Raw genomic sequence first — 56,940 nt, forward strand, 5'->3', positions numbered from 1 at the left:
CAGGGCGCCCGCCTCCTGAAGGAGACGGGCACCCTGTTTTGGGTCTGCGGGAAAGGATCAGGCATTGCCCGCGTAGAACACGTGGCGGGCGCTGCGGGCCGCGCTGATGCGGTAGATCTGGATGGTGTAGCGGCCCTTGCCGCCGCACAGGGGGCAGGAATCGGTGATCAGCACGCAGCTGGCATCCAGTTCCAGCGGGTCGATGCCCACGGCCGCCAGCAGGCGGCGGGTGCGCCCCTTTTCCCAGACGATGGGCGCGCCGCAATGGTCGCACTCCACATAGAGCATGTCGGGATCGAAGGCTTCCGGCTGCGGCAGCACGGGCACGTTGACCGTATGGGGGGCCTCTTGCCGCGCGCTCAGGGAGCGGCTGCCGTGCAGCAGGGGGCGTCTGCGGTTGAGGGGGCGCCGGAGGGCGCGCTTGCCTTGCATCTGGCGGCCGGATAGAGTGGCCGCATGTCTGGAGTATCTCGTCATATTCGTTTGTTACCGCCTGAGTTGCGCAATCAGATCGCCGCCGGCGAGGTGGTGGAGCGCCCGGCCAGTGTGGTCAAGGAACTGGTGGAAAACAGTCTGGATGCCGGCGCCACGCGCGTGGACGTGTTTTTGGAGAACGGCGGCCAGAGCTGCATCCGCGTGCAGGACGACGGCGCGGGCATCGCCCCCGGCGAACTGGAACTGGCCGTGACCCGTCACGCCACCAGCAAGATCGCCAGCATGGACGATCTTGAGCATATCGCGTCCTACGGCTTCCGTGGCGAGGCCCTGCCGAGCATCGCCTCGGTGGCCCGCTTCAGCATGGAATCCGCCGTGACCGGAGCCGACGGCGGGACGGAGGCCAGCCGCATCGTGGTGGAATTCGGCCGCCTGCTGGCGGTGGAGCCTTCGGCCCTGCATCGGGGCACCATCGTGGAAGTGCGCGATCTGTTCACCAATATACCCGCACGGCTCAAGTTTTTGAAGACCCCGGCCACGGAGCTCAAACGGGCCCAGGACTGGCTGGTGCGTCTGGCGCTGGCCCGCTGCGACGTGGGCTTCACGCTCAGGGCCGGGGAACGCGAGGCCCTGCGCTTTTTGCCCGGGCAGAGCCTGCGCGACCGCCTGGCCCTGCTGTGGCCGCGTCTGGTGGTGGAGGCCCTGCGGCCGTTCGATGCCGAACGCCACGGCATCCGGGCCCGGGGGCTGGCGGCCCTGCCGTCGGTGAGCCAGCAGCGCGGGGACCGCATCCTGCTGTACGTCAACGGCCGCAGCGTCAGCGACAAGCGTCTGCTGGCCGCCGTGCGCGAGGCCTACAAGGGGCGCATCACCAGCCGGGATTACCCGCAGGTGGTGCTCTTTGTGGACATGCCGCCCGACATGGTGGACGTCAACGTGCATCCGGCCAAAAGCGAAGTCCGTTTCCGGGACGAGTCCTCGGTCTTTTCCGCCGTGCTCCATGCCGTGCAGGGGGCCCTGGTCAGCGATGTGGAAAGCGTGCTGGATGCGGCCCGCGAAGCCGACGATGCCCGTCCCGTGGCGGCGCAGTCCCGTCTGTGGGACGACCTGCCCCCGCGCCCGCAGGGCTTTTGGGGCAGCGCCGATGCCGCGCCCCTGATGCGGCATGCGGAGGACGAGACGCGGGAAGACGAAGGCCAGTGGCAGGTGCGGCGGCCCGATGCGGACGACGGCACGGTCCCCGAGTACATGGCGGGCACGGGAAGCGTGGTTGATGCCCCCTCCATGCCGTCATCTTCCGGCAGTGCGGCGGCCTTCGCCTCCGGGCGGACGGCCCCTGCGGGCCTGCGGGAAGCCGTGCCTCCTTCGGCGTTTTCGGCCGCGTCCTTTGCGGAGGATGCGGAAGGGACGGGACGTTTGTCCGCCGACAGACAGGAATTTTTCGAGAGCGCCCGGCAGACGGCCCGCATGGCCATGCCGCCCGACCATGTGACGACTGCGGCAGGCCATGAGGACACGGACGGGACCACAGCGGAACGCTTTCCTGTGCCGGAGACGGACGGGCCGGAGGGCCTGCCGGGAACCGGGGAGGCCGTCTGCGGCTCCGGTACTGCCGTGACGGACGAAAGCGTCGCCGGACGGCATGAGCTGGTGGTGGGCGGCCTGACCTATCTGGGCCAGGTGGCCGAGACCTACCTTGTCCTGCGCGATGCTTCCGGCGCCCTGATGCTGCTGGACCAGCACGCGGCGCACGAGCGCGTGCTTTACGAGCGTTTGCGCAAGGGGGCCTTCGCGGGCACGGCCCAGTGCCTGGCCCTGCCGCTGGAGCTGGCCCTGCAGCCGGTGGAAGAAGAGCGCTTTCTGGAAGTACGCGACAATCTGGAGCGCATGGGCTTCGATGTCTCCTGCTCCGGCGGCCGCCTGCTGGCCCGGGGCATCCCGCCCTCCCTGTCCCGCAGTGAAGCCGGGGAATTCCTGCGCGAGGTGCTGGCCGGTCGCAAGGACGACATTCGCGCCATGTTCATTTCCCTGTCCTGCAAGGGCGCCATCAAGGCCGGGCAGCGTCTGGCCGATGACGAGGCCGCGGCCCTGCTGCGGCAGTGGCTGCATACGCCGGAGCGGGAATACTGCCCCCACGGCCGCCCCAGCATTCTGCGCTGGGATGCCGTGGCGCTGGAGAAACTGTTCAAGCGGCGGCAGTGAGGCCTCCGGCCCTGTGGCGTGCGGCGGCGTTCCCGTACGCTGCGGGAAGGCCATGTTCCGGTGCCGACGGGCCTCAGCCGCAGGGCGCATTTGCCCATGACCGGCGGGAAGTTGTTCTGACCGTGCAGGGAAAACGGGCATCCGGGTGCCGTATGGATAAAAAAGACCGGGACAGTCCCTCAGGGACTGTCCCGGTCTGTCATTCAGGGGATGGAAGCAGCGGGGCCTCACAGACAAATGCAGAGTCCCATGAAGCCGCGGCTGCAGCTGCCGCATCCGGGCATCTCTATTGCCGCATGGCCCGCAGGCCGTTGGCCACCACCAGCAGGGCCGTGCCCACGTCGGCGAAGACGGCCATCCACATGGTGGCGTGACCGGTGAAGGTCAGGGCGAAGAACAGCGCCTTGACGCCCAGCGCCAGCGTGATGTTCTGCACCAGGATGGCAAAGGTGGCCCGGGACAGGCGGATGAAGCGGGGGATCTTGCGCAGGTCGTCGTCCATGAGCGCCACGTCGGCGGTCTCGATGGCGGTGTCCGTGCCGTTGCCGGCCATGGCGAAACCGACGTCGGCCCGTGCCAGCGCCGGGGCGTCGTTGATGCCGTCGCCCACCATGCCCACCTTGTGTCCCCGGGCTTCCAGTTCCTCGATGACGGCGAGCTTGTCCGCCGGGAGCAGACCGGCCTTGAAGCTGTCCACGCCCACCTGACGGGCGATGGCCGCTGCCGTGTGTTCGTTGTCTCCGGTGAGCATGACCGTGGTCACGCCCAGTGCCTTCAGTTCCTTGACAGCTTCCAGACTGCTTGCCTTGAGCGTATCGGCCACGGCGAACAGGGCCCGGATGCCGTTGTCGCCCACGAGTGCGACCACGGTCTTGCCCTGCTGCTCCAGCCGGGAGATCCGCTCGTCGAGGGCTGCCGGGTACCGGCCCAGCGATGCCGCAAGGGCGCGGTTGCCCAGATACCAGCGCCGGCCGGCCATGATGCCGCTGACGCCCTGACCGGGCAGGGCCGTGAAGTCGTCCACGTCCTGCAGGGGGATGTGGTCCGCCAGGGCGGCCTGGGCGATGGCCCCGGAAACGGGATGGTCGGAGCGGGCCGCCAGACTGGCCGCCAGCGAACGGACGGCCGCTTCATCTTCCTGCCCCGTGCAAAGGCAGTCGGTCTGGCGCGGCTTGCCGTGGGTGAGGGTGCCGGTCTTGTCCAGGGCCAGGCAGTCAAGGCGTCTGCCCTGTTCCAGGAACATGCCGCCCTTGATGAGGATGCCGTAGCGGGTGGCGGCGGCCATGCCGCTGACGATGCTCACCGGCGTGGAGATGACCAGGGCGCAGGGGCAGCCGATGACCAGTATCACCAGCGCGGTATAGATGGCGTCCGTCCAGGCGCTGCCCAGGAACAGGGGCGGCACCAGGGCGGCCAGCAGGGCCACCAGGAAGACGGCCGGGGTGTAGTAGCGCGCGAAGGTATCCACAAAGCGCTGCATGGGGGCGCGGCTGCCCTGGGCCTCTTCCACGGCATGGATGATGCGGGCCAGCGTGGTGTCCGTGGCCGCGGCGGTCACCCGGAATTCAAAGGAGCCGGAGGTATTGAGGGTCCCGGCGTAGACCGTGTCCCCGGCCTGCTTTTCCACCGGCATGCTCTCGCCGGTGATGGGCGACTGGTCCACCAGGGAACGGCCGTCCAGCACCAGACCGTCCAGGGCGATCTTTTCGCCGGGGCGCACGCGCACACGGCTGCCCACGGCCACCGTGCGGATGTCGGCTTCCTGCCAGCTGCCGTCCTCTCGCAGCACCGTGGCCGTATCGGGCGCCAGGGCCAGCAGGTCCTTGATGGCGTTGCGGGCCCTGTCCAGGGCCTTGGCCTCGATGGCTTCCGAGACGTTGAACAGCACCATGACCATGGCGGCTTCCGGGAACTGCCCGATGAGCACGGCCCCGGTGACGGCCACGGACATGAGGGCATTGATGTTCAGGTCGAGGTTGGAGACGGCCAGCCAGCCCTTGCGGTAGGTGGTCAGGCCGCTCAGCAGGATGGCGATGAGGGCGCAGCACAGGGGCAGGAGCGTCAGCACGGGCCAGCCGCCCACGCTCCAGGAGGCCATGTCGAGACCGAAGGGACGCGCCCCCCAATGCTGGATGAGTTCCAGGATCTCGGAAAGGGCGGCAAAGCCGCCGGCCACGGCCAGCCGCTTCCAGGAGATGCGGGGGGCCGGGATGGCATCGTGCGCCTGTGTCGTGCCTTCCAGCAGCCGGGCGCCCATGTCCAGCCCTTCCAGAGCGGCGGTGATGGCCGGGAGGGCCGCGGGCTCGTGCCGCACGCGCACATGGCGCTGCATCAGGTCGATCTCAAGGCCGAGCAGGCCCGGCAGGCCCTCCAGGGCCTTGCGGATGAGGCGTTCTTCCGTGGGGCAGTCCATGCCGCTCACCGCAAAGACGGCCGTGGCGCCTTCGGCGGCATCCAGCGGCTCCGGCGTCATGTCGATGGCCTTCAGGGCCGCCTCGATGGACGCGGTGGACGGGAGCTCATGCTTCACGGTGAGCACGCGCTGCATGAGGTTGAAGGTGAGGCCGGTGATGCCGGGCACAGTGGCCAGCTTCTTCCTGATGAGCGCCTCTTCCATGGGGCAGTCCATGTTGAGGATGCGGTACACGGCGCGCGTGGCGGAAGGGGCCGCCAGCGTGCTCCAGTCCACGGCCTGGGGCGCGTCATGGCCGCAGCAGCAGGAGCCGTGCTCGTGCGCATGGTCGTGGTCGCAGCTTTCGTGGTCATGCGCATGGCAGCTTTCCGCATGGGCGTGCGGGTGGTCGCCGTGTCCGTGGTCATGGCCGCAGCACTCGTGGCTGTGGTCATGGCTGTGGCTGCCGTGCTCGTGGCCGTGGTGTTCGTGCCCGGCGGGCAGGGTGGCATGAAGTACCTTGTCACATACGAAGCCGTGCGGGTGCCGGGCACCGCAGGGGCATAAAAACAGTGTTTCACTGCTCATGGTCGTTCCTCCGCGGGGATGCCGGTGTCCGGCGTCCCCTGGTCGTTCTTGCTATAGACAGACCATAGGGCCTATAGTCACTATAGGGTCAAGAGGGGAGGAAGCGTTGGAAAAAAATTTTTTCCGGCAGCTGCCGTTTCGTCCCGGACAGGCCCGGACCGGAGGACGCGCATGAAAGTGAAGATAGGCGAGCTGGCGAAGATGACCGGCTGTCAGGTGGTCACCATCCGCTATTACGAGAAGGAAGGGCTGCTGAAACGCCCGGAACGCACGGAACGGAACTATCGTCTTTACGGGGACGAGGACATCGCGCGGTTGCGCTTCATCCGGCATTGCCGCCGGCACGGCATGAGCCTGGACGAGATCCGCACCCTGCTGGTGTACAGCGACCATCCCACGGGCAGCTGCGACTGGATCAACAGGCTCATCCGCACGCATATCGAAGCGGTGGAGCAGCAGATACGGGATCTTGAGCACCTCAGGGCGCATCTTGAATCCCTGTACCACAAATGCGACGGCAGCCGGGAAGGGGGCTGCGGCATCCTGAAGAGCCTCATCGACGGCGAGAACTGCCAGTACTGTCAAGCACGGCAGCAGCGCACGGGGCAGGAGCATCCCTGAGCCCCGCAGGGCCGTCTTTGGGCCCCTCTGCATTCGGACGGGAAGAAAAAAACGGGGCGGATCAGCCGGCTGATCCGCCCCGTCGTGCGTGTACCGGGATGTCCGGCCTAGCGCGCGCCCTTGGGGAAGAGCACCACGCCCACGGTCTTGAAGATGATGTGGATGTCCAGCAGGATGGAGATGTTCTTCACATAGAACAGGTCGTATTCCAGCTTGTGGCGGGCATCTTCCTCATTGGCGCCGTAGGGGTAGCAGACCTGGGCCCAGCCGGTGAGGCCGGGCTTCACGGTATGGCGCAGGCTGTAATAGGGGATGTGTTCCTTGAGCTGCTTCACGAAGGTCATGCGTTCGGGACGGGGACCGATGAAGCTCATGTCGCCCTTGATGATGTTCCAGATCTGGGGCAGCTCGTCGATGCGCACCTTGCGGATGAACTTGCCCACGCGGGTCACGCGGGCGTCATTGGCGGCGGCCCAGACGGCGCCGTTCTTTTCGGCGTCGGTACGCATGGAGCGGAACTTGTAGACCGTGAATTCCTTTTCATACAGGCCCACACGATCCTGACGGTAGATGACCGGGCCCGGCGATTCCAGGCGGATCAGCAGGGCGGTGATGAGCATGATGGGCGCGGCCGGGATGAGCAGCATCAGGGACAGGAACAGGTCGAAGGCGCGCTTCAGGCGGCGCAGGCTGCCGCGGGTGTTGAGCGAGAAGCCCTCGGTCTGCAGCAGCCATTCCTCGGTGATCTGGGAAAGGGGCAGGCGCTGCACCACATGCTCGTAGAAGGTGCGGATGTCCACCACCATGGCGCCGTGCAGCTTGGCTTCCAGCAGGTCATGGGCGATGTCGTCGTCGATGGGGGCGTCGGGCAGGAGCACGATCATGGTCGCGCCGTGCTTCTTGGCGGCTTCCAGGGCCATGAAGGGCGGGCCAAAGCACTCACCGGCGTCGGGATCCTGGTCCTTTTCCCCCACATAGCCCAGGATGCGGGCCTTGGGCAGGCCTTCGGCCAGCAGCTTGCGCACCTTGCCGCCGCGGTCCACGCCCACCAGCAGGACGCGCAGGGGATGGGTCAGCTTGTCGGCATTGAGGTAGTAGAGGAAGCGCCAGCCCAGGCAGAACACGAAGGAGAGCGCGAAGAGCAGGAGCACGGTCACGCGGTCGAAGCGCCAGTTCTCCAGGGCGAAGGACGCCGTGGCCGAGCTGATGATGCCCAGTACGCAGGCCACCAGGATGCGGCCCAGGGTGTCCTTGAAGTCTTCCATGCCCACGCTGTAGGCATCGAGGATGTAGAAGAACAGCAGATAGAAGAAGATGGTGAACAGGGAGGCGCCGGTGTAGTCGTCAAAGACGCTCAGGTCGGGCGCGATGGTCACCATGCCCGAAACGGCCAGGGCCAGCAGGATGCAGCACAGGTCCACCACCTGCATCAATGCCATGCGGTAACGGCTGATCATAGTTTCTCCATTTTTTCGTACAGTGGACGGGACAGGCCCGTGGGCCGCCTGCGGCGGGCGGGCTGTCCCTGTGACCGCGAGACACCGTCGTCCCGGCGGGGCCGGGACAGGAGCGGGCCGCCACGGGCCCGCTTGCTTGTTTATCCGGCCGCGCGGGGCACGCGCATGTCGACCAGGATCTTCTCGGCCACGACTTCGGCATCGAATTCGCGGCAGGCCAGATCCCGGCCGGCGGCCCCCATGCGGACCAGCAGTCCGGGTTCGTCCAGCAGGCGGCGCATGGCGGCGGCCAGCGCCCGGGGATCGTGGGCGGCGCAGATGCAGCCGTTGACGCCGTCTTCCACCACCTCGCGGCAGCCGGGCACATCCGTGACCACGGCGGCGCGGCCCATGCTCATGCCTTCCATGATGGACGTGGGCGTGCCTTCACGCCACGAAGGCAGCACCAGCGCGTGGCAGGCCTCCACATAGGAGCGCACGTCGCGGGTCTCGCCCAGGTATTCGATGCTGCCTTCGTCCTGCCAGCGGCGCACCTGGGCCAGATCCACGCTGCCCAGGCCCTGTTCCGGCGGGCCCAGCAGCTGGAAGCGGGCGGCGGGGTACTGCGTTTTCAGTTCCTTGGCCGCGGCGGCGTATTCGGGCAGGCCCTTGGCCTCCAGCAGGCGGCCCACCAGCAGGAAGATGATCTCCCGTTCTTCGGGGGCGCAGCCTTCGGCGGGCAGGGGCGGCAGGGGCGCTTCGGCAAAGCGGCGGATGTCCACACCGGTGCCGCGCGCCATGAGCACGCGCGCGCTGCGGCGCAGGATGCCGACCTTGCGGAACAGCTCCGCGTCGTCGCGGTTCTGGAAAAACACGCCTTCGGCCCCGGCAAGGGCGCAGTGGTACAGGCCGATGCTCAGGCGGTTGACGCATTTCTTGAAGAAGTTGTCCGCCTCGAAGGCGTAGCCCAGGCCGGTGATGGTGGCGTAGATGTGCGGCACCCGCGCCAGACGCGCCGCCATGCAGCCGTAGATGACGGGCTTGATGGTGGAGGCGAAGAGCAGGTCCGGTTTTTCCTGTTTGAACAGGCGGTACAGGGCGTGCATGGTGGCCATGTCGCGCAGGGGATTGAGGCCCTTGCGGTCCAGGGGATAATGGCACAGGCGCACGGCCGGGCCTTTCCGGAAGGCGGGATCTTCTTCGCCGATGGCGCGGATGGCGGCCTCGGCAGCGTCGTCGCCCGCGGGCACGGCGCAAAGGACCACATGCCCGGCGGCACGCATGCGGCGCATGAGGACGGTCCAGAAATTGGAAGTGGAACGGGCCTGATTGCCCAGGATGAGTATTTTCACGGCATATCCTTTGCCCACCTGTCCGGCGGGTACGCTCCGTGATGGGGCGCTGTCTGTCCTGCGGGGCAAAGACCGTCCCCGCCTGGCCGGACCGGAAAGGGGAGACGTGTCGGCCGGGTGCGGCCAGCCCCCTGTTTGGTGGGCTCTTCACGGGCTATACCAGCATCCCTTGCCGCTGAAAAGAGGCAAAGGGGCCCTGCGGGCGGGGACAGGATGTGAACAAAAAAACGCGATTCCGGCAGGATGCGGCAAAAAAGCTCCTGCCGGGGCAGGGGGGCCGTCTTTTGACAGCGACGTCGGCACAGCGTACAAGGAAAGCACGCCGTCTGTGCCGCGAAGGCGGGGCCTCCCGGCGGGCAACCACGACCTCTGATAAGGAAGGCAATATGAGCGCCTATACCCAACTGTGCGAAAAAATGCGTGCCGAACCCTCCACCTGGCTGGTGACCGGCGTTGCCGGTTTCATCGGTTCCAACCTGCTGGAACATCTGCTCAAGATGAGGCAGACCGTGGTGGGTCTGGACAACTTCCTCACCGGTTACCAGAAGAACCTGGACATGGTGGAAGCCCTGGTGGGCCCCGAAGCCTGGAGCCGCTTTACCTTCATCGAAGGCGACATCCGCGATCTGGATACCTGCCGCAAGGCCTGCGAAGGTGTGGATCATGTGCTGCATGAAGCCGCCCTGGGTTCCGTGCCGCGCTCCATCGACGATCCCATCCTGTCCAACAGCTGCAACATCACCGGCTACCTCAACATGCTGGTGGCCGCGCGCGATGCGGGCGTGAAGAGCTTCGTCTACGCCGCGTCCTCCTCCACCTACGGCGATTCCCCCGAGCTGCCCAAGGTGGAAGACAAGATCGGCAACCCCCTGTCGCCCTATGCCGTGACCAAGTATGTGGACGAGCTCTACGCCGACGTCTTCGCCCGCTGCTACGGCTTCACCACCGTGGGCCTGCGCTACTTCAACGTCTTTGGCCGGCGTCAGGATCCCTACGGCGCCTACGCCGCCGTCATCCCCCAGTGGTTCGCCAGCCTGCTGAAGAAAGAGACCGTCTTCGTCAACGGCGACGGCGAGACCAGCCGCGACTTCTGCTACATCGACAACGTGGTGCAGGCCAACCTGCTGGCCAGCTTCGCCACGGACGAAGCCCGCAACAAGGTCTACAACGTGGCCTTTGGCCAGCGCACGACCCTGAACGAACTGTTCGACCTCATCCGTGAGGAAGTGGTGCGCCACATGCCCGAAGCCGCCACGGCCACGGCCACGCACCGCGACTTCCGTGCCGGTGACGTGCGCCACTCCCTGGCCGACATCACCCGCGCCCGTACCCTGCTGGGCTATGAGCCCCAGTTCGACGTGCGCACCGGCCTGCGTCTGGCCGGCGACTGGTACGCCGCCAACCTGTAGGCTGTCCTTTCGTTTTTGATGCCAAGGCCCCTGGCGCGTTTTCGCGCCAGGGGCCTTTTGTTTTCCAAAGGGAGGCGTTGCGGGGGAGTAGCCTCCTTTATCCTTGCTGCTGATGCCCGTAAGGGGCCTGCGGGCCGCCTTCAGTCGCGTTCAACACTCTCGCATCCCTCCTCCAAATGTGCTTCATCCAGAGGGAGCGTATCTTCTCCCTCCATCTCCCATGACATTGTATCCTTTCCCGTGCATATCTTCCTGTTCCATGTGAAACGGCCAGTCCCTCCTGCAAAAGCAGAAGGGACTGGCCGTTGGATAAAGCGCGCTGGGAAAGGGGGAGCTTGAGGGGGGACCCCTTCTCGCGCTAGGCGAGGGGTTCTCCCCTCAAAATAAAAGCCTTATGGCATCGACAGCTGCACCGTCACAAAAGGCAAAGCTCCAGACTATACGTGCAGCAGCACGGACAGGGGGATGTCGCCCAGCACCTTGCGGCCGCCCAGGGCATCCAGTTCCATGAGCATGCAGCAGCCCGCCACGGTGGCGCCGCTCTGGCCCACCAGACGGATCATGGCATCCAGGGTGCCGCCGGTGGCCAGGATGTCGTCCACGATGAGGACGCGATCCTCCGGCGTCAGGGCATCCTTGTGCAGACACAGGGTATTGGAGCCGTATTCCAGGTCATAGCTGGCCTCGAAGGCTTCACAGGGCAGCTTGCCGGGCTTGCGCACCGGGGCCAGGCCCACGCCCAGACGTTGGGCCAGCGGCGCCGCGAACAGAAAACCCCGCGCTTCGGCGGCCACGATGCGGGTGGGCCGCAGGGGACGGGCCGCATCGGCCATCCGTTCGATGACGTCCCCGAAGGCTTCGGGCGAGGCCAGCAGGGGGGTGATGTCGTAGAACAGGATGCCGGGCTTGGGGTAGTCGGGGACGTGGCGGATGAAGGAGGCGATATCCATGCGGGCTCCTTGGAGAAAATGTGGAAAAAGGAGAGGCTCCGGCATCAATGGCCGGAATAGTCCAGAACATTGTTGAGGGGCGCGCTGCTGCTTTTGACCTGCCCGCCGGTGAACACATGCCGGGTCAGGCGCCAGCCGTCCATGTCGAGCACGTCCAGCTTGCCCTGCATGTCCGGCGTCAGATGGGCGCGGAAGGCCTCCACCACCTCGTCTTCGGGAAAGTAGGAACCTTCCATGGAGATGCGGGCCATATCGCCTTCCTGACAGAGCAGGGGCACGTCCTCGTCGTCGTTGAGGGCATCGTGCAGGGCCGATTCCAGCGCCGCGTACAGGGCGGGCGTCACGGGGTAGACATGGCCGTAGGCCTTGACCAGGGGATCGCGCACAGCAGGCTCCGGGGAAAGGGGTTGCGGCAGGCGGACAGCAGGGGCGCGGCGCGTCCGGCGGCCGGGGCGAGGTCTCATTTTGGGGCAAGTGTCCCAAAAAAGAAAGGCCCCGCGTGCGGCGGGGCCCCGGAAAGCGAAGGGCTCCCTTTCGGGAGCCCCTGAGATATCCTGTCTACTTGCCGTCCACGATGGCCTTGATCTTGCGGGCCATGGGCTGCACCAGCTCGCGCATGCTGTTGAGCATGATCTCTTCCGCGGCGCCGCCGGTGGGGATGCCGCTGCGGTTCTGGCTGGAGTTGAGGGTCTCCTTGACCACGCGGCCGCTGCGGGGCGCCAGACGGTAGGTGGCGCGCATGGAGGTGGCCAGTTCGGTGGCGGAGACTTCACGCAGCCAGGCCTGTTCCACGGTACCGGTGACGATGTAGTCGGGGTTGCCGCTGCGGGCCTGGTTCTCGTCCATGGCGTAGGAGACCTGCACGCCCTGGCGGCGCAGCTCGTCGGCCAGACCGCGGCTCACCCACTGGGCCAGGTCGTCGCTGGCCACGAAGGCGCTGCCGTCACGGCGCACGCCGAGGTTGGTGGTGTCCTGACGGTTATCGGTGAAGGGCACCACGGTCACGCGCGGCGCATTGGGAGCGGGCAGCACGGGATTGACCGCAGGCGCGGGCGAAAGCAGGCGCACGGTATTGCTGGGACCGCAGGCAGTCAGGAACATGGCCAGCATGAGCGCCAGCGAAAGGAAAAGAAGGCGTGTGATACGGGCGGATTTCATGGCAAGGTCTCGCAGGATAGATGTTTTAAAAAGTTTTGAGACTTTTTATATACGCAATGCCCTTGTCTTGCAAGGTCTGGGGGCTCGTGGTAGCGTGGCCTCCACATTGCGCATGCTATGCAGGAGTTTTTATGATCGACCTCAAACTGGTGCAAAAACAGCCCGAAGTGCTGGCCAAGGCCCTGGCCGACCGGCAGTCGCCGCTGAAAGTGGATGAGTTCCTCGAACTGGACGGCCGCCGTCGTGCGTTGCTGGCCGAAGTGGAAAGCCTGAAACAGCAGCAGAACGCCGCCTCCCGTCAGGTGGCCCAGATCAAGCGTGAAGGCGGGGACGCCTCCCACATGATGGAAGAACTGGGCGCCCTGTCGGCCCGCATCAAGGCCCTGGACGTGCAGACCGCCGAAGCCAAGGCCGCTGTGGAAAACTGGCTCATGGGTGTGCCCAACATCCCGGACGCCAGCGTGCCCGTGGGCAAGGACGAGACCGAGAACGTGGAAGTGCTCCGCTGGGGCACGCCGCGCCAGTTCGATTTCGATATCCGTCAGCACTGGGAGCTGGGCGGCGCCGCTCTGGATTTCGAGCGCGCCACCCGTCTGGCCGGCAGCCGCTTTGCCCTGTACATGGGCTGGGCCGCCCGTCTGGACCGCGCCCTGGTCAACTTCTTCCTGGACCAGCATGTGAAGCACGAGGACTACATCGAAGTCTGTCCTCCCTTCATGGTCAACCGCGCCACCATGACCGGCACGGGCCAGCTGCCCAAGTTCGAGGAAGACCTCTTCAAGATGCCCGCCTGGGACTACTACCTCATCCCCACCGCCGAGGTGCCCCTGACCAACATCCACGCCGGTGAGGTGCTGGACGAAGCCGACCTGCCCCGCGCCTACTGCGCCGCCACGCCCTGCTTCCGTTCCGAAGCCGGTGCCGCCGGCAAGGACACGCGCGGCCTGATCCGCCTGCACCAGTTCACCAAGGTGGAGATGGTGCGTTTTGCCCATCCTGACGACAGCTTCAACCAGCTGGAGATTATGGTGGGCCATGCCCGCACCCTGCTGGAAAAGCTGGAGCTGCCCTACCGCGTCATCACCCTGTGCACGGGCGACATGGGCTTCGGTTCCGCCAAGACCTACGACCTGGAAGTCTGGCTGCCTGCCCAGAACACCTACCGCGAGATCTCCTCCTGCTCCAATTGCATCGATTTCCAGGCCCGCCGTGCGGACATCCGCTTCAAGCCCAAGGGCGGCAAGAGCACCTACTGCCACACCCTCAACGGTTCCGGTCTGCCCACCGGCCGCGCCATGGCCGCCATCCTGGAGAACGGCCAGCAGAAGGACGGCAGCATCGTGCTGCCCAAGGCCCTGGTGCCCTACATGGACGGCGTGGAAGTCATCGAGCCTGCGGGCAAGAAGTAGTCCACAGCCGAACAGCGAATCTGACAAGGCGGTGTCCCTGCGCGGGATGCCGCCTTTTTTCGTGCCCGTGCTGCGGAAAACGCCGGGCCCGCTGGGGAAGCGGGCAGCCCTGTCCTGTGGAGGGCCGGGATGCAGCGGGGGAAGGGTGGGGATACTTGCAGTGCCGGTCGTGGGGCAGGCGGTCCGCCGGGAGCCGTATGGTGCGGGATCGGGGCCGCGCAGGCTTTTTTAAGGATCGGAAGGCGGAAAGGGCCGGGAAAGCGCTTTGCCCGAAGCCGGGCGTGCCGCAGGGCGTCGTGCAGTCCTTACCTTCGGAGGGGGGGGCCGGGTGCGCAGCAGGGCGGGGAAAGGCGGGACACGCGGCCGCTGTCCGGTCGCGTATAAAAAAAGCGGCCTGCCGCATGCGCGGCAGGCCGTGGAGTCCGCCCGTTGCGGGCGGTCCGGCTCCCCGAGGAGTGGGAACCGGAGGAGGGTCCTTCAAGAGGGGGGATTACTGTTTCTGCACCGTGATGGAACGGGCGGCGGGGGCTTCAGGCTGTTTGCGGGGGATGACGATGGTCAGCACACCGTTCTTGTGGCTGGCGCTGATGTTTTCCACATCAGCATCTTCAGCCAGGCCGATCTGGCGGCAGAAGGAGCCGTAGACGCGTTCCTGCACATGGCAGACGGGTTCCTTGGCTTCCGCCTTTTCGCCTTCGGCGGCAGGGGCGGCGCAGCTTTCCATCTTCTTTTCACCTTCAACGGTCAGCATGCCGTCACGGACTTCGACCTTGACCTCATCGGGGTCCACACCGGGCACTTCCATGTGGATGGTGTAGGCCTTGTCGTCGCTGTGGATGTCCAGGCTGGGACGGATGTCGGCCTGCGGCTTGTCCATCAGGCTGGTCGGCCAGCCGGGCGTGAAGAAACCATTGAACAGACGGTCGATATCGTGATGCAGGCGGTCCAGGGGCTGGAAGCTCTGTTCGGGCTGCTGGGCGTTGCGGGGAGAGAACCAATGCTGGGGATATACACGGATAAGGCTCATTTCAATGCCTCCTGATATTTTTCCTTGTTGACATAGAAGTAAGGTGGGACGGCTAGTTGTCAACATGCTGTGGAAAACTTTTTCCAAAAATGGGGAAAGGTAGCCCCATGCGCTTCGACCATACGTTTTGGTCTGTTCCCGGCAGCCTGGGAGGTTTCCGGTTTTTATGGCCGGGGATTGCCAAACGTGGGAGGCGGGCGTATGGTGGCTCCATTCTCAGGGCGGGGTGCAAGTCCCCACCGGCGGTGATGGCGGTTTTCCGCATGAGCCCGCGAGCGCCGTACCATGCAACGTGGTGCGGGTCAGCAGATACCGGTGAGATCCCGGAGCCGACGGTAACAGTCCGGATGAAAGAGAACGGTTCGTTTTTCTGCCGTGTGGGGCGCAAAAAAGGACGGTCTTGGCGGCCGCCCCGCAGCGCGCACGGCAGCCGTGCCCTGATGCACATCTTCCGGTCCGTCCGGGCCGATCAAGGAGACGATGATGCATCAGTCCCCCGATATCCTGGCTTCTTTTGGTGATTGGGAAACGCGTATGGAACGCGCCCTGGCATCCGTGCGTGCGGGCAGGGGCGTCCTGGTGGTGGACGACGAGGATCGCGAGAACGAAGGCGACCTCATCTATCCCGCCCACAGCCTGACCGATGCGCAGATGGCCCGCCTCATCCGCCATTGCAGCGGCATCGTGTGCCTGTGCCTTACCGACGAGCGCGCCACCCGCCTGGGCCTGCCGCCCATGGTGGCCCACAACACCAATACCCAGCAGACCGCTTTCACCATCTCCATCGAGGCCGCCGAGGGCGTGACCACCGGCGTTTCCGCCGCCGACAGGGTGACCACCGTCAAGGCCGCCGTGGCCGAGGGCGCGCGTCCCGAGGACCTGCGCCATCCCGGCCATGTGTTCCCGCTGCGGGCCCGTCCCGGCGGCGTGCTGGAACGGCGCGGCCATACCGAGGCCACCGTGGACCTGATGTCCCTGGCGGGCCTGCCGCCCTGCGGTGTGCTGTGCGAGCTGACCAACGATGACGGCACCATGGCGCGTCTGCCGCAGGTGGCGGACTTTGCCCGTGCCAACGACCTGCCCCTGCTGGCCGTGGCGGACATCGTGCGCTGGCGTGAACGGCAGGAAGGCCGGGCCTGAGCCCCAGCCGTCTGATCCTCTTTTCCTGTCCCAGGACAGGGCTTGCCGTGGTCGCCGGCTGGAGTTGATGAATACCAGGAAAGAAAGCTGCCGGCGGCCGGCCGGGCAAGTATGAAAAAAAGGACGCTGTACAGCGTCCTTTTTTTATGCCCGGTTTTATCCGGGCCGGATACCGGCGGGGGACGGAGGAGGGGCGCCCCCGCCGGATCAATGCCGGCGGTGAAGGATGCGGTCGATGATGAAGGGGCGCACGGACAGGAGCGTTTCCCAGGTGGGGATCATGGAGACCTCGGAGGCCACGAGCATGAGGCCGATACCGGCCCACATGTTCCAGGGGATCTCCTCGCCAAGGATCAGCATGGCCAGGATGGGCGCCAGCACGGGCTTGAAGAAGAAGACCAGCGAGCCCTGCATGGCGGAGGTGGCTTCCATGCCCATGAAGTAGCAGGCATAGCCGCCCGCGGTGACGAAAACGCAGATATAGAGCACGTTGAGGAGGTTGCCCGTGGTATAGCCGCTGAAGAAGGGCATGGCGGCGAACATGGGCAGACCGGCGGCCTGCAGGGCATCGGCCACGGCGGGGATGTGGCTGATGAGCATGAGGACGATCATCTCGGCGCTGGCGGCCAGGCAGCTGAAGCAGGTGACGGCCACGCCGGAGTACTGGGCGCACTGCTTTTTGCCCAGCACGGCATAAAGGGCGAAGGTGGCGGCCGAGAGCAGCACCAGCGTGATGCCCACGGGATCGAGCGTGGTGTGCAGCGGGTCGATGATGATGAGGGCGGCCGCCACTTCCATGACCAGGGCGGTGATGTGCTGGGGCCGGATGTCGGCACGCAGGATGAGATAGGCGAAGGCCAGCACCAGCACGGGGTTGCAGCTGAACAGCACGCTGACCACCGAGGCCGGGGCGTAAAGGATGGACATCTGGTAGAACATCATGCTCACCACCAGGCCCACGAAGCCGAGCCAGGCAAAACCTTTCCATGCGGCGGCGGTGACCCGTGCCCCGTGCTGGCGCAGGCCGCGCAGGGCAAAGGGGATGAGCAGCAGGCCACCCACGAGGAAGCGGGTGCAGTTGAGCTGCATGGGGTTGAAATCATGGGCCACGGTCTTCAGGGCCACTTCCATGGAGCTGAAGAACACGGTGGCAAGAAAGATGAAAATGTATCCGCGGTTCATCGTTCAAGGTCCCTGGTTGGAAATCTGTTGCTGGAGAAGTGCTGCGCTTGCCTATAGCAAGGGGCCCTGATACGGTAAAATGCTTAGTTGATATCGTAGATATATCAAAAATGCATAACAGGAGAGCGCATGGAGCTGAACTGGGAGCTTTGCCGGATATTCTACCAGGTGGCGCGCTGCCGCAACTTCAGCCGGGCGGCGGCCATGCTGTTCACCAGCCAGCCCGCGGTATCGCGCTCCATGGCGGCCCTGGAGCGCGAGCTGGGCTGCCGTCTGTTCATCCGCAACCGTCGCGGCGTGGAGCTCACGCCCGAAGGCCGCATGTTCTACGCCCATGTGGAGGCGGGCTGCGAGCAGTTCCGCCGGGGCCGGGAAGAGCTGGAGCAGGCCGTGGGCCTGCAATCGGGCAGCATCGCCCTGGGGGCCAGCGAGACGGCCCTGCGCCACTGGCTGCTGCCGCGGCTGGACCGCTTCCATGCCCTGTATCCGGGGGTGCGGCTCCGGCTGTTCGGCGGTACGTCCCGGCAGGCCATCGATGAACTCAAGTCCGGGGCCATCGATTTTGCCGTGGCCGCCGTGCCCGGCGGCGGTTTCCGGGCCCTGAAGGAGACGCGCCTGTGCCCGCTGCGGGACGTCTTCGTGGCTTCGTCGGCCTTCGGGCAGCTGCGCGGCAGGGACGTGCCCCTGGATGAAGTGATGCGGCACCCCTTCATCTGTCACAAGCAGGGCAGCCTCACCTTCGAATTCCTGGAGAGCATGTGCAAGACGCGGGGCGTGGACTTTGCCCCGGCCATGGAGCCGGACACTACGGGGCTGGTGCTGGATCTGGCCCGGCACGGCCTGGGCATCGGTTTTTTGCCGGAAGTGGCCGCCAGAGAGGCCCTGGCCGCCGGGGAGGTGTTCGCCCTGCGGCTCGCGGAGGAGCTGCCGTCGCGCAGCATCAGCCTGCTGGAATACGACGGCCATACCCTGAGCCTGGCCGCACGCCGCCTGCGCGACATGCTCACCGAAGACGCTGCGGCCGGGGACGCGCTGTGAGGACTTGAGCCGACAGGGCTCAGGCCGTCCTGCCGCAGGGCGGGGACGTTGTTCCGGGGTCGCTTTGCCGGGGCATAGTGGCTCATGGCCGGCTGATTTTGTTGGGGGATGCCGTGGTTACGGGCTATGCTGCCGCAAAATCATGCAAAGGAGACATCCATGAACGTCACAGCCCTGTACTTTTCTCCCACCGGCGGCAGCAAGCGCTCCGCGCTCAGCCTTGCCGCGGCCCTGGCTCCTGAAGGTTTTGCCGAGCTGGACATCACCTGTGGCGCCGTTGCCGGGGATTTCGGTCCCGGGGACGTCGTCGTGTTCTCGGTGCCCTGCTATAACGGCAGGGTGCCGGGAGTGGCCGCCGGGCGTCTGGAGCAGGTGCACGGCCACCGGACCCCCTGCATCATCAGCATCACCTACGGCAACCGTGACTATGACGATTCCCTGCTGGAGCTGCAGGACATCGTGCAGCGTCAGGGCTTCATCGTCCAGGGCGCAGCGGCGCTGGTGGGGCAGCATACCTTCGGGGAGATCCAGGTGGGGCGTCCCGATGCCGGGGATGCCGCCGAGAACCGCCGCTTCGTGCAGCAGCTGCTGGCAGCCAGGCAGGGCGATCTTGCCTCGCCCGTGGCGCTGGCCATCAAGGGGCAGCGTCCGTACCGGGGAGAGGGCAGGGGCGTGGGCTTCGTGCCGCTGACCTCCGAGGCCTGTACGGACTGCGGCCTGTGCGCCTCCCTGTGCCCTGTGCAGGCCATCGCGGCCGACCATCGCAGCATCGACGGCACGCGCTGCCTTTCCTGCTTCCGCTGCATCCGCAGCTGTCCTGCGGGGGCCAAGCACATGGATGTGGAAAGCTACCTCGATTTCGCGCGGGATTTCAGCCGGCACCTAAAGGCTCGGCGGGAGAACGAATACATCTTTTAGAAGAAGCCCGGAAACGGGCAGATGCGGAAAGGGGCGGGAGACCGCCCCTGTTTTTTTACAGAGGGCAGCCCCCGACCTTTTTGCAGGGGGGCAGGGATTCTTCCGGCAGGGGGCAGTAGCGCACGGCCCAGCAGCAGATGCTGCGCAGTATCTTGTGGGCGGAGGCGCCCTTTTCGCTCAGGGAGTATTCGACGCGCGGCGGTATCTCGTTGTACTGGCGCCTGTCCACGATCCGGTCGTTCACCATGTCCCTGAGGGTGGCGGCAAGTACGGCGTCCGTCAGGCCGTCGAGGTTGTCCCTGATCTCCTTGTAGCGCAAGGTGCCGCTGGCACCCAGCAGGCAGATGATGCGGGTCTTCCATTTCCCGTTGAAGATGTCCAGCCCGTATTCGAGCGGGCACAGGGGCTGCTTGCCTTCCTTATTCCTGGCCATGTCATGTCCTGCGGCTTCATGGTTCGCGATGGCGGATTGTTCCATGATTTCCTGCCGGAGCGCAAGCTGTCCGGTGATCCGGGGGCATCGCGATCCGGCAGGCAGGCTGGAGGAAGGGCAAAAGAAGAAAGATCCCGGGCAGGCCTAGGCCTTGCCCACGGCTTCCAGGAAACGCTGGCCGAGGATGGCCGGAGCCACGGAGCGCAGGGCCGTACCGCCCAGCTCCAGGCTGTTTTCCTCATGCATGGGGCGGCTGGCTCCGGCCCGTTCCAGTTCGCTGGCAAAGGCTTCGCGCAGCAGGCGGAAGGAGGCCTCCACTTCGGGATAGCTGTTGTCCTCACGCCAGGGCAGGCGCAGGCTCTGGCTGCCGTGCCGTCCCTTGTGGGACGGGATGGAGAGCTGGTAGCAGGGCCGCTCGCCTGCATCGTCCTGTCCGGCCCGTTCGTGCTGCCCGGGCCAGCAGTGTTCCTGCCAGGATTCCGGCGGTTCGGGGATGAGCGAGGTGATGCTCAGCGGCGGCGTGGCCAGCTGGCGTTCGAAGTCTTCCAGGGTGACGGTATAGGTCAGGACAGGGCGCAGGTTGCCGCGCTTTTTTTCTATTTTCCAGGTGATCCGCATACAGGCTCCTTGATGGTCAGGCTCCGGCGGGCAGGCGCAGCAGCTCGCCGAAGGGGGGCTGTTCCCCTCCCTGTCCCCAGACGGCCCAGAGCAGGGGGCAGGCGGGCTCGTCGGGAAAGGACGAACATTCCAGATCCGTGAACCAGAGCAGACAGGCCGGGCGCAGGCCGTTGTCGTCCAGCCAGCGGCCCACGGGCCTGAAGTCCGTACCGCCGCCGCCCACGGGGGCCAGATGCAGGGGCAGGTCCTGCCGCCGGAAGGTCTGCACGACCTGCACGCGGCTGTCGTGGAAGATGACCACCAGCTCCGTCTCGTAGGCGGCGAGGATGGACGACAGCTCCTCGCAGAACAGGGAAAGGGCGGCATCGTCCACCGAGCCCGAACAGTCCACGGCCACGGCCAGCTGCGGGATGCGCTGCTCCTGCCGTCCGGGCAGGTAGATGCCGTGATGCAGGTAACGCCGGTTGGGCGCGCTCCAGGTGTAGTCGTTGAGGGCGCAGTTCTCCAGAAAGCGGCGCAACAGGCCGCGCCAGTCCGTGCCGCCATCGTGGCGACCGCCGCGCAACAGGCGGCTGAAGCCCGCGGGCTCGCGGCCCATGTGCCGCGCCCGTTGCAGGGCCTGCTCCAGACGCAGCTCGGCCTCCTGTTCCGCCTTGCGGCGCGCGTCTCCCTGGCCGTCTTCCAGCAGGGGATGGTCACGGACCTCACCGGAAAAATACGGGACAGGCTGCTCCCTTTCCGGCTTGTCCCCGGCAGGGCGGGCGGTGCCCGCGGCTTCCGGGGCGGCTGCCTCGTCAGTCTCTCCTGCACGGGAGGGCGCGGCCGCGGGGGCGTCCTGCCGCTCCCGGCCGTCATGTCTCTGCTGGTCGGAGCCCTTTTCCCGGGGGCTGCGTCCGGCGGCCTGCTGTTGCGCGCCGCCGTGCAGGGGCGTGTCCTGCAGGGAGGCAAGACGGCTGTAGACCTCGTCCACGCTGAGTCCCGCATACTCGGGATGTTCCAGATGGCCCTGCGGCAGCCGGAAGCCGGCACCGAGCAGCAGGGCGTCCACCACCACGTCGCAGGCCTCGTTCCAGATCCGGGCATCGCGCCCGTTGCGCCGGACATGATGGGCGCAGGCCAGATGCATGACTTCGTGGGCCTGGGCCCCCACCAGCCGCTCGTGGGGCAGGGTGGCCGCCCAGACAGGATTGAAGCCCAGCGTGCGGCCGTCGGTCCAGAGGTGGCGGCAGGTGCTGTCCGGCTTCAGGGCCAGATGCAGGGCCAGGGAGCCGAAAAAGGGCTGCCGGAGCACCAGGTCCGCCCGGGCCCGGATCATGGCTGTGAGGGCGCGCTGCTCCAGAGGGGGGGCCGGAACGTCCGCCGCAGGGCTGTGGCGCATGCCCTGTGACGCGGACGGGCGCTCCGGCCGGGGATCCTGCCGTGTCGTCCCGGGCGTTTCCGGGGAAGGCGGGCATACCGCGGCGTCTGGTGTGGAGCGGGTGTCTTTGGCCGCGGGGGCGGGAACCCGGCGGCTGACGGAGGAGGGGACACGCACGCCCCGGGAGAGGGGTGCACGGGGCAGGGCAGGAAGATCGTCCCTGTTCACATCAGGACCTCGGCATTGTCGCGGGCCCAGCGGGCAAAGGGCTCGCTTTCCACCACGGCGGGATCCTGCCGGACGGCATCGCGCATGAGCAGCACGCCGAACTCGGCGGGCAGGCGTCCGGCATAGGCGGCCAGGGCTTCCATGGTGGCGGGCGCGGTGCGCAGGGCCAGGGCCTCGCACAGGGCGTAAAGGGAGGCCGGGTCGGCAGGTACGGGGGCTTCTTCGGGATCGCTGAGGACGCTCTCCACACTGGGCAGGTGGCGCCATTCCCGCAAAAAGCCGCTCAGTTCCGCCGCGGCCGCCTGACCTATGGTCCCGGCCAGCAGCTCTTCTTCCAGCGGGCCGTCCGGGGCGGCATCGAGGATGCGGGAGGCGAACTCCCAGGAGCGCGGCGAGGCGAAGGCCCTGTCCGACGAACGGGGATCGAAATCATGCAGCAGGCGCGGCCGGAAGCGCAAAAAGGCCTGGATCTCCTCGCGGATGCCGTTGTCACGGGCCCAGTCCAGCCAGTCGTCGATATGGCATTCCACATCCAGATGCACCATGCGGTTGGCCAGGGCCGAAGGCATGCGGTAGGTCACGGCCCGGTCGCTCTCGCGGTTGCCCGCGGCCACCACGGCCCAGCCGTCGGGCAGGCGGTACTGGCCCACGCGCCGGTCGAGGATGAGCTGGTAGCAGGCGGCCTGTACCAGAGGGGGCGCGGCGTTGAGTTCGTCCAGGAAGAGGATGCCTTCCTCCGTGTCCTGCGGATGGGGCAGGAATTCCGGCACGCACCAGGAGGTGATGCCCTCATCGCTGATGCGGGGCAGTCCGCGCAGGTCCACCGGGTCCAGCAGCACGGCGCGCAGGTCGTAGAGCTTGCGGCCCTGGCGGCGGGCCACGTCGGCCACCAGCCGGCTCTTGCCTACACCGGGCGGCCCCCAGAGGAACACGGGTTGCCGGATGCGCACCAGATGATGCAATGCCTCACAGACGTGGCTGGGTCTCATGCAGGGGTCCTTTTAAATAAATTGAATTTCATTTTCAATTAAGATATACGGGAAGGGCATGCAAGGCAAGTTTTTTCTGGGGGCGGCCGCATGCAAGGAGCAAAGCATGGATATCTGGCAGCATATCATCCGCCCCGGGGACGTCTGGGGGCGTTTTACCCTGTACCTGAAGCAGAACGGGCAGGCTGCCGTGCAGCGGGAGGTCGTGCGTTCCCTGCGGCTGCGGGTGCGCGACGTGGTCCTCGATCTGGGCGGTGGCGGCCGTGCCCTGGCCCAGCTTGCCCTGTATTCGGGGGCCGTCTACGGCGTGGCCGCCACCGCTGCGGCGGTATCGGCCGCCACGGTGCGCAACCGCCATGACGTGGCCCGGGGCAGGATCCGCATTTGCCGGGGCGCGTTCCCCGCCCTGCCGTTCCCGGCGGAGATGTTCCACGTCATCACCGCGTTCGAGCCCGCGTTCTGGGCAGGCGATCTGTCCGCCTGCCTGCGCGAGATCCGGCGTCTGCTGCGTCCCGGCGGCCAGTGCGTGCTGGTGTGCGCGGATGGACGGGAAAACGGCCGCCCCGCACCGGCCGGGCATACGGTGGACGAGCTCAACGCCCTGGCAGACAGGGCCGGGCTGCTGTGCCTGCCGCCCCTGCGTTTGCGGCGCAAAGGGCGTGTGGTCCTGCACTGGTTGCAGCCTGCCTGCGACCTGTGCCGCCCCATGCCGCTGGACGTGTTCCCGGCGGGCTGGGCCCAGGCCTGCTAGGGGGAACGCTCGCCGTATTTGCTGGGGGAAGGGAAAGCCCTCATCGCTGCTGCCGATGCCCGTAAAGCGCCTTCGTCGCTCACGGCTAAGGTCTGCAGCCGCCTCCGGCCGTCGCCCGTGCGCGAGGGGCCTATTCCCCCACGCTCCCATCCTTTCCCCGGCGCGCTTTTTCAGATGAGCGCTGGACCTGCGGCAGGCCCTTCACTGGAGAGATGTTCGGATGTTGTCTATCTAATTGAAATAAATTGTTGATTTTGTATTTTTCGCCCTTGGGCGGGGCGTGTTTTTGAAGGGGAGGGAATCCCTTGCTCCGCTGCCGTCTGCCGGGACTGCGCGCAAACGGGGACGGGCCCTGCACCACCCGGAAGGCGCTGTCCGGGCGGGCGGCTTTCCACGGCTCCTTACCCGCATCTTCAGGAAAGGAGAAACCCGGCATGAGCCCGCCGCAGGGATGCGGGGACAGCTCCACAACAGGCGACCGGCGTGACACGAAACATCGATGGGGGACCATGTCCCCCTTTTTTTGTGTGTCGCCAGCGTGTTCCCTGCCGAAAAAAAAAGACCGGCACCGCCTTTCCGGCGGCCCCGGTCCCGTCATTGCCGGCGGCATCCTCCAGCACTGTCAGTGCTGAGCCCGCGGCAGGCTTTCCTTTGGCCTAGCCGCCGATGAGATAGCGCGAGCGTTTGCCCATGACCTTCTTGATGCCCAGGATGCAGAGGATGCAAAGGGCTATCTCCACGGTCACGGTGAGGTTGGCGATGGTGAAGACCTGTCCGGGCAGCGCGGCGCCGAGCACCTGGAACAGGGGCGCCTGGAAGATGCCCTGGAAGATGGCATGCAGGAAGAAGAGCGGGAAGCTGTAGCGGGCCAGGAAGTCCAGGGCCAGCACTTCCCTGTCCATGCCTTCCAGCAGTTCCAGCACCCAGGAGCCGATACAGAGTTTCTGCACATAGTAGGCCCCTTCGATGTTGGGCATGAAGCTGCCGAAGTAATGGTCGGCCACGATGAGCAGGGAGGTCAGCACGGCCGTCACGCGGATGGCGCTGAGGTGGCGGCGGATGAAGGCCATACAGGCGTCACGGTTGCGGGCGCAGTACACGCCCATGAGGAAGATGGGCACGAAGAAGCAGAGGTTGCGCAAGGGCGAGACCAGCAGGCGCGGCACCATCAGGGGCAGGACGGAGGCCGGGAGCAGGATCTTTTGCAGCAGCCCGGTGGGCAGGTGGAAGATGAGCGGTCCGACGCTGAACACGGTCATGATGAAGGGGATGTACCAGTAGGGCACCAGACTGGCCGACCCGTAGGCCAGACAGCGCAGGACGTCCCACAGGGAGGCCACGGGCGTGCCGTCGTTGATGAAGGGGATGTCGTAGCCGAACCAGTGGTGGGAGATCCAGCCCGCGGCCAGCAGGAGCAGCGACAGGATGAAGTAGGGACAGAAGACGTTGACGATCTTGGACTTGTAGAAGCGCAAGGGGGGGAACTGGCCTTTCCTGCGGTTCACGAAGTCGAACAGATAGCCGGAGATGAAGACGAAGTAGATGGTGGCGGAGTGGAAAAGACACAGCCGCAGGCTGTCCTGGAGCTTGGCGGCGTCCTCGCTGCCCGCGAGGACGGGGCCCACCCACATGTGGGTGAGCATGACGGAGACGATGGCGAAGGCCCTGAAATAGTGGAAGGTCAGGTCATAATTTTTTGGCGTCATGCAGTACCTTTGATCCGGCCGGTCATCCGGCGCAGGAGTGGCGAAATTCCTTACTTTGCAGATAAGGATTATTGCCTCCTAAACCGGATGGCGGGCTATGTCAACGGTTGCAGACGCAGGGCAAGGCGGGTGTGGCGGGTGCGGGTCTTGTTGTTCTTGACGGCCATGTGCAGGGCGCGGCTCTCGCCCACCAGCACCACCAGCTTTTTGCCGCGCGTGACGCCGGTATAGACCAGGTTGCGCTGCAGCAGCACGTAATGCTGCATCATCAGCGGGATGACCACGGCAGGGTATTCCGAGCCCTGCGATTTGTGGATGGAGATGGCGTAGGCGGGCGTCAGTTCGTCCAGCTCCTCGAAGTCATAGGGCACCACGCGGTCGTCGTAGCGCACGCTCAGGGTCCGCTCCTTGCCGTCCAGAAAGACGATGCGGCCCACGTCGCCGTTGAAGACGTCCTTGTCGTAGTTGTTGCGGATCTGCATGACCTTGTCGTGCAGGCGGAAGCTGCGTTCGCCGCGCCGCACTTCCAGCCCGTTGGGGTTGAGGCTGGCCTGCAGGCGCAGATTGAGCTGCGCCGCGCCCACGGCGCCCTTGTGCATGGGCGTGAGCACCTGGATGTCGTTGACCGGGTCCAGGCCGAAGCGGCGCGGGATGTGGTTGCGCACCAGATCCACCACCATGTCGGCGGCGCGTTCCGGGTCGTTCTGGTGGATGAAATAGAAATCCGAGAGCCTGTCCTTGCTGGATTCCAGCGAGGGCACCTGCCCCTTGTTGATGAGGTGGGCGTTGCAGATGATCTCGCTTTCCGCCGACTGGCGGAAGATCTCGGTCAGCTCCACCACGGGCACCGCCCCGGAGGCGATGATGTCGGCCAGCACGTTGCCCGGCCCCACGGAGGGCAGCTGGTGCACGTCGCCCACCAGCACCACGGTGGCGCCCATGGGCACGGCCTTGAGCAGGTGGTAGAAGAGCAGGGTGTCCATCATGGAGGCCTCGTCCACCACCAGCAGGCCGCAGGCCAGCGGGTTGTCCTCGTTGCGGGCAAAGCCGTCCTCCTGCGGGCTGTATTCCAGCAGGCGGTGGATGGTGCGGGCCTCGCGGCCCGATGTCTCGCTCATGCGCTTGGCGGCGCGGCCCGTGGGCGCGGCCAGCAGGATCTTGGCCTTGACCTCGGCGAACAGGCGGATGATGGCGTTGATGATGGTGGTCTTGCCCGTGCCGGGGCCGCCGGTGAGCACCATGACCTTGCTGCGCGCCGCGGTGCGCACGGCCTCCAGCTGTTCCGGGGCCAGGCTGATGGACAGGGATTCCGTGACCTTTTCCACCAGGGCGTCGGGCTCGGCGAAACGCACGGCCTTGGGCGAGTGCAGCAGGCGGTGCAGATAGAAGGCCGTCTTGGATTCGTAATGATGGTAGCGGCGCAGGTAGACGGCCACTTCCGGCGCTTCCGCCTCCTCGCCGTCCTCGCGGAAGACAGCGGGCAGGCGCCCGGGCAGCTCGTCCAGGCTCTCGCGCACCACGCGCTCTTCCTGCTCCAGGGCCAGCACGGCCTGCCGGGCCAGGTCGCGGTCCACGGCCAGCTGCTGGCAGGCCTGATCCAGCAGCTCCTCCTCGGGAAGGAAGACATTGCCGTCGTCCGTGGCCTTCTGCAGCACATAGAGCAACCCCGCCTGGATGCGCAGGGGATGATCCTCGGCAAAGCCCAACTTGCGGGCCGCGGCGTCGGCCGTCACGAAGCCGATGCCCCGGATGTCCATGGCCAGACGGTAGGGGTTCTCGCGCACCACGTTGAGGGCCTCGCCGCCGTAGGCGCGGTAGATGCGCACGGCATAGGCGGGCGTGATGCCGTGGGGCTGCAAAAAGAGCAGCAGGTCGCGGATGCCCCGGTGCTCGGCCCAGCTTTCCTTGATCTTCTCGAAACTCTTCTTGCCCACGCCCTTGATCTTGAGCAGGCGTTCGGGCTCTTCGTCCAGCACGCGGATGGTGTCCGTGCCGAAGGCCGCCACGATGCGCCCGGCCATCTCCTCGCCCACGCCCTTGATGAGGCCCGAGGCCAGGTACAGGCGGATGCCCTCGCTGGTGGCGGGCAGCATCTCCTCGGCCATGTCGAAGGCCAGCTGGCGGCCGAAACGCGCGTTGTTGACCCAGCGGCCGCTGACCTGCAACCGGACGCCCACCTGCGGGTTGACCATGTGGCCCACGCAGGTCACGGGATCGCGGCTCACCGTGCGGCTGGGCGCGCCCTTGACCTTGGCCTCCACGGGCAGGGCCCTGTCGGGCAGCAGGCGCAGCACGGTATAGCCGTTCTCTTCGTTGTGGAAGACCACACGTTCCAGCGTGCCGGTGAGCTCCACGGCATCGGGATCGCGCAGCAGGGGAAGATCGTCAGACATGGCAGACCAGGAGAGCGGTTTTTGGAGGGATGGGGGAGTTCGAGGGGAAGGGAGACCTTTTTACCGCAGGAAAAAGGGCCCCTTCCCCCTCAACAAACACTGCTAAAACCAGTCCACGCCGTCGGGCACGGGCAGGACGGCCATGCGCTCCTGCAGCAGCAGGGCGTCGGCCAGCACCAGAGCGGTCATGGCCGTGAGCACGGGCACGATGCGCGGGATGGCCGCAAGGTCGTGACGGCCGCCGATGAGCACGCTGGCGGGCTGGTCGTGGACGTCGATGGTCTGCTGTTCCTGCGCGATGGAGGCGATGGGTTTGACGCCCACGCGCAGCACGATGTCCTGGCCGCTGGAGATGCCGCCCAGGATGCCGCCCGCATGGTTGCCGGCAAAGCGGCCGCCGGGCAGCATGGGATCGTTGTTCTGCGAGCCGGTGAGGCGCGCGGCGGCAAAGCCCTCGCCCACTTCCACGGCCTTGACCGCGCCCACGCCCATGAGGGCATAGGCCAGCCGGGCGTCCAGCTTGTCGAAGCAGGGCTCGCCCAGACCGGCGGGCACGTTGCGGGCCACCACCTGCACCACGCCGCCCAGGGTGTCCCCGGCGGCACGGGCCGCGGCGACGCGCTCTTCCCAGAGCGGGACCACGCTGTCGGCGGCGGCGAAGAAGGGACGGCTCAGGGCCGCGTCCGGATCGCACGCTTCGGGGGGAACGGCGATGCCGCCCAGCTCCACGGCCCCGGCCACGATCCGGATGCCGCGCGTGGCCAGCAGCTTTTTGGCGATGGCCCCGGCCGCCACACGGGCCACGGTCTCGCGCCCGGAGGAGCGGCCGCCGCCGCGGTAGTCGCGGATGCCGTGGAACTTTTTGAAGAAGCCCCAGTCCGCGTGCCCGGGCCGGAAGACCTGGGCCAGATTGCCGTAATCGCGGGAGCGCTGGTCCTCGTTGGCGATGTGGAAAGCGATGGGCGTGCCGGTGGTCAGGCCCTGGAACACGCCGGAAAGGATGCGGACGGTATCGGATTCCTTGCGTTTGGTGGCCGTGGCGCCCTGTCCGGGCTTGCGCAGGTCCAGCTCGCGCTGCAGGTCTTCCTCGCTCAGGGGCAGGCCTGCGGGGCAGCCGTCCAGCACGCCGCCCAGACCGGGCCCATGAGATTCGCCGTACGAGGTGAGGCGCAGGATGCGCCCAAAGGAATTGCCTGCCATATCACGCCTCCGTGCTGCGGGCCTTGATGCGGGGCAGGCCCAGGATGATGGCCAGGATGCCGGCCACGGCCAGCAGCATGCAGTACCAGTTGTTGATGGTGATCTCCAGCGGCGAGATCTTGGCCAGGGAACCGGCCAGCAGCAGCTGGGCGGCCCAGGGGATCAGGCCCTGGAAGACACAGGAAAAGATGTCCAGAAGGCTGGCGCTGCGGCGCGGGTCGATGCCGTTCTTGAGGGCGATCTCGCGGGCCAGGCCGCCGGTGAGGATGATGGCCACGGTGTTGTTGGCCGTGCAGATGTCGGCCAGGCTGGCCAGCAGGGCGATGCAGGATTCCCCCACCCGCGAGGAGCCCTTGCCGCCGCTTTTCCCGGCCAGGCGGCGGGCCAGGCCGTCCACGCGGGCCAGCAGCCAGGCGATGCCGCCGTGGTAGCGGATGAGCTCGCCCAGGCCGCCGATGAGCATGGACAGGACCATGATCTCGTTCATGCCGGTGAAGCCCTTGTAGATGTCCTGCCCCCAGCGGAGCAGGCTGTAGGGCACGATCTGGCCGTCCGCGCCGGGGATGCCGCAGAACAGGCCCACCAGACCGCTGAGCAGAATGCCCGTGGCCAGGACGATGAAGGCGTTGAGCCCGGTCAGGGCCAGCACCAGCACGGCGATGTAGGGCAGGACGCGGATCAGCTCGAAGTCGTGCAGGGTCACTTCGGTACCGCCCGAGGCCGAGAACCAGAGCAGGGCCACGGTGAGCAGGGCGGCGGGCAGGACGATGAGGAAGTTCATGCGGAACTTGTCGCCCATCTCGCAGCCCTGGGTGCGGGTGGCGGCGATGGTGGTGTCCGAGATCATGGACAGGTTGTCGCCGAACATGGCCCCGCCCAGCACCACGCCCATGAGCACGGGCACTTCGATGCTTGTCTGGGCGGCCACGCCCAGGGCGATGGGCGTGATGGCGGCCACGGTGCCCATGCTGGTGCCCATGGCCGTGGACACGAAGGCGCCGATGAGGAACAGGCCGGGCAGGATGAAGGCCGGCGGCACCAGCGAAAGGCCGAAGTTCACCGTGGCATCCACGCTGCCGATGGCCGTGGCCGTGGCGGCAAAACCGCCCGCCAGCAGGTAGATCATGCACATGGTGATGATGTTGATCTCGCCCACACCGGTGAGGAAGATGGTGATCTTTTTGGACAGGCGGGCCCGGCCCTGCATCAGGGCCAGGGCGATGGCGGGCAGGATGGCCACCGTGGCGGAGAGCTGGTAGAAGGCCATGTCCACACCGGCCAGGCTCAGGCTGACGCCCGTACCGATGAAGATGAGCAAAAAGAGCAGCAGGGGCAGGATGGCGGCAAAGGAGGCCGGCGCCTCCTGCTGTTCCTGCGGGGCTGTGTAGGTTTGCGGGTTCATGATGCCTCGGCACGCGGAAAGGTGGATGGGATGGCGGCAGGCCCGCGGGCCCCGCCGGTCTTGCGGGTCAGTGGCTGTGCCGCGCGCCGGGCGCGGCGGCGGATGTCACGGCATCCGTAATCGCTCAATGTACTTAATCCGCACAGGGTTTGCAAGTTGCAGGCCGGACGCGAGCGCCCGGGGGAAGCCCGGTATCCTGGCCGGGGCGGGTGCCCTGCGGCATGGCAGCGGCCGAAGGCGGAGCCGGTACGAGGTCTGACCCATCCCGGACCTGCAGGAGGATCGGCAGGGGAGCCCGCAAACGCCGGTGCCCGCTGTCGGTGGCGAGGATGCCGGGGAGGGCCGCTCCCTCTCCTTTGCGGTCATCGTGGCGGCCGCCCGCGGGAATGGCCGTCTACGGGGAGGGCAGGAGCCGGGCGGCGGATACAAAAAAGGCCGGGGAAAGCCCCGGCCTTCAACAGGATCAGTCGTGCGGACTAGACCTTGGCGGCGGTGCGCAGGTCGGCCACGGCGTCGGTCTTTTCCCAGGTGAACTCGGGCAGCTCGCGGCCGAAGTGGCCGTAGCAGGAGGTCTTGGAGTAGATGGGACGCTTGAGGTCCAGACGCTTGGTGATGAAGTAGGGGCGCATGTCGAAGACTTCACGCACGGCCTTGGTCAGCACTTCGTCGGGGATCTCGCTGGTGCCCTGGGAGGAGACCAGCACGCTCACCGGATCGGCCACGCCGATGCAGTAGGCGATCTGGACTTCGCACACCGGGGCCAGACCGGCGGCCACCACGTTCTTGGCGATGTAGCGGCCCATGTAGGCGCCGGAACGGTCCACCTTGGAGGGGTCCTTGCCGGAGAAGGCGCCGCCGCCGTGATGGCCGCTGCCGCCGTAGGTGTCCTGGATGATCTTGCGGCCGGTGAGGCCGCAGTCGCCCATGGGACCGCCCACCACGAAACGGCCGGTGGTGTTGATGAAGATCTCGCAGTCCTTTTCATCGAAGTAGCCGGAGGGCTCCAGCACGGGGCGGATCACGTGCTTCTTCACGGCTTCGATGATGTCGGCCTGGGAGGCGGAAGCGGCGTGCTGGGTGGAGACCACCACGTTGTTGATGCGCACGGGCTTGCCGTCCAGGTATTCGAAGGAGACCTGGGTCTTGCCGTCAGGACGGAAGAAGGGCACGGTGCCGTCCTTGCGCACCTTGGTCAGCTGCTGGGAGAGCTGGTGGGCCCAGAAGATGGGGGCGGGCATGAGGGTGGGGGTCTCGTTGCAGGCAAAGCCGAACATCATGCCCTGGTCACCGGCGCCCTGGTCTTCGGGAGCGGCGCGCAGCACGCCCTGGGCGATGTCGGGGGACTGGTGGTCGATGGAGGAGATCACGGCGCAGGTGTCGGCGTCGAAGCCCATGTCGGAGCTGGTGTAGCCGATCTCGCGGATGGTCTCGCGCACCACGTGGGGCAGGTCGGCATAGCCCGTGGTGGTGATCTCGCCGGCGATGACCGCCATGCCGGTGGTCACCAGGGTCTCGCAGGCCACATGGGCGTTGGGGTCCTGGGCCAGCAGGGTGTCCAGGACGGCGTCGGAGATCTGGTCCGCCACCTTGTCGGGATGGCCTTCGGTCACGGACTCGGAGGTGAAGAAATATTTGCCCTTGGTTTGCATTGGTCTGTTCTCCATGGTTCAGTATGGCCCGCGGCCGTTGCCGGACCGCAGGTCGCCTGCACCGCCCGTGCGGGCGGCCGGGCAGGCATGGGGAAGCCGGGCCGGGACATCAGCCCGGTCCGGCCCCTGCCGAAAAAACATATGGCCTGTCCGCTAGTCCCTGAGCAGGATATTGTCGATCAGGCGGGCCTTGCCCATGCGGATGGCACAGGCCATGAGGGCCGGGCCATCCACGGTGTCCAGGGGCTCCATGGACACGGGGTCCACCACGCTGAGGTAGTCCAGACGGCCCAGGGGCAGGTGGTCCGCCCAGGTGCAGAGGGCGGCCTCACGCAGGATCTTGGCGTGGGTCTGTCCCTTCTGGGCCATGTCGCGGGCCAGCTGCAGGCCGCGATGGATCCAGGGGGCCTGGCGGCGTTCTTCCTCGGTGAGGTAGACGTTGCGGGAGGAGAGGGCCAGGCCGTCTTCCTCACGCACGATGGGACAGGTCTCGATGCGCACCGGCACGTTGAGGTCGCGCACCATGCGGCGCAGGATGGCCTGCTGCTGCCAGTCCTTCTGGCCGAAGACGGCCACGTCGGCCTGGGTGATCATGAACAGCTTCAGCACCACCGTGCAGACACCGCGAAAATGGGTCGGCCGGCTCAGGCCGCACATGATGCGGGAAAGGTCCGGCACTTCCACCCAGGTGGCGTGGTCTTCCGCATACATGGACGCGGGTTCGGGGATGAAGATGGCGTCCGCGCCGTGGGCGGCGGCGATCTGCGTATCGCGCTCGATGTCGCGCGGATAGGCGGAAAGGTCTTCATTGGGGCCGAACTGGGTGGGGTTGACGAAAAGGCTGACCACAAGACGCTTGGCAAGGCCGCGGCCCTGGTCCATGAGCGCCTCGTGACCGGCATGGTAATAGCCCATGGTGGGCACAAGGGCGATGTCCTCGCCGGCCGCGTGCCAGGAGCGGCACTGGGCCGCCAGATCTTGGGGATTGGTGAATATCTGCATATCAAGGTATGGTGATATAGTTAGTGGGGATTCCCTTATACCTGCTGCGGCAGGCCTTGTAAAGCCGCAAAAGCCCCGCAGCCGGGCCGGGGAGAAAAAACTTCTGTGCTGTCCGGCGTTTCCGGTTGCCTTGCCCGTGGGGAACAGGCATAACAGCATGCGGAGGTTCGTATGCTCAAACCTTTTTTCCAGGGGAAACTGGATATGTTTTGTGCCATCTATGCCGTGCTCAACGCCCTGCGCCTGACCCACGGCATCCAGACGCTCAAGGCGCGCGACATCCTCAACGAGACCCTGCTTTCCCTGGCCGGGAAGCCCGGTGCCCTGCGGGCCGTGCTGGAGCAGGACACGGACTACATGCAGCTGGTGGACGACATGATCCAGGCCCGCCAGCAGCGCTACCCCCTGCTGGTGGAAAAGCCCTTTGCCGAAGGCGAGGCCGTTTCGCCCGACGCCCTGTGGGAAGCCTGCCGCGAGTGGCTGGCACCGGGCGAGGGCCGCTGCATCCTGTTCCGCTTTTTGCGGCATTTGACGCCCGAGACGCCGCCCATGAACCGGCACTGGACCTGCGCCGACCGCATGGACGGGGACCTGCTGCATCTTTTCGACTGCAGCCACGAGGACGAAGCCGTGACGCTGATCCCGCGCGAGAGCTTCGTGACCCGCAGCGCCGACGTGCAGCGGGAACGCCTGCTGGTCATCCAGCCCAACAGTCTGCGCTTCCTGGCCCTGCCGTGGCGCGTCCACGCCTTCTAGCCTGACATCTTCCCGTTCCGCCCCGTTCCTGCGGGGCGGTCCCGCACGGCGGCGCCTCTGCCGCCGGGCACAGCCTATCCCATTGCCTGCGCAACCATATCGCGCAATTTGTGATGACAAAAAAAACAGAGACGGATAGGCTATCTCCATGACTGTCCATTCCTTTTCTTCCGCAGCCGGAGCGGCCGCGCCCCTGACGCGCGCCCGTGTGTCCGGCTCTTTGCCGGTGTGGTCCCTGAGCCTGGGCTGTCCCAAGAACCGTGTGGATACCGAGCATCTGCTGGGCTCGCTGGGCATGCCCGTGCACAGCGTGGAACACATGGGCCGGGCACGTCTGGTCTTCATCAATACCTGCGGCTTCATCGAGCCTGCCGTACGCGAGTCCATCCGCTCCATCCTCGATGCCGTGGAGCGTCTGGGCCGCTGCAAGCGCCGCCCCCTGCTGGCCGTGGCCGGCTGTATGGTGGGGCGCTACGGCGTCAAGGATCTGGCCGCCGACCTGCCCGAGGTGGACCTGTGGCTGCCCACCGGCGAGCTGGAAAACTGGCCCGCCATGGTGCGCGAGGCCCTGGGCCTGCCCGCGGCTCCCGCCGCGCCGGGCCGCCTGCTCTCCACGGGCCCGTCCTATGCCTGGCTCAAGGTGGGCGAAGGCTGCCGCCACAAGTGCGCCTTCTGCACCATCCCGTCCATCCGGGGCCCGCTGCGCTCCGTGCCTGCAGCCGACCTGCGCGAGGAGGCCCGCAGCCTGCTGGCCGGCGGGGTGCGCGAACTGGTCCTGGTGGCCCAGGACCTGACCTCGTGGGGCAGCGACTTCGACACGCCCCAAAGCCTGCCCCACCTGCTGGACGAGCTGCTGCCCCTGGACCGCCTGACCTGGCTGCGCCTGCTCTACCTTTATCCCAGCGGCGTCACGCCCGAACTGCTGCGCTACATGCGCGAGGCCGGGCCGCAGCTGCTGCCGTACTTCGACATCCCCCTGCAGCACGCCCATCCCGAGGTGCTGACCCGCATGGGCCGCCCCTTCGCCAATGATCCCCGCCGCGTGGTGGACCGCGTGCGCGAGGCCCTGCCCGAGACCGCCCTGCGCACCACCTTCATCGTGGGCTATCCCGGCGAGACCGAGGAGCATTTCCAGGCCCTGTGCCGCTTTGTGGAAGAGACGCGCTTCCGCCATCTGGGCGTCTTCGCCTATCAGGCCGAGGAAGGCACGCCCGCGGCGGCCATGCCCGACCAGGTGCCCATGGAAGTGCGCGAGGAACGCCGCGCCACGCTCATGGAGATCCAGGCCGAGATCAGCGAGCGGCAGTTGCAGGAAGCGGTGGGCCAGACCATGCCGGTGCTGGTGGATGCGCCGCATGACGAATGGCCGGGCCTGCATGTGGGCCGCGTCTGGTTCCAGGCGCCCGAGGTGGACGGCATCACCTACGTGAGCGGCCTGGGCGTGGCCCCCGGCGCGCTGGTGCAGGGTGACATCGTGGAGAGCAGCACCTACGACCTGACCGCCCTGGCCTGATCCTTTTCTCGATAGTGTTCGACAGGGGCGCTTCGGCGCCCCTCCTGATGACGGCCCCCGGTCTCCGGGCCGGGGGATGACAACGCGTGTGCCGTGAGGCCGCGCCCAACCCTTGCAGCATGCATCTGGAGCAGCGCATGACTACCCCTTCGCAGACGGAAACGGCCCGCCCCCTGGACGGCGCCATGGAAAATATCCTGGACGACGGTCAACGCCCCGGCTGGTGGCGGCATTTTGCGGGTCACGAGGACACGGAATGCGTCATCCGGCCCATGCATCTGGCCTCGTTGCTGGACAGGGCCGCCAGGACGCACGGCAACCGTCTGGCCATCCGTTTCCAGAATTTCCAGATGACCTACAGCCGTCTGCACGAAGCGGCGGAACGCTTTGCCGAGGCCCTGCGCCTGCGCGGCGTCAAGCCCGGCCAGCGGGTGGCCGTCATGCTGCCCAACATCCCGCAGACCGTCATCGCCTTCTGGGGCATCATGAAGGCCGGGGCCGTGGCCGTGATGACCAACCCGCTCTATATGGAAAAGGAGCTGCTGCATCATTTCAATGATGCCGGGGCCGAGGTGCTGGTGACCCTGGACCTGCTCTGGGCCAAGCTGGAGCCCCTGCGCGACCGTCTGCCCCTGCGCCTGACCGTGGTCACGAACATCTCGGACGGTCTGGCCTTCCCGCTCAACTGGCTGTATCGCATCAAGGCCCGCCGTCAGGGCCAGGTGCCGCAGGTGCCCTACGGGCAGGAAGTGCTGCGCTGGAAAGATTTCATCAAGGTCCGCGGCCGCTTCAGCGTGCCCACCGACGAGGACCCCGGTGACGCCCTGGCCCTGCTCCAGTACACGGGCGGCACCTCCGGCCAGCCCAAGGGCGCCATGCTGGGCCATGCCTGCATCTCGGCCCAGATGCAGCAGCTGCTGGCCATCCTCCATATGGACTGGGAAAACTGCAAGCCCATGTCCTTCCTGAGCATCATGCCTTTCTTCCACGTCTTCGGCCTGGTGGGCAACATCATCCTGCCCACGGCCCTGGCGGCCACCACCATCCCGGTGCCGCGCTACACGCCCGCCGACCTGCTGCGGACCATCGCCCGCTTCCGTCCCACCTTCTTCGTGGGCGCGCCTTCGGTCTACATGTCGCTCATGCAGCAGAAGGACATCAAGAAATACGACCTCACTTGTATCGAGATCTGCGTCTCCGGTTCGGCGCCGTTCCCCACCGAGGCCCTGCGCCGCTGGGTGAGCATGACCCACGCCAGCATCATCGAAGGTTTCGGCCTGACCGAGGCCTCGCCCTGCGTCACGGCCAACCCGCTGGACGGCCCGCAGAAGGAAGGCTCCATCGGCGTGGCCTTCCCGCATACCGAGACCCGCATCGTGGACATCAACGACAGCAACCATGTCCTGGGCCCCAATGAGGAGGGCGAGATGCTGGTGCGCGGTCCGCAGGTCATGCAGGGCTACTGGAACCGTCCCGAAGAGACGGCCGCCACCCTGACCGACGGCTGGCTGCATACCGGCGACATCGCCTACTACGACGAAGAAGGCTACTACTACATCGTGGACCGCAAGAAGGATCTGGTCATCGTGGGCGGTTACAACGTTTACCCCCGCGAAGTGGACGAGGTCCTGTACGAGCACCCCAAAGTGGCCGAGGCCGTGGCCGTGGGCGTCAAGCATCCCACCCGCGGTGAAGTGCTCAAGGCCTATGTGGTGCCCCGTCCCGGCGAGACCCTGACCACGGCCGAGCTGACGGCCCATTGCCGGGCGCGTCTGGCCAACTACAAGGTGCCCAAGTTCTTCGAGTTCCGCGAGGAACTGCCCAAGAGCCTCATCGGCAAGGTGCTGCGCCGCATCCTGCGTGACGAGGAGGCCGCGCGCGTGGCCCAGGGACAGGGGGACGAGGACCGTCTGCTGCCCACGCCGGACCAGCCCGCGGCCGCGCCCACCCGTGCCCAGGCCCTGGGCCAGCAGGCGGGCGAGCTTCTGGACGAGGCCCGGGAAAAGATGGACTCCCTGCGCGGCCAGGCCGGAGAGATGATGGAGGAAGCCCGCCAGAAAGCCGGCGAACTGCGTCGCCAGAGCGGCGAGATGGTGGACAAGGCCCGCGGCAAGGCGGGCGAACTGGGCCAGCAGGCGGGCGAGCTTCTGGACGAGGCCCGGGAAAAGATGGGCTCCCTGCGCGGCCAGGCCGGAGAGATGATGGAGGAAGCCCGTCAGAAGGCCGGTGAGCTGCGCCGCCAGAGCGGTGAAGTGGTGGACGGTGCCCGCCAGAAGGCCGGGGAACTGCTGCAGGAAGCTCGCGGCAAAGCCGGTGAGCTGGGCCAGCAGGCGGGCGAGCTGCTGGACAAGGCCCGCGGCAAGAGCGACGACGAGAAAAAGTAAAAAGCGATATGTCCGGGTGGGGCCGATATCCTGTTTAAGGGATTGCCCGACTCCCGTTTTTTGGAAAAAGCGAAAAGCCCTTCCTGCCATGGCAGGAAGGGCTTTTTTACTGATGGGTCGGGAAGCGTTTGGAGGAGGAGACATCGCTGATGCGCGGGATGGCTCCCCCACAAAACGCTAGATCTGCACGGACTGGCCGGGCAGCAGGTCGATGCAGGTACAGCCGGGAGCCACGCGGGCCAGTTCGGCCTTGAAGGCTTCCGTATCCTGGGCCAGCACCGGGAAGGTGCCCCAGTGCATGGGGATGACCTGTTTGCAGCCCAGCAGCTTGCAGGCCAGGGCCGCCTGGCGGGCATCCATGGTGAAGACGCCGCCCATGGGCAGCAGGGCCACGTCGATGGGGTAGAGGCGGCCCCACAGTTCCATGCCCGCGAAGATGCAGGTATCGCCCGCATGGTAGATGTGCTTGCCGTCAGGCGTGCGGATGATGTAGCCCGCCGGGGAGCCCGACTCGCTGGAGTGATACGCCTGGGTCATGGTGAATTCGAAGCCCGCGTGGGCCACGGTACCGCCCATGTTGAAGCCGATGTAGTTGAGCAGCTGGGCCGAGGGCACACCGGCGGCCTCCAGCTTCTGGGCCGTGCCCACGATGGCGCCCAGCATGGCGCCGGTGTTCTTGCAGATGGCCACGGCATCGCCCACATGGTCGGCATGGTCATGGGTGACCAGCACCACGTCCACCGGGCCGATGGTCTCGGCCGTGGTACCGGAAGCGGGCGTCAGGAAGGGGTCCACGACGACATGCTTGTCATCACAACTGATATTGAAGGCCGAATGGCCGTACCAGAGGATCTGGCTCATGATCGTTCTCCTTGTTGGGGGGCGCCCCAAAACGGGGAAAGAAAGTATAGCGCAAGACTAGGAGACTGTCACGAAAAGAAGCAGGCCTGCCGTGATGCCGGGCGGCGTCGCGCCCGGAAGAGAGGCACGGACCATTTGCGGGACTGAGGCGGTGCGCCCCGAAGCTGGCAGGGGCAGGGCTTGACAGCGGCACGCCCTTTGCCTAGAAAGACACATGTGCGCCCGTAGCTCAGTCGGATAGAGCGTTGGCCTCCGGAGCCAAAGGCCGTGCGTTCGAATCGCGCCGGGCGCGCCACAGATTTCAAGCCCTCACGAGGAAAGCCTCGCGGGGGCTTTTTTTGTGCCTGTGGTCTGCCTCTCAGGCCGGACAGGGGACACTCACAAGCAGCGCCGCAGGCCGACAAAAAACGGGGCATCCGCCAAGCGGATGCCCCGTTCCGTTTTCAGGCGGGCAGTCGGTCAGCCCGGCGCGGAGGCGGCCGTTGGCCGCGGCTAGCCCTGCCGGGTGTTGAACAGCACGTCGAGATCCTCGATGCGGAATTGCAGCGGTTCCCGGCCATTGGGCAGCAGGAAGGAGGCTCTCGCGTTGATGCCGGAGGAGGCACGGGGGCCCATCTCCGCATCGATCTTCTGGAAGCAGAATTCGATATTGACGTGGTACGAGCCGTCAGAGTGCCGGATGATCTCGATGGACAGGCTGTTGGCGAGGGGCCGGGACTGGAGGGCAGCGATGCGCATGGTCTCGTTGGCGGTGGCCGGGTCGGCCATGAGGAGCATCAGGATATCGGCGCCGCTGGCCTGATGCAGCGGGCTGCAGATGCGTCCGGCCTCTTCGGCGGAGGGGAACATGGCGATGAGGGCGTCCAGCTCCCGTTCCATCTGTTGCGGCTCATGGGTAAATCTCCCGCCGCCGAACTTGTGCCCGTTGATGGTGATGCCGTTCCGGGCGAAGTCCTTGAGGAACTGGTCCGAGAAGTAGTTGCACTTGCGGATGAGTTCGGGAGAAGCCAGATCCTCTCTGGACAGAGTGACGGCCCCGTTGCCCGGAGGGGAGGACAGGACGGTGGCATTGAGCCCGTCCTGCATCTTTTGCCGGGCGGCGGCCATGTCGAAGGTCTGGCCTTCGGGCGGGGTCAGGCCCAGGCCCTGGGGCACGAAACGGCGCGCTTCGGCCATGCGCATCTGGCCGAGACCGGGCGCGTGGTCGAGAAGGGCATCGAACTCGTTGCTTTCCGCAGCCTGGACCAGAGTGTCCAGGACGTTCATGAGCAGGAGTTCGTTGCGGGAACGCAGGCCCGCGTCGGCCTCCTGGGCAAGCTCACGGCGCAGGACATGCAGGGGGGAGCCGCCGCCCAGGGCACTGCGGGCCGCGTGGTGGGCACCATTACGGGCATTGATGCGGGCGGCCAGCTCCGGCGGGAGGGGCTGCTTTTCCTGTACGAGCTGCTGGAAGAGCTCATGTTCGTCCTTGCTCAGGGGCTCCAGATTGCCGAGACCCAGCATCCTGCATGCGGCGCGTGCCGTCAGGATGCGGACCAGACCGGCTTCCGGCCCGCCCTCGATGCCGGGACGCAGCATGCCGTCCGGCTGTGTGATGGCGGCGTGCATGGTCCGGGCATAGGCATCGAAGTCCCTCTTCAGTCCGGCGGGGGTGGCCTCGGCCGGCGTCAGGGTGCGCAGGAACTGGCCCGTATCCAGTACGGCGTCGCATATGGCCTGCGCCATGGCGGCGTTCACGGGCCTGGAGGCGTGCAGGATCTCGTCCTGCAGGATGCGCTTGGCCTCCCGGGGCATGGCCGGGGCGTGTTCCACGGTATCCAGGGCCGCCACGAAATTGTTGATGACCTTGTCGGCCACCGTGGAGGCTTCCGCCAGGGTGGGCTGGTGTATGTTGTTGCTGTCGTACAGGCAGCGGGCACTGAGCTTGTCATGGATGGTCTGGACCAGGACGTCGCGGGTGGCGGGGCTGATGTCGCCAACGAGGCCCTTGATCCGCATGGCGGCATCCAGACGGGCCATGAAGCCGTGGGGGCCCTCGCCGCTGACCTGCTCCGCCATGGCCGCGATACCGGCCTTGGCTTCCTGCAGTGTCTGCATGCGGATGCTCTCGCCAAGGGCGTCCAGGCTTTCGGCCGCTGTCAGCGAATGGTCGGCGCGCCGGGCCCTGGCTTCCAGATCGCGCAGGACGGTGTCCCGATAACCCCGGAGCTGTTCCGCCGTGGCCGGAAGCAGGCCGAAGCGCTGCCGCCGCGCGGCCGTCTGCGTTTCCAGATCCGAGGGCGAGCCGTCGGCATGGGGGGCGCAGAGCTTCTGGAACTGGTCCCGGACATTGATGAGCCGGGTCTCCAGACGGGCCTGGTCTTCCGTCGTCTTGATACGGATGACGTCCTGCAGCACCCGGGCCGCGTCACGTCCGCTCAAGGGACGACCGGCAGCCAGCTTGCTTTCCAGGCTCTTCCGGGCGATGTCCGCGAAGCGGTCGCCCAGATCGTCGGTCTGGCGGATGGTATTGATGATCCCGGTCATGACGTCACGGTTGGCCTGGGCTGCCGTGTCGCTGTGGCGCGAGCGTATCCAGCTGGCGATGCGGCCTCCCAGTGAGGAGGTGGTGGGGACGGTATGTCCCTGGCGATCGATCCCCAGATGTTCCTTGCCGAACGCGCCCAGCCGTTGGGCGATGATGTTCAGGTCATTGATCTTCATGGCGAATCCTTTATGGCAGCAGCGTTCAGATCTTCAGCATGCCGTCGTTCCAGCCCGCTTCCGCAGGGGCCTGGGGCGTGGCGGCCTGTTCCCGCAGTTGCGCGATGGAAGCGCGCAGCGATTCCACCGTATCCACATGACGGCCCACCTGGCGGTCGAGGATGGCCTCGTCCAGATGTTCCAGCGGCAGGCGGCGGGTATAGGTCACGGCGTCGAGCAGGGGCTCGATGCCCAGCACCCCGCCGTCCGTGCCCTTGAAAAAGCTGTCCAGTTCCAGCAGCAGGCCATAGAGCGCCAGCTTGTCGGCATCGCTTTCCGGCAGGCCGCACACCCGGCTGTACAGGTACAGGGCGTCGCTGTTTTCAGCGCATTCAAGGGTGACTGTCACGTCGTCGAACTGGAGCGTGCAAACGCCGTTCTCGGTCTCAAGGCCGTCTATGCCGATAGCGGCACCAAATTTTGCAATGATATTGGCAGTGGGATGCATAGGTCTCTCCTTTTTGTTACTGGTATAGCAAAAGGTAGACCAAGAGGATCGCCCCTGTCCACGCATGGTGGCTGGGGCAGACAGGGCGGAAGGTGGGAATGGGACAGTGCGGAGTGGCGGGAACAAAAAAAGCGCCCTGCATGTGCAGGGCGCCTTCGCGTGATTATGGCGGAGCGGAAGGGACTCGAACCCTCGGCCTCCGGCGTGACAGGCCGGCGTTATAACCGTCTTAACTACCGCTCCAAATATGGAGTCGGGAAAATATCCCGTATTGTTCTCAAAAAAAGCGCACCGTTTGCACAGTGCGCTTTTCTCGCAATTATGGCGGAGCGGAAGGGACTCGAACCCTCGGCCTCCGGCGTGACAGGCCGGCGTTATAACCGTCTTAACTACCGCTCCGTAGTGGTGGACAGTACAGGACTTGAACCTGTGACCCCCGCCGTGTGAAGGCGGTGCTCTACCAACTGAGCTAACTGTCCGTCGTTGTCCTCTCGAACAAGATTGTTTGTACGGGAAACACCCCTCGGGGTCAAGAAAAAAATTGAAAAATTTGAAAAGAGTTTAATTTCATTTGTAATTAGCTGGAATAAAAGGATAAAAAATTGATATTCGTTCCTGATAAATAGCCTTGCAGTCCCGGAGGGCCGGTGTTAGGTAGAAAAACACTTCAGTTCAGGGTGGAAAAGATGATGTTTTCCCGTTTCCGGCAGGGCCGCAGGCCCGTGACCGGCAAAGATCGTGATGCGCGTTTCCCGTCGCGCATGGGCATGGGGCTGCTGCTGGCGGCCCTGCTTTTGTTGCCGGGCTGTGCCCAGGCCGTCCCGGACAGCGGCACGCCGCTGCGCGTCTCCGCCACTGCCCGGAAGCTCTCCGGGCCTCTGGAGCCTGCCTCCCTCTCGGCGCTGGTAATGAATGATGCCAGTGTCCGCCAGTGCCGGGTCTACGATGGTGTGCGCATCATCGCGCAGCCCATGCAGGAGAACCTCTGCGCCCTGAGCTTCGATGACGGCCCTTCGGCCAATACGCCGCAGATCCTCGACATCCTGGCCGCGCACAACATCCCGGCCACGTTCTTCGTGCTGGGGCGGAACGCCGAGCGCCATCCCGATCTCGTGCAGCGCATCCATGACGAAGGTCACGAGATCGGCATCCATACCTATTCCCATCCCAATCTGCGCCATCTCAACCTGGCGGCCCAGAGCGAGCAGATCGGCAGGGTGCAGCGCTTTTTGCGCTCCCTGGGCATCGAGGCCCGCTTCCTGCGCCCGCCGTACGGTTCGTTCAATGACATCACCCTGAAAGCTGCCGAGCAGATGGACCTCAAGGTCGTGCTCTGGTCGCTGGACAGCGAGGACTGGCGGGGCGTGCGCGAGGATTACGCCGCCCTGGTCAACACGCGGGGCCAGCGTTACGTCAACAACGATCTGCGCGGCATCTTCCTCTTCCACGATACGGTGCACGGCACGCTGGAGAACTTGCCGCGCATCATCGCGCAGCTGCAGGCCGGGGGCTGTCAGCGTTTCGTGACGGTCAGCGATTTCCTGGACGGCAGCCTGGACCCCGAACCGCCTTTGCTCATGGCCCGGCGCACCCGGCAGCCTTTGCCTGACGGCCGCGAGCTCATGCCGCCGGAGAGTTTCCCCGATGTGCAGCTGGCCGGACAGGAAACGGGCCGCAGCGGCTTCGATGCCGCCCAGCGAGCCTCCTCCACGCGGGATACCAGCCTGATCTGGGCCGCGGGCAGCACGCCGGTGCCCATGGCGCGCAGCAGCAGCCCCCGCTGGGGCAAGGCCGCGGAACAGGCCCGCGAGCAGCAGGCCCGTCGCCTGGAGCGGCTGGAACAGGAACGGCAGGCCGCAACGGCCCGGACGCAGGCGCAGCCGGCAGGGCCCGTGCATGCCGTGCGCGGTACCGTGACGCCCCAGCGCGATTTCGGTACCAGCGCCGGTGAGGTCTATCCCGGCAGCCGTCCCGTGAGCTCCGTCGAGGATCTGGCCCCGGCCACGTCCGTGCAGCAGTAAAATATGAGGGGAGGGTCCGTGTCCCTGCTGTCGCCAGTAACGCTTCTTTGTCGCTGACGGGCACGGCCTGAGGCCGCCTTCGGTCGCTGCCGATACGAGAAGGGCCCCTTTCTCCCTATGTCCCCTTCCCTGGTGTGTTCCATCCAGGGAACAGCTGGCAGGGATGCAAGCAAACAGCCCCCGCATGATGTCATGCGGGGGCTGTTTGCGTTCAGGAAAAGGCCTGTGGTCTCGATGTCCTAGATAGTGTCGTCAAATTCAAAAGTATGTTATAATCTCTTCACTTACAATGAGGAGAGACCATATGGCGGCACATCGGAGGCATGATATTTCCGACAAGGTATGGGCAAATATTGAAAAACTTCTTCCCGGTTCCAAAGGCTCTGTCGGTCGTCCTTCCGCCGATAACCGATTGTTTATCAACGCCGTCTTCTGGATACTGAGAACCGGGGCTCCGTGGCGGGATTTACCCCCCGATCTTGGCGACTGGAAAAATACACATCGCCGCTTCTGCCGATGGCGAGATCGGGGAGTTTGGGAGAAAATACTCGAAGCTCTCATTGTCGAACCTGATTTTGAATGGCTCATCATTGATGCCAGTCATTGCAAAGTACATCCCCATGCGGCGGGCGCTGCGGGAGGTAATGAGGCCATGAGCCGCACAAAAGGGGGCTCAACTCAAAAATACATCTGGCCGTGGATGCGCATGGTATGCCGGTCAGAGTTATTGTTACAGAAGGTACCCGAGCTGATTGCAAAGAGGCCTGTGCGTTGATTGACGGGTTGAGTGCCGGGGCACTTTTGGCTGATAGAGGCTACGATACGGAGAGTATTCTCCGCAAAGCAGGTGAATCCGGTTTCCAGGTTGTCATCCCGCCAAAGAGAAGTCGTAAAATATCACGCAACTATGACAGAGAGCTCTACAAAGTCAGGCATCTTGTCGAGAATGCTTTTCTCCATCTCAAGCGCTGGCGGGGAATTGCCACACGATATGCCAAAAGATGTGCATCTTTTCTTGCCGCCGTTCAAATCAGATGCATATCTTTGTGGGCAAACATAATTTGACGACACTACCTAATTTGACGACACTATCTAGGACAGACGGGTCTTGAAGTCCTCGTAGCCGAAGCGGCGCACCAGACGGAAACGGGCCGTGGCGGCCGGGTCGGCGGCGTCGAGGTCGGCGGCCAGGCTGCCGATGGACGGCAAGCGCAGGCCGTTGAAGGTGGTGGTCTTGACCATGCTGTAGATGGCCATGTCGGTGAAGATCAGGCGGTCACCGGCCTTGAGGGGCGCGGCGAAGCTGTATTCGCCGATGACGTCCCCGGCCAGGCAGGACTTGCCCGCCAGGCGGCAGGTCCAGGCCTTTTCGCCGTTTTCGCCCGCCAGGCGCAGCTCGCCGTCTTCTGGGGCCAGCAGGTTGGGGCGGTAGGGCATCTCCAGCACGTCGGGCATGTGGCAGGAGGCCGAGGTGTCCAGGATGGCGATGGGCATGTCGGCCTGCACCACGTCCAGCACCGTGGCCACCAGCCAGCCCGCATTGAGGGCCACGGCCTCGCCGGGCTCCAGATAGATCTGCGCGCCGTAGTTCTGCTGCATGCGCGTGATGCAGCGGCAGAGGCGGTCCAGGTCGTAGCCTTCGCGGGTGATGTGATGGCCGCCGCCGAAATTGATCCACTTGCACTGGGCCAGCTGCTTGCCGAAACGGGCCTCCACGGCATCCAGGGTGCGTTCCAGCGCGTCGGAGCCCTGTTCGCACAGGGTATGGAAATGCAGGCCGGAGATGCCTTCCGGCAGCGTTTCGGGCAGCTGGTGCGGCCGGATGCCCAGACGGGAGCCCGGGGAGCAGGGATTGTAGATGGCCACGGCGCCTTCGGAATGTTCGGGATTTATGCGCAGGCCGCAGCTGATCTCGCGGCCGTTGTCCCGGCACCAGGCCCGGACCTTGGGGCCGAAGCGTTCCCACTGGGCCAGGGAGTTGAAGACCAGGTGATCCACCAGCGGCAGCAGCTCGTCCAGCTCTTCTTCCGTCCAGCCCGCGGCAAAGGCGTGCACTTCGCCGCCGAATTCTTCGCGGCCCAGGCGGGCCTCATCCACGGAGCTGGCGCAGGTGCCCCACAGGGGGCCGTGGCCTTTGGCGCGGGAGAGCAGGGAAAAGCTGTCCCAGGCGGCAAAGCCCTTGAGGGCCAGCAGGATCTTGGCGCCGGTGCGCTGCTGCACGCTGTCCAGGATGGCCGCATTGGCCGCCAGACGGGCTTCGTCCAGCACGAAGCAGGGCGAGGGGACGGTACGGGGATCCAGCAGGGGCAGGAGATGCTTCATGTTTTGGTCTTTTGCAGGGGTTGGGGTGAAGAAAGGGCTGCCGTCCGGGGCCTGGCCGCAGGGGCGGCGGGTCTGTTCCCGGGCCGGAGCGCAACGGGGGAAGGAGCCCGCGGGCCCCTTCCCCCTGAAACAGCGTTGCCGGCGCGAAAGGGACTAGTCTTTCACTTCCACGCACTGCCACGGCAGGCCGTAGGCGTTGAGGTCGGCCATGAAGGGGTCGGGGTCGAACTGTTCCATGTTCCACACACCGGGCTTGAGCCACTGGCCGGAGACCATCATCTTGGCACCGATCATGGCGGGCACGCCGGTGGTGTAGGAGATGGCCTGGGAACCCACTTCGGCGTAGCAGGCTTCATGGTCGCAGATGTTGTAGATGTAGACGGTCTTTTCCTTGCCGTCCTTGATGCCGCGCATGACGTTGCCGATGCAGGTCTTGCCCTTGGTCAGCGGGCCCAGGGAGGCGGGGTCGGGCAGCAGGGCGCGCAGGAACTGGATGGGCACGATGTCCTGGCCCTGGAAGCGCACGGGATCGATGCGGGTCATGCCCACATTGCCCAGCACCTTGAGGTGGTTCAGGTAGTTTTCCGAAAAGGTCATCCAGAAGCGGGCGCGCTTCAGGCCCTTGAGGTTCTGCACCAGGGATTCCAGTTCCTCGTGGTACATGAGGAAGCACTTCTTGGGGCCGATGCCGTCGGGGAAGTCGTAGGTCATGGACCAGGACAGGGGATCGGTCTCCACCCATTCGCCGCGTTCCCAGTAGCGGCCGCGGGCGGTCACTTCGCGGATGTTGATCTCGGGGTTGAAGTTGGTGGCGAAGGGCTGGCCGTGGTCACCGGCGTTGCAGTCGATGATGTCCAGCACATGCACTTCGTCCAGCTCGTGCTTCATGACCCAGGCCGAGAAGACGTTGGTGACGCCGGGGTCGAAACCGGAGCCCAGCAGGGCGGTGAGGCCGGCCTGCTTGAAGCGCTCCTGGTAGGCCCACTGCCATTTGTATTCGAACTTGGCGGTATCCAGGGGCTCGTAGTTGGCCGTATCCAGATAATGCACGCCGCATTCCAGGCAGGCGTCCATGATGTGCAGGTCCTGATAGGGCAGGGCGATGTTCAGCACGGTGTGGGGCTTCACCTGACGGATGAGGGCGCAGAGCTCGGGCACGTTGTCGGCATCCACCTGGGCGGTGGCGATGTCGACGCCCAGACGGGCTTTGACCGAGCGGGCGATCTCGTCACACCGGGAAAGCGTACGACTGGCAAGAGTGATCTTGCCGAAGGCCCCTTCTTTGGCCAACTGGGCGCACTTGTGCGCCACCACGCTTCCCACGCCACCGGCGCCGATGATCAGAATATCCGCCATGACTTCTCCTTTTGAATCCGTTTTGTCCGTGATTGATGATGAAATGCGGCCCGCCGGAACAGGCGGTCATCCCCTCCATAGCCCACAGCGGCGGGAAGGTAAAGGGCGGGGGGAGGGCCCGGCCGCGCCGCCTTGGCCTTCCCGATCCTTACGGGTCCGCCCGGGCTGGGGACATCCTTGCTGCGCATCGGGGAGCCGGGGACATGCCATGCCCAGCATGCCTGCTTTGTGTGACCGCCGGTCGTCATGAAGGTGACGGGCCGGCGACGGGACAGGAAGATGTGCTGCCCGTGCCTCCGGCGGACGGTACCGTGCCGGGGCCATGGCCCATGACGGTCTCCCGTCAGGACGAGGCATGGCAGGAAGCCGCCCTGCATGGCCCGGGAGCGTACGCGCCGGAAAGGGGCAGTACGGGAGGGGATTCCCTCCCGCTCCTATCTCATGCGTATCCCTAGTGCGTGTGATCCAGCACGGGCACGCCGTCGCCCAGTTTTTTGCGGATGGCGGCGATCATGGTCTCGTGGTGCGGGCAGGGGAAGCTGATGGGGTTGCCCTTGCAGATGCAGGAGGCCAGGGCAACGGCTTCGGCGCCGCGATCCACCAGCATCCTGGCGCGGGCCACGGCCCGCTTGCCGGGACAGCCGCCGCAGGAGACGAAGCCGATGACCTCGCAGGGGCCCAGTTCCTCGAAAGCGCCCTTGCCCTGGGCGGCAAAGGAAAAGTCCGTGGTGCCGGGGCAGATGTCCTCGGTCTGCATGCAGCGGATGATGCCGATCTTCTTCATGAGAGCCTCCTTGGTTTGCTTATCGGGCCTGGGGCGCCTCCTCATGGTCTTCGGGGATGACGTAGCCCAGCAGGTCGTCACGCACGATGGCGTCCAGTTCCGTCCGGTCATGGGCCGGGGTCTCGGTGAACAGGAAGCCGAAGTGGGAATAGCGGTCGTAGAAGCCGCGGCGCAGGTGCAGGACCTTGCGGAAGCGGGCGCAGAGGGCGTCGTAGTCGAAGCCGCGCACCGGCGGGCAGGCGGCGGGCTTGTTGAGCACGATGAGGGTGTAGAGCTTGTCCTCGCGGCCGGGCAGGATGCTGTCCCAGTCCGGGCGCCGGTCGTCCAGATAGCAGCCGTAGGTGGGGAAGCCCCAGGCGAAGAGGCTGATGTCCGTGCAGCACCAGCCCGCGAAGCGCAGCGGGTTGAATTCGATGGGCACCATATGGCCGTCGGCGTCGCGGCGCAGTTCCACATGGACGGGGTAATCGCGCAGGCCCAGGCGCTCGTTGATCTGGTCGAACCACGCTTCCAGCGGCCCGGACATGCGGCGGATGATGTCCGCGCTGGTGTAATACAGGCGGTCGCTCACATCTTCGGAAGAGGCGAAGTCGTGCTGGAGGATGTTGCAGATGACGGCCTCGCCGCGGCTGTTGAAATAGACGTCCACGGCATATTCCGTGCCCTGGATGAGGGATTCCAGCAGCCAGACCTGGTTGTCCAGCACGGCGGCGGGATATTCCTTGCGCCAGCGCACGGCGCCGGCCGCGATGTCGTCACGGGCGGCGCGCCACTGCTGGGCGTTCTCGATGCTGTAGACGCCCAGGCTGAAGAAGCCCACCGCAGGCTTGAGCACGCAGGGACCGGGCAGGCTTTCGAAATGGGTCTCCATGACGTCCCGCAGGGTCAGCTCGCGGAAATGGAAATCGGGGAAGAGCGGGGCCAGACGCTGGCGGAACAGCAGCTTGTTCTTGAGCAGTTCGGTGGCGCGCACCAGCCCGGCATTGCCCGAACGGCTGTAGAGCCAGTCCAGGGCGTTTTCCGAATTGCTGTACAGGCGCTGCCCCTGGCAGCACAGACGGCCGAAGTCGCGGCTGGAGACAAGGTTGAGGTGCAGCCCGTAATCCAGCCCGGCCTGCCGGGCAGCGGGCGTATCCAGGACAGGTTCCTGCCGGTCGGCGGCAAAGGTGGCCAGCTCCGGCGAGACATACGGATCTTCCAGAATGATCATGGGGCCCCTCGTGCAGCATGGCTGCGTAAAAAGCGCAGGGCCGGGATGTTTCCTGACCCTGCGCGATGTGGTGGCTGGAGAAGCACCCGGAACCCCTCCCCGCGAGGACGGCTCCGGCAGTGGCGGGAAATGTCTCACGATGGCACGGGCTTTCCCGCGGAGCTGGGCACCATCATTTTGAGATCGTGTGCAGGGGGAGAGCCTCCCCCTGCGTTCGTTTTTGTTAATCCAGCACGCGGAAGTACACGGCAGGCTGGCGCAGCATGCCGGTATCCAGGGTGCGCTGCAGGGCGGTGCTCATGGCTTCTTCGGTGGTCTCATGGGTCATGAAGACCAGCGGCACGCCCTTGCCTTCGTCGGTACGCTGGATGACCTGGGCCATGCTCACGCCCTGGTCGGCCATGCAGCCGGCCAGATCGCGCAGCACGCCGGGCTCGTCCTCGACCATGACGCGCACATAGTAGCGCGAACGCCATTCCGCGGGCGGCACGATGCTGGCGCGGGGCAGGTCGTCACAGGCGTAGCCGGTGTTGTGCGGGTTCTCGTCACGGGCCACGGCCATGAGGTCGGCCAGCACGGCACCGGCGGTGGGCAGGTCGCCCGCGCCGCGGCCGTGGAAGAAGAGCGAGCCGCAGGCATTGCCGCTGACGCGCACGGCGTTGTACACGCCGCCCACGCGGGCCAGCAGCACCGTATAGGGCACCAGGGCCGGGAACACGCCCGCCTCCAGCCGCACCTTGTCGTCGGGCTGGCCGGGCTCGCGGCGTTCGCGCACCTGGGCGATGAGCTTGATGCGGTAGCCGAACTCGCGGGCCAGGGCGATGTCCAGGCTGGACATGCCGCGGATGCCGCGCACGGGCATGGCCGTATAGGGATAATTGACCCCGTAGGCCAGGCGGATGAGCAGGGTCAGCTTGTGGGCCGCATCGTGACCGTCGATGTCCAGGGTGGGATCGGCTTCGGCATAGCCCAGCTGCTGGGCCTGTTTGAGGGCCACATCGAAGTCCAGACCGTTGGAGGTCATCTCGGACAGGATGTAGTTGCTGGTGCCGTTGAGGATGCCCATCAGGGACGAGATGCGGTTGCCGGCCAGGCTGGTGCGCAGGGCCTCCACCACGGGGACGGCGCCGGCAACACTGGCCTCGTAGCGCAGGATGCGGCCCTTGCCGGCGGCTTTCTGGAACAGGGCGAGCCCTTCCTCGGCCAGCAGGGCCTTGTTGGCGGTGACGATGTGCTTGCCGGCGTCCAGGGCGCGGTCGATGATGGTACGCGGGGCGTCGATGCCGCCCATGAGCTCCACCAGCACGTCGATCTCGGGATCGTTGATCAGCTCGTCAGGGTTGGTGGTCAGGTCGGCTCCGGGAGGCAGGGGCACGGTGCGCGCCTTCTGGGCATTGCGCACCAGCACCTTCTTGACCTGGATGTCCCGGCCCGTACGCTGACGGATGATGCCGGCGTTCTCTTCCAGCAGGCGGGCAAGACCGCCGCCCACGGTGCCGAACCCGGCCAGACCCACTACCAGAGGCTTGTTGCTGTCGGCCATAGTGTCCCCTAATCGCTGGAGCCGCCGAGCAGGCGGCGGATGTTGCGCACGGCCTGACGGGTGCGGTGATCGTTCTCGATGAGGGCGAAGCGCACGTACTCGTCACCGTAGGCGCCAAAGCCCAGGCCCGGCGAGACGGCCACCTGCGCTTCGGTGAGCAGCAGCTTGGAGAATTCCACGGACCCCATCTTGCGGAACTCTTCGGGGATGCGGGCCCAGACGAACATGGTCGCCTTGGGCGCGGGCACTTCCCAGCCGATGCGGTTGAGGCCGTCGATGAGCCAGTCACGGCGCTGGCGGTAGATGTCGCAGATCTTGGTGACTTCTTCGTCGCCGCTGCGCATGCCCACGGTGGCCGCGATCTGGATGGGCTGGAAGATGCCGTAGTCCAGGTAGCTCTTGATGCGGCTCAGGGCGTGGATGAGCTTGGGGTTGCCCAGGCAGAAGCCCACGCGCCAGCCGGGCATGGAGTAGCTCTTGGACATGGTGTAGAATTCCACGCCCACGTCCTTGGCGCCCTTGGCCTGCAGGAAGCTGGGGGCCTTGTAGCCGTCGAAGACCAGGTCGGCATAGGCCAGGTCATGGATGACCCAGATGTTGTTCTCCTTGGCGAATTCCACGACCTTTTCAAAGAAGGCCAGGTCGGTCACTTCCGTGGTGGGGTTGTGGGGGTAGCACAGGAAAAGCAGCTTGGGACGGGGCCAGGCCTGCTTGGTGGCGGCGGTCAGGTCCTCGAAAAAGTCACGGCCGGGCCCGATGGGCACGCTGCGCACGTCGGCGCCGGCGATGATGGGCGCATACTTGTGGATGGGATAGGTGGGGTCGGGAGCCAGCACCACGTCGCCGGGCGAGAGCATGGCCAGCGAAAGGTGGGCGAGACCTTCCTTGGAGCCCATGGTCACGATGGCTTCGGTGTTGGGATCGAGGTCCACATCATAGAGGCGCTTGTAGCGTTCGCACACGGCGTCGCGCAGATGGGGGATGCCGCGGGAGAGCGAATAGCGATGGTTCACCGGCTTCTGTGCGGCTTCCACCAGCTTGTCCACGATGTGCGGCGGGGTGGGAATGTCGGGATTTCCCATGCTGAAGTCAACGATATCAATATTCTGGCGACGCAGCTTCATTTTAAGGTCGCCTACCACCGCGAAAACGTAGGGGGGCAGGCGCTGGATGCGCGAGAACTCTTCCATGGGGACGCTTCTCCTGCTGAAGTTCAAAAACTTCAGCCAGATTAGCCAGTGCGTTCGGCATTTGTAAAGCACTTTGCCAAGATAAGGGCTTTGCGCTACCGTGGTCGGTATTGGACAGGCTACGCCATCTCACGGACCCTTTATCGCCCTTCAACCATCGAGGACCGCATGGAACACCATATCCGTTTCGACGCTGACGCCATGACCCTGTATCTGCTGGACCAGCGCGCCCTGCCCGGGCGCGAGGACTACCTGCCCATCCGCACCCTGGACGAGACCATCCGGGCCCTGCAGGTGATGGTGGTGCGCGGCGCTCCGGCCATCGGCGTCACGGCCGGTTTCGGCTGCGTGCTGGCCCTTGAGGAACTGCGCCGCAGCCTGCCTGCCGGTGCCGACTGGCGCACGGCCTATGACCAGGCCCTGGTGCGTCTGGAGGCGGCCCGGCCCACGGCCGTGAACCTGCGCTGGGGCGTGGAGCGCATGCGGGCCCTGTGGCGGGCCCATGCCGGTCTGGAGATGGAGGCCCTCATCCCCGTCCTGCTGGCCGAGGCCGAGACCATGCGCCGCGAGGACGTGGAGATCTGCTGCGAGATCGGCCGCCACGGGGCGTCCTGCATCAACGACGGCGACACCGTGCTCACCCACTGCAATGCCGGGGCCCTGGCCACGGCCGGTTACGGCACGGCCCTGGGCGTCATCCGCGGCGCCCTGGAAGCGGGCAAGAAGGTGCGGGTCATCGCCGACGAGACGCGCCCCTTCCTGCAGGGCGCGCGCCTGACCGCCTGGGAACTGCAGCAGGACGGCATCGACGTGCGCGTGGCCTGCGACAATGCCTGCGCCCTGCTGATGCAGAAGGGCCTGGTGCAGTGCGTGGTGGTGGGGGCCGACCGCATCGCGGCCAACGGCGACGCCGCCAACAAGATCGGCACTTTCGGCGTGGCCCTGCTGGCCAAGCATTTCGGCATCCCCTTCTATGTGGCGGCGCCCCTGTCCACCATCGACCCGCGCACGCCCGACGGCGCGCACATCCCCATCGAGGAGCGCCCCGACCGGGAAGTGACCCATGTGGGCGAGACCCGCATCGTCCCCGAAGGGGTGCCGGTCTTCAATTTTGCCTTCGACGTGACGCCCGCTGACTGCATCACGGGCATCATCACGGAAAAGGGCGTCCTGCGCGCGCCCTACGGCCCGGCCATCGCCGCGGCCCTCAAAGCCTGAGCCTGCACGGACGGCACCATGCCGTCCGTTTTTTCTTCCCCTGTCCGGAAAGGAGCGCCCATGAAAGAACTTACCTTGCTGGCCGACAGCAGAGCGCCGCTGGCCTTCCATCTGGAGACGTCCGCCGCCGTGGCCCACTGGAACCTGCGGGACGTGCCCGGCAACCACATCTCGCTGCCTGCCCTGTGCGATGCCCGGCTGACGGAGATCCGGCGCGAGCACGCCGCATGGGCCTGCCGGACGGGCCTCAGGCCCGTGGAGGGGGCGCTGCTGCACGAGCATTTCCAGGCCGGGGAAAAGCTGTCCATGTGGTGGTGTTCGCTGCTCTACGAGCGCCATCCCAAGATGACGCCCCTGCTTTACGAGATCTACAAGCTGCGTACCCTGGAGCATCTGCTGGACGAGGGCGGCTTCACGGCCCTGCGTCTGGTGGGCGGCGACGACCGGCTGTGCGAGACCCTGCTGGCGCTCTGCCAGGCCACGGGGCGGCAGTTCGCGGACTATCACGATCCCAAGTGCCGTGACGGACGCTACCGCAGCCGGCTGCGCCGCATCTATGAGGCTTGCCCCTCCCTGCTGCGCGCGGCCGGGCGCTTCCTCCACTGGTGGTTCCGGGTGCGCCTGCCCCTCCGGCCCAGGGGCGGGGCCCTGCCCACCCTGCCGCCCGCGCATGTGACCACGGGCACCATCGCCACCTATTTCCCCAATGTGGACATGGAAGCCGCGGCAGCGGGCCGCTTCCGCTCCCGTTACTGGGAGGGCCTGCACGACGCCCTGTGCGCGGCGGCGGCCAGGACGCCCGTGCGCTGGCTGTTCATCCGCTTCCCGTCGCCGCAGATGGATCTGGCCGGCTGCATCAGGATGCGGGACCGTCTGCGGGCCGCACGGCAGGACGGCGTGAGCTTCCACTATCTGGAGGAATTCCTCACGACCGCCGACCTGCGGGCCGCCTGGAAGCGCTATCTGCGTCTGGCCTGGACCAGCCGCCGTCTGGAGGCCTCCATGCGCGAGCTTTGCCGTTTCGAGGGCTCCCGCCTGAACTTTTGGGCCTATATGGCCGAGGACTGGGCCGAGACCTTCCGGGGCTGGCGCTGTCTGGAGCGCTGCCTGCAACAGCGCGGCATCGACAATTACGTGAAGGCCGCCGGGCCCCAGCGCTGGTTCACCTTCCCGCTGGAGAACTGCCCCTGGGAACGCATGCTGACCCATGCCGCCCACACCACGCCCGGCGCGGGCGGGCCCGTGTACGGGGCGCAGCATTCCACCATCCGGCCCACGGACTTCCGCTATTTCGACGATCCGGTCACCTTCACGGACAGCGCCTGCGCGCCCTTCCAGCCCGACCGCATCTGCGCCAACGGGCAGGGGGCCCTGCGGCAGTGGCAGGCCGCCGGTGTGCCGCAGGAGCGTCTGGAGCTGGTGGAGGCCCTGCGCTACATGTATCTCGTCGATGCCCGCAAGTCCGCCGTGCCGCCGCAGGAAGGGCAGACGCACCACCGCCTGCTGGTGGTGACCGGCTTTTTTGCCGACGAGACCGCCGACCATGTGCGTCTGCTGGCCCGGGCCGTGCACGCGGGCCTGCTGGACGGCTGGGAGATCGTGGTCAAGCCGCATCCCTATCTTTCCGTGGAGGCCGACCTGCGTCACGAGCTGGGGGCCCAGGCCGGGCGCCTGCGTTTTGCCGACGGCCCCATCGCCACCCATCTGGTGCCCGGTACCGTGGTCTGGTCGTCCGCTTCCACCACCGTGGTCTTGGAAGCGGCCCTCAAAAAGCTGCCCGTCATGGTCATGCTGCCCTCGGACGGCTTCGACCTGTGCCCCTTGCAGGACGTCCCCGGCCTGCTGCGTACCGGCAGCCTGGACGATGTGAAGCGGGCCCTGGCCCAGGCCGCGCCGCCCGCCCTGCCGGACGACTATCTGGAATTGCAGCCCGAGCTGCCCCGCTGGCGGGCCTTGCTGGAATTGTAACGAAGGCGGACGGGCCTTGGTCCCACGGGTTTCCCGGGCGCTGTCCGCGCCGTGGAGGCCGCCCGGTGCCTGATGGAGGCGCAGGGCGGCTTTTTCTTTCCGGGGCCTGCCATACGGCCCGATCGTTTCCCGAAGGCCCGGCAGGGAGAGATGGGGCTTTCTGTGACCGGGAGCATGGCACGCGGACGGACGGCTCCGGAGCGTGCGGGATGCCTGCGTCCCTCGCAGCCATCCCGCGGGGCTTGAAAAAACAGGCTCCGCTGGGTAGCGTCAAAAGAGCGGCTGCCCCGGGAAAGGGCGTCGCAGAGCAGGCCCCGCAGGGGGCGTGCGGGAGGATGTCATAGTGTTCAGCGAACGGGTCAGGAATTACGGCTCGCGCGGCAAGGGCGTGAGCGCACGTGACAACCATATCATCAAGGGCATGAAGGCCCTGCACCTGCTGGCGGCCCTGGCCTGGGCGGGCGGCGCCTTTTCCATGCAGGCCCTCGGTTTCCTCAAACTGGGCATGGACGATCCGGCGACCGTGAAGCTGGTGGAATACTGCCGCTATATCGTGGATTCCTGGGTGGTCATGCCCGGGCTCATCGGCTGTGTGCTCACCGGCCTGCTCTATTCCATCTTCACCTCACTGGGTTTTTTCAAATTCGCCTGGGTCACCTTCAAGTGGATCATCAGTTTCTGCGCCGGTTTCTGGGGCACCTTCTTCTGGCTGCCCGTGGGTGACCGCTGCATCGAATGGCTCACGCCCATGGGGCTGGACTGGCCCCTGCGCTTCGTGCGCTCCTGTATCCTGCCGGAAGAACTCTGGGCTAGCCTGGTCCAGGTAGCCATCATCTTCGCCATGGTCCTGATCTCCATCTATCGCCCGCTGACCTGGAAGATGTACGGCGATCCCATCGTGCCGCCCACGTCGTAGGAGATATATTTTTGCGGGGAGCCGTCTTTGCCTGACGCAGGAAAGGGGCCCTCCTTCCGCTTCTCGTCCTTTTCCCAATGCGTTTCATCAGGCTGGAAACGAGGGGACGGGAAACAGCTGATAAAAGAACAAGGGACGCTCCCGTACAGGGAACGTCCCTTTTGTTATGGGCTTTAGCCTGTTGAGCGCCTGACAGGCGCGAAACAAAAAACCACCCGCTATGCGGGTGGAGACAATACGTTATACACACAAAAACACCTTTCCGCTACGATGAAGTTGTTCAAGCCCATCGCAACATTAACGGAAAGGTGTTTTTGTTATGGGAACCAAGGCTCATAGCCTAGCGCATACGAAATGGTTGTGCAAGTATCATATCGTCTTTACTCCAAAATATAGAAGAAAAATAATCTTCGCACAGCTCCGTGAAAGTATAAAAGAAATTCTGCAATGCCTCTGCAAATATAAAGGGGTTGAGATTCTGGAAGGGCATCTGATGCCGGATCATATCCACATGCTGGTGTCCATTCCTCCTAAAATCAGTGTGGCAAATTTCATGGGCTACCTGAAAGGGAAAAGTTCGTTGATGATATTCGATAAGCACGCAAACCTTAAATATAAGTTTGGCAACAGAAAATTTTGGGCCGAAGGATATTATGTCAGTACGGTGGGGCTTAATGAGGCAACGATCAAAAAATATATCCAGGATCAGGAACGTCACGACAT

The 56,940-nt window shown here is 65.7% G+C and carries 45 protein-coding genes, 4 tRNA genes and 1 riboswitch (1 of these 50 running past the window's edge); of the genes, 18 read left to right on the plus strand and 31 right to left on the minus strand.

The window, feature by feature from the left end; translation table 11 throughout:
• Positions 1 to 57: 57 nt before the first annotated feature.
• A complete protein-coding gene (locus Q4I12_RS04365; RefSeq protein ID WP_302260723.1) occupies positions 58 to 432 on the minus strand; it encodes a hypothetical protein in 375 nt (124 codons plus the stop codon).
• Positions 433 to 456: 24 nt separating this feature from the next.
• Between Q4I12_RS04365 and mutL the strand changes: the two genes are divergently transcribed.
• Positions 457 to 2,637: a DNA mismatch repair endonuclease MutL gene (gene mutL / locus Q4I12_RS04370; protein WP_302260725.1), complete on the plus strand. Its 2,181-nt coding sequence runs from the start codon at positions 457 to 459 to the stop codon at positions 2,635 to 2,637.
• A gap of 286 nt (positions 2,638 to 2,923) precedes the next feature.
• Here mutL and Q4I12_RS04375 read toward each other — a convergent pair whose 3' ends face one another.
• The gene (locus Q4I12_RS04375; RefSeq protein ID WP_302260726.1) at positions 2,924 to 5,617 is read right to left on the minus strand and encodes a heavy metal translocating P-type ATPase; all 2,694 of its coding nucleotides are present in this window, start codon (positions 5,615 to 5,617) and stop codon (positions 2,924 to 2,926) included.
• A 171-nt stretch (positions 5,618 to 5,788) separates the two neighbouring features.
• Between Q4I12_RS04375 and Q4I12_RS04380 the strand changes: the two genes are divergently transcribed.
• Complete coding sequence (locus Q4I12_RS04380) at positions 5,789 to 6,238, plus strand: Cd(II)/Pb(II)-responsive transcriptional regulator (protein ID WP_168935322.1); 450 nt, start codon at positions 5,789 to 5,791, stop codon at positions 6,236 to 6,238.
• A 107-nt stretch (positions 6,239 to 6,345) separates the two neighbouring features.
• Here the strand turns inward: Q4I12_RS04380 and Q4I12_RS04385 are convergent, their stop codons facing one another.
• Positions 6,346 to 7,695 (minus strand): sugar transferase, encoded by a 1,350-nt coding sequence (locus tag Q4I12_RS04385; RefSeq protein ID WP_168935323.1) that lies wholly within the window; start codon positions 7,693 to 7,695, stop codon positions 6,346 to 6,348.
• A gap of 140 nt (positions 7,696 to 7,835) precedes the next feature.
• On the minus strand, positions 7,836 to 9,026 hold the full coding sequence (locus Q4I12_RS04390; protein ID WP_302260727.1) for a glycosyltransferase family 4 protein: 1,191 nt from the start codon (positions 9,024 to 9,026) through the stop codon (positions 7,836 to 7,838).
• Positions 9,027 to 9,412: 386 nt separating this feature from the next.
• On the opposite strand from Q4I12_RS04390, the gene Q4I12_RS04395 reads away from it, so the two are divergent.
• Positions 9,413 to 10,435: an NAD-dependent epimerase/dehydratase family protein gene (locus tag Q4I12_RS04395; RefSeq protein WP_302260729.1), complete on the plus strand. Its 1,023-nt coding sequence runs from the start codon at positions 9,413 to 9,415 to the stop codon at positions 10,433 to 10,435.
• Positions 10,436 to 10,872: 437 nt separating this feature from the next.
• On the opposite strand, the gene Q4I12_RS04400 is transcribed toward Q4I12_RS04395, so the two are convergent.
• The 3 genes from Q4I12_RS04400 to Q4I12_RS04410 all read right to left on the minus strand — a co-directional run bounded on the left by Q4I12_RS04400 (position 10,873) and on the right by Q4I12_RS04410 (position 12,543).
• A complete protein-coding gene (locus tag Q4I12_RS04400) occupies positions 10,873 to 11,385 on the minus strand; it encodes an adenine phosphoribosyltransferase (RefSeq protein ID WP_204625855.1) in 513 nt (170 codons plus the stop codon).
• Between the two features lie 44 nt (positions 11,386 to 11,429).
• The gene (locus Q4I12_RS04405) at positions 11,430 to 11,771 is read right to left on the minus strand and encodes a hypothetical protein (RefSeq protein WP_168935327.1); all 342 of its coding nucleotides are present in this window, start codon (positions 11,769 to 11,771) and stop codon (positions 11,430 to 11,432) included.
• 172 nt (positions 11,772 to 11,943) lie between these two features.
• A complete protein-coding gene (locus tag Q4I12_RS04410; RefSeq protein ID WP_204625854.1) occupies positions 11,944 to 12,543 on the minus strand; it encodes a hypothetical protein in 600 nt (199 codons plus the stop codon).
• 131 nt (positions 12,544 to 12,674) lie between these two features.
• Between Q4I12_RS04410 and serS the strand changes: the two genes are divergently transcribed.
• Entirely contained in the window at positions 12,675 to 13,952 is a 1,278-nt protein-coding gene (gene serS, locus Q4I12_RS04415; protein ID WP_168935329.1) for a serine--tRNA ligase, read from the plus strand.
• A 490-nt stretch (positions 13,953 to 14,442) separates the two neighbouring features.
• On the opposite strand, the gene Q4I12_RS04420 is transcribed toward serS, so the two are convergent.
• Entirely contained in the window at positions 14,443 to 14,979 is a 537-nt protein-coding gene (locus Q4I12_RS04420; protein WP_006006980.1) for an Hsp20/alpha crystallin family protein, read from the minus strand.
• A gap of 208 nt (positions 14,980 to 15,187) precedes the next feature.
• Positions 15,188 to 15,342, plus strand: a riboswitch (FMN riboswitch).
• A gap of 120 nt (positions 15,343 to 15,462) precedes the next feature.
• Between Q4I12_RS04420 and ribB the strand changes: the two genes are divergently transcribed.
• On the plus strand, positions 15,463 to 16,119 hold the full coding sequence (gene ribB, locus Q4I12_RS04425; protein ID WP_168935351.1) for a 3,4-dihydroxy-2-butanone-4-phosphate synthase: 657 nt from the start codon (positions 15,463 to 15,465) through the stop codon (positions 16,117 to 16,119).
• A gap of 207 nt (positions 16,120 to 16,326) precedes the next feature.
• Here the strand turns inward: ribB and Q4I12_RS04430 are convergent, their stop codons facing one another.
• A complete protein-coding gene (locus tag Q4I12_RS04430) occupies positions 16,327 to 17,301 on the minus strand; it encodes a DMT family transporter (RefSeq protein WP_204625853.1) in 975 nt (324 codons plus the stop codon).
• A gap of 129 nt (positions 17,302 to 17,430) precedes the next feature.
• Here Q4I12_RS04430 and Q4I12_RS04435 point away from each other — a divergent pair, with 129 nt between their 5' ends.
• Both Q4I12_RS04435 and Q4I12_RS04440 read left to right on the plus strand, forming a co-directional pair.
• Positions 17,431 to 18,339 (plus strand): LysR family transcriptional regulator, encoded by a 909-nt coding sequence (locus Q4I12_RS04435; protein WP_168935331.1) that lies wholly within the window; start codon positions 17,431 to 17,433, stop codon positions 18,337 to 18,339.
• A gap of 159 nt (positions 18,340 to 18,498) precedes the next feature.
• On the plus strand, positions 18,499 to 19,257 hold the full coding sequence (locus tag Q4I12_RS04440) for a 4Fe-4S dicluster domain-containing protein (protein ID WP_302260731.1): 759 nt from the start codon (positions 18,499 to 18,501) through the stop codon (positions 19,255 to 19,257).
• A gap of 55 nt (positions 19,258 to 19,312) precedes the next feature.
• Here the strand turns inward: Q4I12_RS04440 and Q4I12_RS04445 are convergent, their stop codons facing one another.
• The 4 genes from Q4I12_RS04445 to Q4I12_RS04460 all read right to left on the minus strand — a co-directional run bounded on the left by Q4I12_RS04445 (position 19,313) and on the right by Q4I12_RS04460 (position 22,882).
• Positions 19,313 to 19,690 (minus strand): winged helix-turn-helix transcriptional regulator, encoded by a 378-nt coding sequence (locus Q4I12_RS04445; protein ID WP_168935352.1) that lies wholly within the window; start codon positions 19,688 to 19,690, stop codon positions 19,313 to 19,315.
• A gap of 144 nt (positions 19,691 to 19,834) precedes the next feature.
• Complete coding sequence (locus tag Q4I12_RS04450) at positions 19,835 to 20,308, minus strand: hypothetical protein (RefSeq protein WP_168935333.1); 474 nt, start codon at positions 20,306 to 20,308, stop codon at positions 19,835 to 19,837.
• Between the two features lie 16 nt (positions 20,309 to 20,324).
• Positions 20,325 to 21,686 (minus strand): vWA domain-containing protein, encoded by a 1,362-nt coding sequence (locus tag Q4I12_RS04455; RefSeq protein ID WP_302260732.1) that lies wholly within the window; start codon positions 21,684 to 21,686, stop codon positions 20,325 to 20,327.
• Positions 21,687 to 21,889: 203 nt separating this feature from the next.
• A complete protein-coding gene (locus tag Q4I12_RS04460; RefSeq protein WP_168935335.1) occupies positions 21,890 to 22,882 on the minus strand; it encodes an ATP-binding protein in 993 nt (330 codons plus the stop codon).
• 106 nt (positions 22,883 to 22,988) lie between these two features.
• On the opposite strand from Q4I12_RS04460, the gene Q4I12_RS04465 reads away from it, so the two are divergent.
• Positions 22,989 to 23,633 (plus strand): class I SAM-dependent methyltransferase, encoded by a 645-nt coding sequence (locus tag Q4I12_RS04465; RefSeq protein ID WP_302260735.1) that lies wholly within the window; start codon positions 22,989 to 22,991, stop codon positions 23,631 to 23,633.
• 656 nt (positions 23,634 to 24,289) lie between these two features.
• Here Q4I12_RS04465 and Q4I12_RS04470 read toward each other — a convergent pair.
• From Q4I12_RS04470 to panC, 6 genes are all read right to left on the minus strand, one after another.
• Complete coding sequence (locus Q4I12_RS04470) at positions 24,290 to 25,339, minus strand: acyltransferase family protein (protein ID WP_302260737.1); 1,050 nt, start codon at positions 25,337 to 25,339, stop codon at positions 24,290 to 24,292.
• 95 nt (positions 25,340 to 25,434) lie between these two features.
• Positions 25,435 to 27,732 carry an SF1B family DNA helicase RecD2 gene (gene recD2 / locus Q4I12_RS04475; protein ID WP_297158585.1) on the minus strand — a complete coding sequence of 766 codons (2,298 nt, stop codon included), beginning with the start codon at positions 27,730 to 27,732 and terminating at the stop codon, positions 25,435 to 25,437.
• 102 nt (positions 27,733 to 27,834) lie between these two features.
• Entirely contained in the window at positions 27,835 to 28,932 is a 1,098-nt protein-coding gene (aroC, locus tag Q4I12_RS04480; protein WP_302260738.1) for a chorismate synthase, read from the minus strand.
• Between the two features lies 1 nt (position 28,933).
• Complete coding sequence (locus Q4I12_RS04485) at positions 28,934 to 30,334, minus strand: Na+/H+ antiporter NhaC family protein (RefSeq protein ID WP_204674167.1); 1,401 nt, start codon at positions 30,332 to 30,334, stop codon at positions 28,934 to 28,936.
• 476 nt (positions 30,335 to 30,810) lie between these two features.
• Complete coding sequence (gene metK / locus Q4I12_RS04490) at positions 30,811 to 31,983, minus strand: methionine adenosyltransferase (RefSeq protein ID WP_168935341.1); 1,173 nt, start codon at positions 31,981 to 31,983, stop codon at positions 30,811 to 30,813.
• A 153-nt stretch (positions 31,984 to 32,136) separates the two neighbouring features.
• Positions 32,137 to 32,985: a pantoate--beta-alanine ligase gene (gene panC, locus Q4I12_RS04495; RefSeq protein WP_302260742.1), complete on the minus strand. Its 849-nt coding sequence runs from the start codon at positions 32,983 to 32,985 to the stop codon at positions 32,137 to 32,139.
• Between the two features lie 171 nt (positions 32,986 to 33,156).
• Here panC and Q4I12_RS04500 point away from each other — a divergent pair, with 171 nt between their 5' ends.
• The 3 genes from Q4I12_RS04500 to Q4I12_RS04510 all read left to right on the plus strand — a co-directional run bounded on the left by Q4I12_RS04500 (position 33,157) and on the right by Q4I12_RS04510 (position 37,638).
• Positions 33,157 to 33,741, plus strand: coding sequence for a hypothetical protein (locus Q4I12_RS04500; RefSeq protein WP_302260744.1), 585 nt, complete (start codon positions 33,157 to 33,159; stop codon positions 33,739 to 33,741).
• A 148-nt stretch (positions 33,742 to 33,889) separates the two neighbouring features.
• Positions 33,890 to 35,254 carry a 30S ribosomal protein S12 methylthiotransferase RimO gene (gene rimO / locus Q4I12_RS04505; RefSeq protein WP_302260745.1) on the plus strand — a complete coding sequence of 455 codons (1,365 nt, stop codon included), beginning with the start codon at positions 33,890 to 33,892 and terminating at the stop codon, positions 35,252 to 35,254.
• 137 nt (positions 35,255 to 35,391) lie between these two features.
• Positions 35,392 to 37,638, plus strand: coding sequence for an AMP-binding protein (locus tag Q4I12_RS04510; protein WP_302260746.1), 2,247 nt, complete (start codon positions 35,392 to 35,394; stop codon positions 37,636 to 37,638).
• Positions 37,639 to 37,815: 177 nt separating this feature from the next.
• Here the strand turns inward: Q4I12_RS04510 and Q4I12_RS04515 are convergent, their stop codons facing one another.
• Positions 37,816 to 38,502: a metal-dependent hydrolase gene (locus Q4I12_RS04515; RefSeq protein ID WP_204625856.1), complete on the minus strand. Its 687-nt coding sequence runs from the start codon at positions 38,500 to 38,502 to the stop codon at positions 37,816 to 37,818.
• Positions 38,503 to 38,717: 215 nt separating this feature from the next.
• Between Q4I12_RS04515 and Q4I12_RS04520 the strand changes: the two genes are divergently transcribed.
• A tRNA-Arg gene (locus Q4I12_RS04520) sits at positions 38,718 to 38,794 on the plus strand.
• Positions 38,795 to 38,991: 197 nt separating this feature from the next.
• On the opposite strand, the gene Q4I12_RS04525 is transcribed toward Q4I12_RS04520, so the two are convergent.
• The 5 genes from Q4I12_RS04525 to Q4I12_RS04545 all read right to left on the minus strand — a co-directional run bounded on the left by Q4I12_RS04525 (position 38,992) and on the right by Q4I12_RS04545 (position 42,168).
• Positions 38,992 to 41,202 carry a hypothetical protein gene (locus Q4I12_RS04525; protein WP_302260747.1) on the minus strand — a complete coding sequence of 737 codons (2,211 nt, stop codon included), beginning with the start codon at positions 41,200 to 41,202 and terminating at the stop codon, positions 38,992 to 38,994.
• Between the two features lie 25 nt (positions 41,203 to 41,227).
• A complete protein-coding gene (locus tag Q4I12_RS04530; RefSeq protein WP_302260748.1) occupies positions 41,228 to 41,689 on the minus strand; it encodes a CesT family type III secretion system chaperone in 462 nt (153 codons plus the stop codon).
• 166 nt (positions 41,690 to 41,855) lie between these two features.
• Positions 41,856 to 41,932, minus strand: a tRNA-Asp gene (locus Q4I12_RS04535).
• A gap of 79 nt (positions 41,933 to 42,011) precedes the next feature.
• Positions 42,012 to 42,088: transfer RNA gene (locus tag Q4I12_RS04540), tRNA-Asp, on the minus strand.
• A 4-nt stretch (positions 42,089 to 42,092) separates the two neighbouring features.
• A tRNA-Val gene (locus tag Q4I12_RS04545) sits at positions 42,093 to 42,168 on the minus strand.
• 207 nt (positions 42,169 to 42,375) lie between these two features.
• On the opposite strand from Q4I12_RS04545, the gene Q4I12_RS04550 reads away from it, so the two are divergent.
• Both Q4I12_RS04550 and Q4I12_RS04555 read left to right on the plus strand, forming a co-directional pair.
• The gene (locus Q4I12_RS04550; protein WP_302260749.1) at positions 42,376 to 43,710 is read left to right on the plus strand and encodes a polysaccharide deacetylase family protein; all 1,335 of its coding nucleotides are present in this window, start codon (positions 42,376 to 42,378) and stop codon (positions 43,708 to 43,710) included.
• Between the two features lie 304 nt (positions 43,711 to 44,014).
• Positions 44,015 to 44,775 (plus strand): IS5 family transposase gene (locus tag Q4I12_RS04555; RefSeq protein WP_295640739.1). Its coding sequence is split into 2 segments (ribosomal slippage): positions 44,015 to 44,372 and positions 44,372 to 44,775, totalling 762 coding nucleotides; the frame shifts between segments, so codons are not numbered across the junction.
• 27 nt (positions 44,776 to 44,802) lie between these two features.
• Here Q4I12_RS04555 and nspC read toward each other — a convergent pair.
• From nspC to Q4I12_RS04585, 6 genes are all read right to left on the minus strand, one after another.
• Positions 44,803 to 46,032, minus strand: coding sequence for a carboxynorspermidine decarboxylase (nspC, locus tag Q4I12_RS04560; protein ID WP_204674645.1), 1,230 nt, complete (start codon positions 46,030 to 46,032; stop codon positions 44,803 to 44,805).
• A 153-nt stretch (positions 46,033 to 46,185) separates the two neighbouring features.
• Positions 46,186 to 47,388 (minus strand): saccharopine dehydrogenase family protein, encoded by a 1,203-nt coding sequence (locus Q4I12_RS04565; RefSeq protein ID WP_006007027.1) that lies wholly within the window; start codon positions 47,386 to 47,388, stop codon positions 46,186 to 46,188.
• Positions 47,389 to 47,839: 451 nt separating this feature from the next.
• Positions 47,840 to 48,172 carry a CGGC domain-containing protein gene (locus tag Q4I12_RS04570; RefSeq protein ID WP_168936311.1) on the minus strand — a complete coding sequence of 111 codons (333 nt, stop codon included), beginning with the start codon at positions 48,170 to 48,172 and terminating at the stop codon, positions 47,840 to 47,842.
• Between the two features lie 19 nt (positions 48,173 to 48,191).
• Entirely contained in the window at positions 48,192 to 49,382 is a 1,191-nt protein-coding gene (locus Q4I12_RS04575) for an ATP-grasp domain-containing protein (protein WP_302260751.1), read from the minus strand.
• A gap of 223 nt (positions 49,383 to 49,605) precedes the next feature.
• Positions 49,606 to 50,925 (minus strand): homoserine dehydrogenase, encoded by a 1,320-nt coding sequence (locus Q4I12_RS04580; protein WP_168936313.1) that lies wholly within the window; start codon positions 50,923 to 50,925, stop codon positions 49,606 to 49,608.
• Positions 50,926 to 50,933: 8 nt separating this feature from the next.
• Positions 50,934 to 52,115, minus strand: a complete 1,182-nt coding sequence (locus Q4I12_RS04585) for an aminotransferase class I/II-fold pyridoxal phosphate-dependent enzyme (RefSeq protein WP_168936314.1) — start codon at positions 52,113 to 52,115, stop codon at positions 50,934 to 50,936.
• 168 nt (positions 52,116 to 52,283) lie between these two features.
• On the opposite strand from Q4I12_RS04585, the gene mtnA reads away from it, so the two are divergent.
• The 4 genes from mtnA to tnpA form a co-directional block, all read left to right on the plus strand.
• Complete coding sequence (gene mtnA, locus Q4I12_RS04590) at positions 52,284 to 53,333, plus strand: S-methyl-5-thioribose-1-phosphate isomerase (protein WP_302260753.1); 1,050 nt, start codon at positions 52,284 to 52,286, stop codon at positions 53,331 to 53,333.
• Between the two features lie 60 nt (positions 53,334 to 53,393).
• Positions 53,394 to 55,301, plus strand: coding sequence for a TIGR04326 family surface carbohydrate biosynthesis protein (locus Q4I12_RS04595; protein ID WP_302260755.1), 1,908 nt, complete (start codon positions 53,394 to 53,396; stop codon positions 55,299 to 55,301).
• A 343-nt stretch (positions 55,302 to 55,644) separates the two neighbouring features.
• Positions 55,645 to 56,217 (plus strand): hypothetical protein, encoded by a 573-nt coding sequence (locus Q4I12_RS04600; protein WP_297158601.1) that lies wholly within the window; start codon positions 55,645 to 55,647, stop codon positions 56,215 to 56,217.
• Positions 56,218 to 56,536: 319 nt separating this feature from the next.
• Positions 56,537 to 56,940, plus strand: the 5' portion of a protein-coding gene (tnpA, locus tag Q4I12_RS04605; RefSeq protein ID WP_302260756.1) for an IS200/IS605 family transposase. It continues 52 nt past the right edge of the window; the window shows 404 of its 456 coding nt (coding positions 1-404); the start codon lies at positions 56,537 to 56,539; its stop codon lies off the right edge, out of view.

This window comes from Desulfovibrio piger, assembly GCF_951793255.1.
Lineage (GTDB): Bacteria > Desulfobacterota > Desulfovibrionia > Desulfovibrionales > Desulfovibrionaceae > Desulfovibrio.

Coding starts and splice junctions, on each gene's coding strand:
- serS (WP_168935329.1), top strand. CDS start 12,675: ATGATCGACCTCAAACTGGTGCAAAAACAGCCCGAAGTGCTGGCCAAG.
- Q4I12_RS04580 (WP_168936313.1), bottom strand. CDS start 50,925: ATGGCCGACAGCAACAAGCCTCTGGTAGTGGGTCTGGCCGGGTTCGGC.
- aroC (WP_302260738.1), bottom strand. CDS start 28,932: ATGGCAGGCAATTCCTTTGGGCGCATCCTGCGCCTCACCTCGTACGGC.
- Q4I12_RS04395 (WP_302260729.1), top strand. CDS start 9,413: ATGAGCGCCTATACCCAACTGTGCGAAAAAATGCGTGCCGAACCCTCC.
- Q4I12_RS04510 (WP_302260746.1), top strand. CDS start 35,392: ATGACTACCCCTTCGCAGACGGAAACGGCCCGCCCCCTGGACGGCGCC.
- Q4I12_RS04570 (WP_168936311.1), bottom strand. CDS start 48,172: ATGAAGAAGATCGGCATCATCCGCTGCATGCAGACCGAGGACATCTGC.
- Q4I12_RS04445 (WP_168935352.1), bottom strand. CDS start 19,690: ATGGCCAGGAATAAGGAAGGCAAGCAGCCCCTGTGCCCGCTCGAATAC.
- panC (WP_302260742.1), bottom strand. CDS start 32,985: ATGCAGATATTCACCAATCCCCAAGATCTGGCGGCCCAGTGCCGCTCC.
- Q4I12_RS04575 (WP_302260751.1), bottom strand. CDS start 49,382: ATGATCATTCTGGAAGATCCGTATGTCTCGCCGGAGCTGGCCACCTTT.
- Q4I12_RS04400 (WP_204625855.1), bottom strand. CDS start 11,385: ATGGATATCGCCTCCTTCATCCGCCACGTCCCCGACTACCCCAAGCCC.
- ribB (WP_168935351.1), top strand. CDS start 15,463: ATGCATCAGTCCCCCGATATCCTGGCTTCTTTTGGTGATTGGGAAACG.
- Q4I12_RS04465 (WP_302260735.1), top strand. CDS start 22,989: ATGGATATCTGGCAGCATATCATCCGCCCCGGGGACGTCTGGGGGCGT.
- Q4I12_RS04460 (WP_168935335.1), bottom strand. CDS start 22,882: ATGAGACCCAGCCACGTCTGTGAGGCATTGCATCATCTGGTGCGCATC.
- recD2 (WP_297158585.1), bottom strand. CDS start 27,732: ATGTCTGACGATCTTCCCCTGCTGCGCGATCCCGATGCCGTGGAGCTC.
- Q4I12_RS04455 (WP_302260732.1), bottom strand. CDS start 21,686: ATGCGCCACAGCCCTGCGGCGGACGTTCCGGCCCCCCCTCTGGAGCAG.
- Q4I12_RS04525 (WP_302260747.1), bottom strand. CDS start 41,202: ATGAAGATCAATGACCTGAACATCATCGCCCAACGGCTGGGCGCGTTC.
- Q4I12_RS04565 (WP_006007027.1), bottom strand. CDS start 47,388: ATGGCGGATATTCTGATCATCGGCGCCGGTGGCGTGGGAAGCGTGGTG.
- Q4I12_RS04585 (WP_168936314.1), bottom strand. CDS start 52,115: ATGGAAGAGTTCTCGCGCATCCAGCGCCTGCCCCCCTACGTTTTCGCG.
- Q4I12_RS04500 (WP_302260744.1), top strand. CDS start 33,157: ATGCTCAAACCTTTTTTCCAGGGGAAACTGGATATGTTTTGTGCCATC.
- Q4I12_RS04385 (WP_168935323.1), bottom strand. CDS start 7,695: ATGATCAGCCGTTACCGCATGGCATTGATGCAGGTGGTGGACCTGTGC.
- Q4I12_RS04440 (WP_302260731.1), top strand. CDS start 18,499: ATGAACGTCACAGCCCTGTACTTTTCTCCCACCGGCGGCAGCAAGCGC.
- mutL (WP_302260725.1), top strand. CDS start 457: ATGTCTGGAGTATCTCGTCATATTCGTTTGTTACCGCCTGAGTTGCGC.
- nspC (WP_204674645.1), bottom strand. CDS start 46,032: ATGAAGCATCTCCTGCCCCTGCTGGATCCCCGTACCGTCCCCTCGCCC.
- Q4I12_RS04375 (WP_302260726.1), bottom strand. CDS start 5,617: ATGAGCAGTGAAACACTGTTTTTATGCCCCTGCGGTGCCCGGCACCCG.
- Q4I12_RS04485 (WP_204674167.1), bottom strand. CDS start 30,334: ATGAACCCGCAAACCTACACAGCCCCGCAGGAACAGCAGGAGGCGCCG.
- metK (WP_168935341.1), bottom strand. CDS start 31,983: ATGCAAACCAAGGGCAAATATTTCTTCACCTCCGAGTCCGTGACCGAA.
- Q4I12_RS04435 (WP_168935331.1), top strand. CDS start 17,431: ATGGAGCTGAACTGGGAGCTTTGCCGGATATTCTACCAGGTGGCGCGC.
- Q4I12_RS04430 (WP_204625853.1), bottom strand. CDS start 17,301: ATGAACCGCGGATACATTTTCATCTTTCTTGCCACCGTGTTCTTCAGC.
- Q4I12_RS04530 (WP_302260748.1), bottom strand. CDS start 41,689: ATGCATCCCACTGCCAATATCATTGCAAAATTTGGTGCCGCTATCGGC.
- Q4I12_RS04420 (WP_006006980.1), bottom strand. CDS start 14,979: ATGAGCCTTATCCGTGTATATCCCCAGCATTGGTTCTCTCCCCGCAAC.
- Q4I12_RS04550 (WP_302260749.1), top strand. CDS start 42,376: ATGATGTTTTCCCGTTTCCGGCAGGGCCGCAGGCCCGTGACCGGCAAA.
- Q4I12_RS04410 (WP_204625854.1), bottom strand. CDS start 12,543: ATGAAATCCGCCCGTATCACACGCCTTCTTTTCCTTTCGCTGGCGCTC.
- Q4I12_RS04450 (WP_168935333.1), bottom strand. CDS start 20,308: ATGCGGATCACCTGGAAAATAGAAAAAAAGCGCGGCAACCTGCGCCCT.
- mtnA (WP_302260753.1), top strand. CDS start 52,284: ATGGAACACCATATCCGTTTCGACGCTGACGCCATGACCCTGTATCTG.
- rimO (WP_302260745.1), top strand. CDS start 33,890: ATGACTGTCCATTCCTTTTCTTCCGCAGCCGGAGCGGCCGCGCCCCTG.
- Q4I12_RS04595 (WP_302260755.1), top strand. CDS start 53,394: ATGAAAGAACTTACCTTGCTGGCCGACAGCAGAGCGCCGCTGGCCTTC.
- Q4I12_RS04470 (WP_302260737.1), bottom strand. CDS start 25,339: ATGACGCCAAAAAATTATGACCTGACCTTCCACTATTTCAGGGCCTTC.
- Q4I12_RS04365 (WP_302260723.1), bottom strand. CDS start 432: ATGCAAGGCAAGCGCGCCCTCCGGCGCCCCCTCAACCGCAGACGCCCC.
- Q4I12_RS04380 (WP_168935322.1), top strand. CDS start 5,789: ATGAAAGTGAAGATAGGCGAGCTGGCGAAGATGACCGGCTGTCAGGTG.